Source organism: Stenotrophomonas maltophilia complex sp. Om-AH-Sm3, from assembly GCF_059337855.1.
Genome location: NZ_JBYBLQ010000003.1, coordinates 334,213 through 391,883, shown reverse-complemented (window position 1 = coordinate 391,883; position 57,671 = coordinate 334,213). Strand labels below are relative to the sequence as shown.

At 66.5% G+C, this 57,671-nt stretch carries 47 protein-coding genes (2 of these 47 only partly in view); 7 read left to right on the top strand and 40 right to left on the bottom strand.

What is annotated here, in order from left to right:
* Positions 1-429: the 3' end of a response regulator gene (locus tag AC10QF_RS06370; protein ID WP_164230388.1), read on the top strand. The gene continues 1,746 nt to the left of window position 1, outside the view; only the last 429 of its 2,175 coding nucleotides appear in the window; its start codon lies off the left edge, out of view; it ends in the stop codon at positions 427-429.
* A 70-nt stretch (positions 430-499) separates the two neighbouring features.
* Here the strand turns inward: AC10QF_RS06370 and AC10QF_RS06365 are convergent, their stop codons facing one another.
* From AC10QF_RS06365 to betI, 5 genes are all read right to left on the bottom strand, one after another.
* Positions 500-1,372 carry a crotonase/enoyl-CoA hydratase family protein gene (locus AC10QF_RS06365; RefSeq protein WP_494541939.1) on the bottom strand — a complete coding sequence of 291 codons (873 nt, stop codon included), beginning with the start codon at positions 1,370-1,372 and terminating at the stop codon, positions 500-502.
* Between the two features lie 161 nt (positions 1,373-1,533).
* Positions 1,534-3,210, bottom strand: a complete 1,677-nt coding sequence (locus tag AC10QF_RS06360) for a long-chain fatty acid--CoA ligase (protein ID WP_069138628.1) — start codon at positions 3,208-3,210, stop codon at positions 1,534-1,536.
* Positions 3,211-3,433: 223 nt separating this feature from the next.
* On the bottom strand, positions 3,434-5,116 hold the full coding sequence (gene betA / locus AC10QF_RS06355; protein WP_061479282.1) for a choline dehydrogenase: 1,683 nt from the start codon (positions 5,114-5,116) through the stop codon (positions 3,434-3,436).
* A 101-nt stretch (positions 5,117-5,217) separates the two neighbouring features.
* A complete protein-coding gene (betB, locus tag AC10QF_RS06350) occupies positions 5,218-6,690 on the bottom strand; it encodes a betaine-aldehyde dehydrogenase (protein WP_494541938.1) in 1,473 nt (490 codons plus the stop codon).
* A 38-nt stretch (positions 6,691-6,728) separates the two neighbouring features.
* On the bottom strand, positions 6,729-7,319 hold the full coding sequence (gene betI / locus AC10QF_RS06345) for a transcriptional regulator BetI (RefSeq protein ID WP_069138626.1): 591 nt from the start codon (positions 7,317-7,319) through the stop codon (positions 6,729-6,731).
* A gap of 170 nt (positions 7,320-7,489) precedes the next feature.
* On the opposite strand from betI, the gene AC10QF_RS06340 reads away from it, so the two are divergent.
* Positions 7,490-9,040, top strand: a complete 1,551-nt coding sequence (locus AC10QF_RS06340) for a BCCT family transporter (RefSeq protein WP_005416395.1) — start codon at positions 7,490-7,492, stop codon at positions 9,038-9,040.
* A gap of 151 nt (positions 9,041-9,191) precedes the next feature.
* Here AC10QF_RS06340 and acnA read toward each other — a convergent pair whose 3' ends face one another.
* Positions 9,192-11,945 (bottom strand): aconitate hydratase AcnA, encoded by a 2,754-nt coding sequence (acnA, locus tag AC10QF_RS06335; RefSeq protein ID WP_069138624.1) that lies wholly within the window; start codon positions 11,943-11,945, stop codon positions 9,192-9,194.
* 273 nt (positions 11,946-12,218) lie between these two features.
* Between acnA and AC10QF_RS06330 the strand changes: the two genes are divergently transcribed.
* From AC10QF_RS06330 to acnB, 5 genes are all read left to right on the top strand, one after another.
* Positions 12,219-14,309: a DUF4034 domain-containing protein gene (locus AC10QF_RS06330; RefSeq protein ID WP_494541937.1), complete on the top strand. Its 2,091-nt coding sequence runs from the start codon at positions 12,219-12,221 to the stop codon at positions 14,307-14,309.
* On the top strand, positions 14,299-16,224 hold the full coding sequence (locus AC10QF_RS06325; protein WP_494541936.1) for a M48 family metallopeptidase: 1,926 nt from the start codon (positions 14,299-14,301) through the stop codon (positions 16,222-16,224). Before AC10QF_RS06330 ends, AC10QF_RS06325 begins: the two co-directional genes overlap by 11 nt.
* A gap of 261 nt (positions 16,225-16,485) precedes the next feature.
* Entirely contained in the window at positions 16,486-16,710 is a 225-nt protein-coding gene (locus tag AC10QF_RS06320) for an AbrB/MazE/SpoVT family DNA-binding domain-containing protein (protein WP_005409505.1), read from the top strand.
* A gap of 6 nt (positions 16,711-16,716) precedes the next feature.
* The gene (locus AC10QF_RS06315) at positions 16,717-17,115 is read left to right on the top strand and encodes a type II toxin-antitoxin system VapC family toxin (RefSeq protein WP_005416402.1); all 399 of its coding nucleotides are present in this window, start codon (positions 16,717-16,719) and stop codon (positions 17,113-17,115) included.
* 44 nt (positions 17,116-17,159) lie between these two features.
* The gene (gene acnB / locus AC10QF_RS06310; protein ID WP_061479288.1) at positions 17,160-19,751 is read left to right on the top strand and encodes a bifunctional aconitate hydratase 2/2-methylisocitrate dehydratase; all 2,592 of its coding nucleotides are present in this window, start codon (positions 17,160-17,162) and stop codon (positions 19,749-19,751) included.
* Positions 19,752-19,896: 145 nt separating this feature from the next.
* Here the strand turns inward: acnB and AC10QF_RS06305 are convergent, their stop codons facing one another.
* The 34 genes from AC10QF_RS06305 to fliM all read right to left on the bottom strand — a co-directional run.
* Complete coding sequence (locus tag AC10QF_RS06305; RefSeq protein ID WP_494541935.1) at positions 19,897-20,334, bottom strand: XVIPCD domain-containing protein; 438 nt, start codon at positions 20,332-20,334, stop codon at positions 19,897-19,899.
* A 112-nt stretch (positions 20,335-20,446) separates the two neighbouring features.
* Entirely contained in the window at positions 20,447-21,370 is a 924-nt protein-coding gene (locus tag AC10QF_RS06300) for a Tle-like phospholipase domain-containing protein (RefSeq protein ID WP_494541934.1), read from the bottom strand.
* Positions 21,367-22,005, bottom strand: a complete 639-nt coding sequence (locus AC10QF_RS06295; protein ID WP_111176691.1) for a hypothetical protein — start codon at positions 22,003-22,005, stop codon at positions 21,367-21,369. The genes AC10QF_RS06300 and AC10QF_RS06295 overlap by 4 nt, the downstream gene beginning before the upstream one ends.
* 414 nt (positions 22,006-22,419) lie before the next feature.
* Positions 22,420-23,493: a protein-glutamate methylesterase/protein-glutamine glutaminase gene (locus tag AC10QF_RS06290; protein WP_005416406.1), complete on the bottom strand. Its 1,074-nt coding sequence runs from the start codon at positions 23,491-23,493 to the stop codon at positions 22,420-22,422.
* Positions 23,490-24,086, bottom strand: a complete 597-nt coding sequence (gene cheD / locus AC10QF_RS06285; RefSeq protein ID WP_053499420.1) for a chemoreceptor glutamine deamidase CheD — start codon at positions 24,084-24,086, stop codon at positions 23,490-23,492. Before cheD ends, AC10QF_RS06290 begins: the two co-directional genes overlap by 4 nt.
* Positions 24,083-24,952 carry a CheR family methyltransferase gene (locus AC10QF_RS06280; RefSeq protein ID WP_049416359.1) on the bottom strand — a complete coding sequence of 290 codons (870 nt, stop codon included), beginning with the start codon at positions 24,950-24,952 and terminating at the stop codon, positions 24,083-24,085. Before AC10QF_RS06280 ends, cheD begins: the two co-directional genes overlap by 4 nt.
* A 37-nt stretch (positions 24,953-24,989) precedes the next feature.
* Positions 24,990-27,272, bottom strand: coding sequence for a methyl-accepting chemotaxis protein (locus AC10QF_RS06275; protein ID WP_494541933.1), 2,283 nt, complete (start codon positions 27,270-27,272; stop codon positions 24,990-24,992).
* An 829-nt stretch (positions 27,273-28,101) separates the two neighbouring features.
* Positions 28,102-30,480, bottom strand: a complete 2,379-nt coding sequence (locus AC10QF_RS06270) for a methyl-accepting chemotaxis protein (RefSeq protein ID WP_138953772.1) — start codon at positions 30,478-30,480, stop codon at positions 28,102-28,104.
* 101 nt (positions 30,481-30,581) lie between these two features.
* Positions 30,582-30,965, bottom strand: a complete 384-nt coding sequence (locus AC10QF_RS06265) for a hypothetical protein (RefSeq protein ID WP_005416411.1) — start codon at positions 30,963-30,965, stop codon at positions 30,582-30,584.
* Positions 30,966-31,101: 136 nt separating this feature from the next.
* Positions 31,102-31,593 (bottom strand): chemotaxis protein CheW, encoded by a 492-nt coding sequence (locus tag AC10QF_RS06260; protein WP_005416412.1) that lies wholly within the window; start codon positions 31,591-31,593, stop codon positions 31,102-31,104.
* Between the two features lie 179 nt (positions 31,594-31,772).
* Positions 31,773-32,546, bottom strand: coding sequence for a flagellar brake protein (locus AC10QF_RS06255; protein ID WP_005416413.1), 774 nt, complete (start codon positions 32,544-32,546; stop codon positions 31,773-31,775).
* 160 nt (positions 32,547-32,706) lie between these two features.
* Positions 32,707-34,956, bottom strand: coding sequence for a methyl-accepting chemotaxis protein (locus AC10QF_RS06250; RefSeq protein ID WP_494541932.1), 2,250 nt, complete (start codon positions 34,954-34,956; stop codon positions 32,707-32,709).
* A 372-nt stretch (positions 34,957-35,328) separates the two neighbouring features.
* Positions 35,329-37,317, bottom strand: coding sequence for a chemotaxis protein CheA (locus AC10QF_RS06245; protein ID WP_111178502.1), 1,989 nt, complete (start codon positions 37,315-37,317; stop codon positions 35,329-35,331).
* 45 nt (positions 37,318-37,362) lie between these two features.
* Positions 37,363-37,728 carry a response regulator gene (locus AC10QF_RS06240; RefSeq protein ID WP_005409521.1) on the bottom strand — a complete coding sequence of 122 codons (366 nt, stop codon included), beginning with the start codon at positions 37,726-37,728 and terminating at the stop codon, positions 37,363-37,365.
* Positions 37,725-38,033 carry an STAS domain-containing protein gene (locus AC10QF_RS06235; protein ID WP_065184917.1) on the bottom strand — a complete coding sequence of 103 codons (309 nt, stop codon included), beginning with the start codon at positions 38,031-38,033 and terminating at the stop codon, positions 37,725-37,727. The genes AC10QF_RS06240 and AC10QF_RS06235 overlap by 4 nt, the downstream gene beginning before the upstream one ends.
* A 289-nt stretch (positions 38,034-38,322) precedes the next feature.
* The gene (locus AC10QF_RS06230; RefSeq protein WP_069138616.1) at positions 38,323-39,576 is read right to left on the bottom strand and encodes a chemotaxis protein CheW; all 1,254 of its coding nucleotides are present in this window, start codon (positions 39,574-39,576) and stop codon (positions 38,323-38,325) included.
* Positions 39,573-40,355, bottom strand: coding sequence for a ParA family protein (locus tag AC10QF_RS06225; protein WP_053498628.1), 783 nt, complete (start codon positions 40,353-40,355; stop codon positions 39,573-39,575). The genes AC10QF_RS06230 and AC10QF_RS06225 overlap by 4 nt, the downstream gene beginning before the upstream one ends.
* Positions 40,356-40,359: 4 nt before the next feature.
* The gene (gene motD, locus AC10QF_RS06220) at positions 40,360-41,376 is read right to left on the bottom strand and encodes a flagellar motor protein MotD (RefSeq protein WP_065178540.1); all 1,017 of its coding nucleotides are present in this window, start codon (positions 41,374-41,376) and stop codon (positions 40,360-40,362) included.
* 1 nt (position 41,377) lies between these two features.
* On the bottom strand, positions 41,378-42,118 hold the full coding sequence (locus AC10QF_RS06215; RefSeq protein ID WP_111178504.1) for a flagellar motor protein: 741 nt from the start codon (positions 42,116-42,118) through the stop codon (positions 41,378-41,380).
* A 90-nt stretch (positions 42,119-42,208) separates the two neighbouring features.
* The gene (locus tag AC10QF_RS06210) at positions 42,209-44,068 is read right to left on the bottom strand and encodes a chemotaxis protein CheA (RefSeq protein ID WP_005416421.1); all 1,860 of its coding nucleotides are present in this window, start codon (positions 44,066-44,068) and stop codon (positions 42,209-42,211) included.
* Positions 44,069-44,070: 2 nt separating this feature from the next.
* The gene (locus tag AC10QF_RS06205) at positions 44,071-44,676 is read right to left on the bottom strand and encodes a protein phosphatase CheZ (protein WP_032129220.1); all 606 of its coding nucleotides are present in this window, start codon (positions 44,674-44,676) and stop codon (positions 44,071-44,073) included.
* Positions 44,676-45,068, bottom strand: coding sequence for a chemotaxis response regulator CheY (gene cheY, locus AC10QF_RS06200; RefSeq protein ID WP_005413247.1), 393 nt, complete (start codon positions 45,066-45,068; stop codon positions 44,676-44,678). Before cheY ends, AC10QF_RS06205 begins: the two co-directional genes overlap by 1 nt.
* A gap of 57 nt (positions 45,069-45,125) precedes the next feature.
* Positions 45,126-45,869, bottom strand: a complete 744-nt coding sequence (locus AC10QF_RS06195; protein WP_005416423.1) for an RNA polymerase sigma factor FliA — start codon at positions 45,867-45,869, stop codon at positions 45,126-45,128.
* A complete protein-coding gene (locus AC10QF_RS06190; RefSeq protein ID WP_005416424.1) occupies positions 45,866-46,753 on the bottom strand; it encodes a MinD/ParA family ATP-binding protein in 888 nt (295 codons plus the stop codon). Before AC10QF_RS06190 ends, AC10QF_RS06195 begins: the two co-directional genes overlap by 4 nt.
* The gene (flhF, locus tag AC10QF_RS06185; RefSeq protein ID WP_069138613.1) at positions 46,740-48,362 is read right to left on the bottom strand and encodes a flagellar biosynthesis GTPase FlhF; all 1,623 of its coding nucleotides are present in this window, start codon (positions 48,360-48,362) and stop codon (positions 46,740-46,742) included. The genes AC10QF_RS06190 and flhF overlap by 14 nt, the downstream gene beginning before the upstream one ends.
* A gap of 146 nt (positions 48,363-48,508) precedes the next feature.
* Positions 48,509-50,569 carry a flagellar biosynthesis protein FlhA gene (flhA, locus tag AC10QF_RS06180; protein ID WP_204274213.1) on the bottom strand — a complete coding sequence of 687 codons (2,061 nt, stop codon included), beginning with the start codon at positions 50,567-50,569 and terminating at the stop codon, positions 48,509-48,511.
* 44 nt (positions 50,570-50,613) lie between these two features.
* Complete coding sequence (flhB, locus tag AC10QF_RS06175; RefSeq protein ID WP_262221215.1) at positions 50,614-51,744, bottom strand: flagellar biosynthesis protein FlhB; 1,131 nt, start codon at positions 51,742-51,744, stop codon at positions 50,614-50,616.
* A gap of 909 nt (positions 51,745-52,653) precedes the next feature.
* The gene (locus tag AC10QF_RS06170; RefSeq protein ID WP_053498616.1) at positions 52,654-54,789 is read right to left on the bottom strand and encodes a putative bifunctional diguanylate cyclase/phosphodiesterase; all 2,136 of its coding nucleotides are present in this window, start codon (positions 54,787-54,789) and stop codon (positions 52,654-52,656) included.
* Positions 54,790-54,956: 167 nt separating this feature from the next.
* On the bottom strand, positions 54,957-55,748 hold the full coding sequence (fliR, locus tag AC10QF_RS06165; protein ID WP_494541931.1) for a flagellar biosynthetic protein FliR: 792 nt from the start codon (positions 55,746-55,748) through the stop codon (positions 54,957-54,959).
* 13 nt (positions 55,749-55,761) lie between these two features.
* Positions 55,762-56,031 (bottom strand): flagellar biosynthetic protein FliQ, encoded by a 270-nt coding sequence (locus AC10QF_RS06160; protein ID WP_005413254.1) that lies wholly within the window; start codon positions 56,029-56,031, stop codon positions 55,762-55,764.
* A gap of 59 nt (positions 56,032-56,090) precedes the next feature.
* Complete coding sequence (fliP, locus tag AC10QF_RS06155) at positions 56,091-56,870, bottom strand: flagellar type III secretion system pore protein FliP (RefSeq protein WP_053498612.1); 780 nt, start codon at positions 56,868-56,870, stop codon at positions 56,091-56,093.
* Between the two features lies 1 nt (position 56,871).
* Positions 56,872-57,270 carry a flagellar biosynthetic protein FliO gene (gene fliO / locus AC10QF_RS06150; RefSeq protein WP_171956126.1) on the bottom strand — a complete coding sequence of 133 codons (399 nt, stop codon included), beginning with the start codon at positions 57,268-57,270 and terminating at the stop codon, positions 56,872-56,874.
* 17 nt (positions 57,271-57,287) lie between these two features.
* The gene (fliN, locus tag AC10QF_RS06145; RefSeq protein WP_005409543.1) at positions 57,288-57,623 is read right to left on the bottom strand and encodes a flagellar motor switch protein FliN; all 336 of its coding nucleotides are present in this window, start codon (positions 57,621-57,623) and stop codon (positions 57,288-57,290) included.
* Positions 57,620-57,671 carry the 3' end of a flagellar motor switch protein FliM gene (gene fliM / locus AC10QF_RS06140; RefSeq protein ID WP_005416434.1) on the bottom strand. It continues 953 nt past the right edge of the window, so only the last 52 of its 1,005 coding nucleotides appear in the window; the start codon falls outside the window, past its right edge; it ends in the stop codon at positions 57,620-57,622. The genes fliN and fliM overlap by 4 nt, the downstream gene beginning before the upstream one ends.

The window sequence follows — 57,671 nt, the reverse complement described above, 5'->3', positions numbered from 1 at the left end:
CAGCTGAAGACCATGGCCGCACCGGTGGTGCGACCGATGGCCCTGCAGGATGGGGTGCTCGACAGCAGCGTGCTGGACGAGCTGGCCTCGCTGGGGATGGGCGAGGGCTTCGAACGTGAGTTCATCCGCCAATGCCTGGAGGACGTGGCGGGCTGCATGGGCAAGGCCGAGCAGGCCGGTGAGGCCACGCAGTGGGATGTGTTCCGCGAACAATCCCACGCGATCAAGGGCGTGGCCAGCAACCTCGGCCTGATGCGCGCGTCCAACCGTGCCGGCGAGCTGATGCGGATGGCCGACTGGCAGCTGAAGACCGAATGGCGCCAGCGCCTGGGCATCCTGCAGGAGGCGATCAAGGAAGGCCGGCGCGCGCTGGAGGCACGGGCCGAACGCCGGCTGCGCGGCGCTGCCGACGATGGCGAGGCGCGTTGAACCACGGCAGGGTGCATAAAAAAAGCCCGGTGGCCAACCGGGCTTGAACCCATCCTGGGGGAGGGATGAATCAGGCCGCGTCGAGGCTGGCGCGACGGGTCTGGGCCTTGATCAGGCGGTCCATGGTACGCAGCGAACGGTCGCCGAGGGCCAGGGCGGAATCGACCCATACCTTGGTGATCTCCAGCAGTTCGTCGTAGCTGACCGGCTGGGCGATGGCGCGTGCGGCGTTCATCGCCAGATAGGACTGCGGTGTGCGCTGCTGCTGGCGGATCAGGTCTTCCACCGCCGCCCGGCCTTCGCCCTTCTTCACCAGCACGTCGACCACGCCCATCGCATGCATCTCCTCGGCGCTGTAGACCCGGCCGTCGAGGATGATCTTCTCGGCCAGGTGGGGGGACACGCGCCTGCACAGGAAGGAGTACGCACCCATGCCCGGGAACAGGCCGAACAGCACCTCCGGCAGGCCCAGTCCGCTGCCTTCCTCGGCGACGATGGTGTGGCAGGCCAGGGCCATTTCCAGGCCGCCGCCGAGGGCGTCACCCTGGATCAGCGCGATCGAACGGACGTCGCCGCCGAACCCGGTGTGCAGGTGGTGCACGCCCTCCACGCAGCGCTGGGCATAGTTCAGCAGGAGGTCGCGGTTGCCTTCGCGGATCAGGCGGGTGAACAGGTCCAGGTCACCGCCCAGGTTGTAGGCGACGGCATCGGAGGCCAGCACGAAATGCCGCAGGGTGCCGCTGTGGCGCTCGGCAGGGCTGCGGGTGATGGCCGCCATGTAGCTCCACATCTCGTCGAGCATGTCCTTGCGGCAGCAGGGACGGATGCCGGTGGCGGCATCGGCATGCATGAACAGCCAGTGGGCAGTGCCGTCGGCACTGTCTTCGGTACGGATGGTGGCAAAAGGCGAGCCGCTTGAGGGCAGCTTTTCGATGGTACTCATGGAAGGGTCCTCGGCATGCGGCCCGCAGTGTCAGGTGGGTGGCCGGCGGGCCGAACGGTCCACACACGCGGCGATGCTACACCGCCTCAGGGGCGTCGCATGCGAAAGGGCCCGGGACGTTTCCGCCCCGGGCCCGGTACCGTTCAAATTGCCGAAAACCCTTACTGGGCGGGCGTATCGCGGAGTTCGCGACGGAGGATCTTGCCGACATTGGTCTTCGGCAGCTCCTTTCGGAATTCGACGATTTTGGGGTGCTTGTAGCCGGTCAGGTTGGCCCGGGCATGCTCCTTGACCATTTCGGCGGTCAGGTTCGGATCCTTCTTCACGATGACCACCTTCACCACCTCGCCGGACTTGTCGTCCGGCACGCCGACCGCGGCCACTTCCAGCACGCCCGGCATCATCGCGATCACGTCCTCGACTTCATTCGGATACACGTTGAAGCCGGACACCAGGATCATGTCCTTCTTGCGGTCGACGATGTAGAAGAAGCCGTGTTCGTCCATCTTCGCCATGTCGCCGGTATGCAGCCAGCCGTCGGCATCGATCGCCTTGGCGGTTTCCTCCGGGCGCTGCCAGTAGCCCTTCATCACCTGCGGGCCCTTGATGCAGAGCTCGCCGACCTCGCCCAGCGGCAGGATGGCGCTGTTGTCGTCCTTGATGCAGGCATCGGTGGACGGGATCGGCAGGCCGATCGAGCCGTTGTATTCGGTCAGGGTGAGGGGGTTGATGCAGGCCGCCGGCGAGGTCTCGGTCAGGCCATACGCCTCGACCAGGGTCACGCCGGTGACCTTCTTCCAGCGCTCGGCCACGGCGCGTTGCACCGCCATGCCGCCGCCCAGGGTGACCTTCAGCGAGGAAAAGTCGACCGTGTCGAAGCCGGGGGTGTTGAGCAGGCCATTGAACAGCGTGTTGACGCCGGTGATGGCGGTGAAGCGCACCGACTTGAGCTCCTTGACGAAGCCCTTCATGTCACGCGGATTGGTGATCAGGTGGTTGCAGCCACCGAACTTCATGAAGACCAGCCCGTTCGCGGTCAGTGCGAAGATGTGGTACAGCGGCAGGGCGGTGATGATCCACTCCTTGCCCATCTCGATGCCCGACGCACTGATCCAGGCCGAGGCCTGCTGCATGTTGGCGATCAGGTTGCGGTTGGTCAGCATCGCGCCCTTGGCCACGCCGGTGGTGCCGCCGGTGTACTGCAGGAACGCAATGTCGTCGTGGTCGATCTCGACCTTGGGCAGGCTGTGGCGGCTGCCGATCTTGAGCGCCTGGCGGAAGCGCACCGCGCCCTTGAGATGGTAGTTGGGCACCATCTTCTTGATGTACTTCAGCACGAAGTTGACGATCACGCCCTTGGCGCCAAGCAGGTCGCCCAGGCCGGTGGTGACCACGTGCTTGACCGGCGTATCGGCGATGACCTGCTCGACGGTGTCGCCGAAGTTGTCGACCACCACCAGTGCGGTCACGCCGGCATCGATCAGCTGGTGCTTGAGCTCGCGCGCGGTGTACAACGGATTGACATTGACCACGGTCAGGCCGGCGCGCAGCACGCCGAAGGTGGCCACCGGGTACTGCAGGCAGTTGGGCATCATCAGGGCGACGCGGTCACCCTTCTTGAGCTTGAGCTCTCCCAGCAGGTAGGCCGCGAACTGATTGACCAGCGCGTCGGTCTCGCCATAGGTGAGGACCTTGCCGAAGCTGGAGTAGGCGGGACGGTCGCGGAATTTCGCGACGGAAGCGTCGAAGACCGAAGCTACCGAATGGAACTCGTTGACGTCGATCTCGGCGGGAACGCCTTTCGGATAGCTCTGCAGCCAGGGACGATCCAGACTCATATTCCCCCTCCAGGAATCGTGATGTATTAGGTTCCGGCCCTGAGCGTATCGACAACGGCCGGTCATTGCAGCATACCCCGCCGTAGGGAAAACGCGAAGAGGCCCCGAAGGGCCTCTTTGCTGGGTGGTGCCGGCCGCTGGCCGGCATCTGCGCTCGATAGGCGATCCAGCGGATGCCGGCCAGCGGCCGGCACTACCGCGCCCCACAGGCGGGCCGCTTGCGTCAGCCCTGCTTGCGTACCGGTGCGCCGTTGGCCTTGTAGTACGGCGCAGTGCTGCGGGCCAGCGGGGTGCGGCCGCGGATCACGTCGGCCAGCTTCTCGGCCATCATGATGGTCGGCGCGTTGAGGTTGCCGGTCACCACCTGCGGCATGATCGAGGCATCGACGATGCGCAGGCCTTCCAGCCCGTGCACGCGGCCCTGGCCGTCGACCACCGCCATCGGGTCATCGGCATGGCCCATCTTGTTCGAGCACGACGGGTGGTAGGCGGTCTCGGCATGCTCGCGCACGAATGCGTCGATCTGCGCGTCGGTCTGCAGCGCGCTGCCCGGCGAGATCTCGCGGCCGCTGTACGGTGCCAGCGCCGGCTGCGCGAAGATCTCGCGGGTGATGCGGATCGCCGCGCGGAACTCACGCCAGTCCTGCTCGTGCGACATGTAGTTGAACAGGATGCTCGGATGTTCGCGCGGATCCTTCGAACGCACATGGATGCGGCCGCGGCTGGGCGAGCGCATCGAGCCGACGTGCATCTGGAAGCTGTGCGCCTTGATCGGGTTGGAGCCGTTGTAGTTGATCGCCACCGGCAGGAAGTGGTACTGCAGGTTCGGCCAGTCGAACTCGGCGTCGCTGCGGATGAAACCACCGGCCTCGAACTGGTTGCTGGCGCCGATGCCGGTGCCCAGGAACAGCCACTCGGCACCGATCGCCGGCTGGTTGTACAGCTTCAGCGCCGGCGCCAGCGACACCGGCTTCTTGCATTCGTACTGCAGGTACATCTCAAGGTGATCCTGCAGGTTGGCGCCGACGCCCGGCAGGTGGTGCACCAGGTCGATGTCGAGGCTGCGCAGCAGGTCGGCCGGGCCGACGCCCGAGCGCTGCAGGATCTGCGGCGAGGCGATGGCGCCGCCGCACAGCAGCACCTCGCGGCGGGCGGTGGCACGCTGCGGCTGGTCGTGGTGCAGCCACTGCACGCCCACCGCGCGCTTGCCCGAGAACAGGATGCGGTCGGTCAGCGCGTGGGTGACGATGGTCAGGTTCGGGCGTGGCTTGGCCAGGTCCAGGTAGCCGCGGGCGGTGCTGGAGCGACGGCCCTTCGGGGTCACCGTGCGGTCCATCGGGCCGAAGCCTTCCTGCTGGTAGCCGTTGAGGTCGTCGGTGCGCGGGTAGCCGGCCTGCACCCCGGCCTCGACCATCGCAGCGAACAGTTCGTTGTTGCCGGCCTTGGGCGTGGTCACGCGCAGCGGGCCGTCGCCACCGTGGTAGTCGTTGGGGCCGATGTCGCGGGTTTCGGCCTTGCGGAAGTAGGGCAGGCAGTCGAGGTAGGTCCAGTCTTCCAGGCCCGGCATGCTGGCCCAGTTGTCGTAGTCCATCGCGTTGCCACGGATGTAGCACATGCCGTTGATCAGCGACGAGCCGCCCAGGCCCTTGCCGCGGCCGCAGTCCATGCGGCGGTTGTTCATGAAGGGCTCCGGATCGGTCTTGTACGCCCAGTTGTAGCGCTTGCCCTGCAGCGGGAAGGCCAGTGCAGCCGGCATCTGGGTACGGAAGTCGAGCCGGTAGTCCGGGCCACCGGCTTCCAGCAGCAGCACGCTGACATCGGCATCTTCGGTGAGGCGGGTGGCCAGCACGTTGCCGGCTGAACCGGCGCCGATGATGATGTAGTCGTACTCGTTATGGGTGCTCATGGGTGTCTCCTGCAGGCCGGGGCGCGCTGCATGCAGGCGTCCCGGCGGAATGTCGGATCGGCGCGGTGGCCGGACGATGGGGCGTGCTCGGCGCGCGCCGGTCAGAACACGCTGGCGTAGTCGCCCAGCTCGACCTGCACCGACTTGATGCGGGTGTAGTGGCCGAGGGTGGAGATACCGTTCTCGCGGCCGACGCCGGATTCCTTGTAGCCACCGACCGGCATTTCGGCCGGCGATTCACCCCAGGTGTTGATCCAGCAGATGCCGGCTTCCAGGCGATGGATGATGCGGTGGGCGCGGCTGATGTCCTTGCTGACCACGCCGGCAGCGAGGCCGAAGGTGGTGTCGTTGGCACGACGCACCACTTCGTCTTCGTCGTCATAGGCGAGGATGCTCATCACCGGCCCGAAGATCTCTTCCCGGACAATCGTCATGTCGTCGCGGCAGTCGGAGAACACGGTCGGCAGCACGTAGGCGCCCTTGGCCAGTGCGCCTTCGGTGGCACGGCCACCGCCGGTCAGCAGGCGGGCGCCTTCGGCCTTGCCGCTTTCGATGTAGCGCAGCACGTTTTCCATGTGCGGGAAGCTGGTCAGCGGGCCGAAGTTGGTCTCGGCGTCCATCGGGTCGCCGATGCGGATGCGCTTGACGCGCTCGACCACGGCGGCCTCGAAGGCAGCCAGCATGCTGCGCGGCACGAACACGCGGGTGCCGTTGGTGCAGACCTGGCCGGAGCTGAAGAAGTTGGCCATCACCGCAATGTCGGCGGCGCGGTCCAGATCGGCGTCATCGCAGATCACCAGCGGTGACTTGCCGCCCAGCTCCATGGTCACTTCCTTCAGCGACGAGGACGCCGCGCTGGCCATGACCTTCTTGCCGGTGGCGACGCCACCGGTGAAGGAGATCTTCTCGATCACCGGGTGCTCGGTCAGCCACTGGCCGATCTCGCGGCCCGGGCCCTGCACGACGTTGAACACGCCGGCCGGCACGCCGGCTTCGGTGTAGATTTCGGCCAGCCGGATCGCGGTCAGCGGCGTCACTTCCGACGGCTTGAACACCATCGCGTTACCGGCAGCCAGCGCCGGCGCCGACTTCCACATGGCGATCTGGATCGGGTAGTTCCATGCGCCGATGCCGGCGACCACGCCCAGCGGCTCGCGACGGGTGTAGAAGAAGCTCGATTCGCGCAGCGGCAACTGGATGCCTTCGATGGCGGTGGCCAGTCCCGCGTAGTACTCGACCACGTCGGCACCGGTGACGATGTCCACGGTGGTGGTCTCGGCCAGCGCCTTGCCGGTGTCCAGGGTTTCCAGGTGGGCCAGTTCGTCGTTGCGCTCGCGCAGGAGCTCGACGGCGCGGCGCAGGATGCGCGAGCGCTCCATGGCGGTCATCGCGGCCCACACCTTCTGGCCTTCGGCTGCACTCCGCACGGCACGTTCGACGTCGGCCTGGCTGGCGACCTGCACCTCGGCGATCACCTCGCCGGTGGCCGGGTTGACGGTCTTGAAGGTCTTGCCGCTGGTGGCATCGACGCGCTGGCCGTGGATGTAGAGCTGTTGGACGGGCAGGGTGGTCATGGGGCGTACTCCTTGGAAGGGGGCGGGTGCTGAAGCGCTTATAGCGCGGCAGCCTGCAACTGGAAGTCGATGTAGCCGTAAGCGATGCGCCGGGACTTCTCGGCGTTGAACTGGCCGCCGACCAGGCTGCCGCGCAGCCACAGGCCATCGATCATCGCGGCCAGGCCGCGGGCAGCCAGGCGGGCCTGCGGGTGGGGCAGCAGGCGGTTGAACTGGTGGCACAGGTTGGAGAACAGGCGCTGGTCGTTGGCGCGCTGCAGCCGGGCCAGTTCCGGCTGGTGCATGCTGGCGGCCCAGAAGGTGAGCCAGACGCGCATCGCGGTGCCGTTGATCTGGCTGTCGTCGAAGTTGCCATCGACGATGGCGCGCAGCTGCTCGCGCGGATCGTCGCCGGCGTCTGCGCGGTAGCGGGCGACGGCGTCCTTCAGTTCGCGCAGGATCTGCCGCATTGCAGCATTGAGCAGGCCGTCCTTGTCGCCGAAGTAGTGGGCGACGATGCCGCTGGACAAGCCCGCCTTCTTCGCGATGGTGGCGACAGTGGCATCGGCCATGCCGATCTCGTCGATGGTCTGGAAAGTGGCCCGGATCAGCTGTTCGCGCCGTACCGGTTCCACGCCTTTCTTCGGCATTGTCTCTCCACGGTTTGCGACCCGAAGGATCGGGCTACCCGCCATTATGCTTTTTATTGATTGAACGTTCAATCAATAAACCCTAGGATGCGCTCGCGCCCCACGCCATGGGCCCGGTTTACCGGTCCGGCCCCGCCCATGTGCTCCCTCGGACTTGATGAGACGACCCCATGTCTTCCCTGGCTCATCCCAAGCGTTCGCCCCTGCGCTTGAACCGTTTTGTCTTCCTCAGCTCCTCGGTGTCGATCGGCATCCTCGGGCTGCTCACCGTTCTCTATCCCGAAGGCAGCGAGCACTGGCTGCAATGGGCGCAGGCCGAAGTGTCGGCCGCGTTCGGCTGGTGGTACATGCTGCTGATCGTGCTGTGCCTGGGCTTCGTGCTGTGGCTGGCGTTCTCGCCGTACGGCCGCATCCGCCTGGGCCACAACGAGGAATCACCGGCCTTCGGCTATGTCGCCTGGGTTTCGATGCTGTTCTCGGCCGGCATCGGCATCGCGCTGCTGTACTACGGCGCCTACGAGCCGCTGGATCATTTCCTCAATCCACCCGGGCAGCCCGGCGGCACCGTGGCCGCCGGTCGTGAAGCGATGGTGCTGACCTTCCTGCACTGGGGCCTGCATGGCTGGGCGCTGTATGCGCTGGTCGGCGTGGCACTGGGCTATTTCGCCTATCGCCGGGACCTGCCGCTGGCGCTGCGCTCTGCGTTGTACCCGGTCTTCGGTGAGCGCATCCACGGCCGCATCGGCGACATGGTCGATGGCTTCGGCATCCTGGCCACGCTGATCTCGATGGTGACCAACCTCGGCATCGGCGCGCTGGTGGTACAGTCCGGCCTGGTCTACCTGTTCCACATCCCGGATACGCCGCAGGTGCTGGTGGTGATCGTGCTGGTGATGATGGTCGTGGCCACCATCGGCGTGGTGGCCGGCGTGGAAAAGGGCATTGCCTGGCTGTCCAACCTCAACGTGCGCCTGCTGTGTGGCCTGCTGCTGTTCGTGCTGGTCACCGGCCCGACCCTGCACCTGTTCGATGGCCTGATCCAGAACACCGGCGATTACCTCGGCGCGTTCGTGCGCAAGAGCTTCGACATGTACCTCAACGACCCCAAGGGCCGTGAGTGGATGGGTTCGTGGACGCTGTTCTACTGGGCGTGGTGGATCGCCTGGGCACCGTTCGTCGGCCTTTTCGTGGCGCGCATCTCGCGTGGCCGCACCATCCGCGAAGTGATCATGGGCGTGCTGCTGATCCCGCTCGGCTTCACCCTGGCCTGGCTGTCGATCTTCGGCAATACCGCCATCGACCTGGTGCTCAACCATGGCCAGGCGATCCTGGGTGACGTGGCCCAGCATGATGCAGCGATGACCTTGTTCAAGCTGCTGGAATACCTGCCTGCGGCGCCGTACGTGGCCGGTGCTGCGGTGGTGATCGGCTTCGTGCTGTTCCTGACCCCGGTCGACTCGGGCACGCTGATGATCGCCAACCTGTGCACCCGTCGCGTTGACGATGGCGTGGAAGATGGCCATGACGCGCCTATCTGGCTGCGCGTGTTCTGGGCCGCCGGCATCACCGTGGCCAGCGTCGGCCTGCTGCTGGCCGGCAACTTCAGCGCGATGCAGACGGCGGTGGTGCTGTGCGGCCTGCCGTTCTCGTTCACCCTGGCGTTCTACATGTGGGGCCTGTTGAAGGCCCTGCGCACCGACCCGGATGCGCCGCGCCGCTGAGCGGGCATCCGGCATCCATCCCGATGCCGCCGATGAGGCAGTAGAGCCAGGCCATGCCTGGCTGCGGTGAAACAGCAAGGGCCGGATCCGTGAGGATCCGGCCCTTGCTGTTTGCTCCCGGGATTCGCCGGGCATGGCCCGGCGTTACCCATTACTTGGCTGCCAGCTGGCGAAGCACGTACTGCAGCAGGCCGCCATGACGGAAGTACTCGACTTCCTTCGGGGTCAGCAGCATCACCGACACCTCGAAGGTCTTCTTCGTGCCATCGGCCTTGGTGGCGGTAACCGTGGCGCGCTTGCTTGCACCATCCTGCAGGCCGGTGATGTCGATCACTTCCGAGCCGTCCAGGCCCAGCGTCTGTGCGTTCTCGCCGTTGCGGAACTGCAGCGGCAGCACGCCCATGCCGACCAGGTTGGAGCGGTGGATGCGCTCGAAGCTCTCGGCGATGACCGCCTTCACCCCCAGCAGCAGGGTGCCCTTGGCCGCCCAGTCACGCGATGATCCGGTGCCGTATTCCTTGCCGGCCAGCACCACCAGCGGCACCTTGTCGGCCTTGTACTTCATGGCCGCGTCGTAGATCGCCAGCTTTTCCGGCTGGCCACCACCGGCTGGGTAGTACAGGGTGTTGCCGCCTTCCTCGCCACCGAACATCAGGTTCTTGATGCGGATGTTGGCGAAGGTGCCGCGGACCATCACGTCATCGTTGCCGCGACGGCTGCCGTAGCTGTTGAAGTCGGCCGGCTGCACGCCGCGCTCCTGCAGGAAGCGGCCTGCCGGCGAGTCCTTCTTGATGTTGCCGGCCGGGGAAATGTGGTCGGTGGTGATCGAGTCGCCGAACAGGCCCATCACGCGTGCGCCGTGCACGTCGTCGATGCTGCCGGTCTGCATGGTCATGCCATCGAAGTAGGGCGGGTTCTTGATGTAGGTGGAGGCGTCGCTCCACGCGTACAGGTTGCCGTCCGGCGAGGCGATGGTGTTCCAGCGGGTGTCACCCTTGAACACATCGGCGTAGTTCTGCTTGAACATCTCCGGGCCAATGGTGGCGGCGATGACGTCGCCGATTTCCTTGTTGCTTGGCCAGATGTCGCGCAGGAACACCGGCTGGCCATCGCTGCCGGTACCCAGCGGCTGGGTGGTCAGGTCGATGTCGGTGGTGCCGGCGATGGCATAGGCCACCACCAGCGGCGGGCTGGCCAGGTAGTTCATCTTCACTTCGGGGTGCACGCGGCCCTCGAAGTTGCGGTTGCCCGACAGCACCGAGGTCACCACCAGATCGCCAGCGGCGATGCCGGCGCTGACTTCGGTCGGCAGCGGGCCGGAGTTGCCGATGCAGGTGGTGCAGCCATAGCCGACCACGTAGAAGCCGATCTTCTCCAGCTCCTTCAGCACACCGGCCTTTTCAAGGTAATCGGTAACCACGCGCGAGCCCGGGCCGAGCGAGGTCTTCACCCACGGCTGGCGGTTCAGGCCCTTGGCGGCTGCGTTGCGGGCCAGCAGGCCGGCACCGATCATCACCGCCGGGTTGGAGGTGTTGGTGCACGAGGTGATGGCGGCGATGACCACTGCGCCATCCTTCAGCCGCACCTTGCGGCCTTCGATCTCGATGTCGGCAAAGCCCTTGGCCAGCTGCTCGTTGCCGACCGCGGCGCCGCCGCCTTCGTTGACGAAGGTGGCAACGTCCTCGCTGCGCTTGTCACGGTTGGCAGTCATGCCGACCAGCGCTTCGCGGTAGTTCTTCTGCACGTCTTCCAGCAGCACGCGGTCCTGCGGGCGCTTCGGGCCGGCGAGCGACGGCTTCACCGTGCCCATGTCCAGTTCCAGCGTGCTGCTGTATTGGGCGTGCGGGCTGCCGGGTTCGTGCCACAGGCCCTGCGCCTTGGCGTAGGCCTCGACCAGGTTGATCTGCTCTTCGCTGCGGCCCGACAGGCGCAGGTAGTTCAGCGATTCCGCGTCGATCGGGAAGATGCCGCAGGTGGCGCCGTACTCCGGGGCCATGTTGCCGATGGTGGCGCGGTCGGCCAGCGGCAGGTGCTGCAGGCCGTCACCGTAGAACTCGACGAACTTGCCCACCACGCCCAGCTTGCGCAGCATCTGGGTGACGGTCAGCACCAAGTCGGTGGCGGTGGCGCCCTCGGGCAGCTTGCCGGTCAGCTTGAAGCCGACCACCTGCGGGATCAGCATCGACGACGGCTGGCCGAGCATGGCGGCCTCCGCTTCGATGCCGCCCACGCCCCAGCCCAGCACGCCGATGCCATTGATCATGGTGGTGTGGCTGTCGGTGCCAAACACCGTATCCGGGTAGGCCACTGCCTTGCCGTCCTTGTCCGCGGTCATCACCACGCGGGCAAGGTTTTCGAGGTTCACCTGGTGCACGATACCGGTGTTGGGTGGCACCACCTTGAAGTTGTCGAAGGCCTTCTGGCCCCAGCGCAGGAAGCCATAGCGTTCCTGGTTGCGCTGGAACTCGATCTTGCCGTTGAGGTCCAGCGCGTCGGGCTTGCCGAACACATCGACCTGCACCGAGTGGTCGATGACCAGTTCGGAGGGAATCTGCGGGTTGATCTGCTCCGGCTTGCCGCCGAGCTTGACCACCGCATCGCGCATCGCGGCCAGGTCGACCACGCAGGGCACGCCGGTGAAGTCCTGCAGGACCACGCGCGCCGGCATGAACGCGATCTCGGTGTCCGGCTCGGCCGCCGGGTTCCAGCGGGCCACGGCTTCGATGTGGTCCTTGCCGACAGTGATGCCGCCGTCCTCGTGCCGGAGCAGGTTCTCCAGCAGGATCTTCATCGAGTAGGGCAGGTGGGAGATATCGAAGCGCTGGCCCAGCGTGGGCAGGCTGAAGTAGTCGTAGGTCTTGCCACCGACGTTCAGCTGGCTGCGGGTGGAGAACGAATCGCTCATGCGGGTTAACTCCTTCTTGCGGATGGCTTGCAGTGGCCCGCGCATGGGCAGGCCTGCTTGCGGTGGCCGGTGGCGTCCCGGCCGCCGGATCCCCGTCAGTATGGCCGAACGGGGAGGGGCCGGAACGCCCTTGGCGCAGGACGCAAGGTTACATGGCTGTATGTAGTGCCGACGTCACGGTTCTTCGTGCCGATGCCGATTTTGCAACTTTCTTCATGGCGGCTGCCGGCGAGGCCAACCAGAGTGAACGGTTGATCCCAGCAAGGTCCACCAATGACCCATGAACGTCTGATCGCCCCCCATGAACGCCCGGAAGTGGCTGACGCCGTCAGCGTCCGTAAAATGGCCCGGGAGCTGCTTCTGGCGGGACAGGGGGAGGCGCTTGATGCCCTGTTTATCAATCGCGACGATCAGGAGGAGCCGCGGACCGGGCTGGGCTCGGCGCAATGGTTGATGCAGCAGTTGATCGCGCCTTGGCTTGAAGAGGCCCGGTTGATGGAACTGCTGCGGGGGTGGGTTGCGGAGTGCCCGCAGAGCTACCATGCGTGGCTGGTGCTGGGCGCTGCCTGGGGGCAGACCGCTGCACGCATCCGTTCAGCACGGTGCGCGAACCAGGTGGGCCGCAGTCAGTGGATCGGCGCCGGTCTGGCCAGAGACCACGCAGTAGCCTGCTTCCTGCAGGCGCTGGCCTGTGACCCGCGCGGGCGACAGGCATGGCATCGACTGTTCAGGGTCACGTGCTATCTCGGTGAGCCTCAATGGCTGCTGGATCAGCAGGTCGGTAAAGTGCCCGATGCCTACCCGGACACTGATGGCCATGATGAGCTGATCTGGCAGGCAGGATTGGCGCATGTGGCAACCCTTGGCGGGGCTCTGCAACAGATTCCCAGCCTGCCGGCCTGCCTTGCACCGCGGCTGCCGCACGAGTTCGAGGACGGCAAGATCTACTGGCTGCGGCAGGCATTGGCAGTCAGTCCCAACGACCTGGACCTGTTGGGTGACTATCTCTATTTCCTCTATCCACGCTGGGGAGGAAGCCACGAGCAGATGCAGGGTTTCATCGACGGTCCGATCTGTACGGGGCTGACCGAGGCGCAGCGCAATGATCTGCGCGAGTTGAAGGAGAATGACTGGATCGGGATGATCGATGACAGCGAGGATGCGGAGGACATCGCCCAGGTAAGGGAGAGCCTCGATGCCCTGCTGGCCTCGGACCTGCTGCCCGAAACGCGTGCACGCGCACTGCGGGCCTATTCCCGGCACCTTGCCTATCAGGCGCGGACGGAGGTGGACGGCGAAGTGTGCTGGAACAAGGCTGAAATGCAGTGCGTGTATGCGATGTTGGTGGAGATGTTCGAGCTGATGCCTTATGCATTCGCCGAACGGAGTCTGTATACGCTGGAGCAGTGCGTCGCCCATGCTGGAATAGAAGACCGCGCTGGTCTGATGCGCCGCTGCCTGGAGCTTGAGGAGCTTCTGCACAACGATGCGTGTGCGCTGTTGTGGCTGGACGTCGCCCGCCAGTGCGATGCCTTTGGTCTTGCTGGCGATGCGCCCTTAGCGGCTGGCTGCAGGGAAACCCGCTTCGACCTGGCGCTGCGGATGGCGGAGGCGCATGGCACGGATGTGGGCCAGCATGCATTCAATCTGTATGACGGCATCGATTCGGATGCCGGAATCGCATTGTTCGAGCGCCTCATCGCGCGGGGCCATGCGGGCGCCATGCTGGTGTACTCCGGCGAGCTGTCGCCAGATGCACCGCCCACCAAGCGCGGTCGTGTGGTCCCGGACGCGGCCAGAAGCGCGGCGCTGCTGGAACAGGCCGCGGCCGCCGATCACCCGGTTGCCCTGTGCAACTGGGGGCTCAGGCGTGCAAAGGCCTTCTATAACGATGGTTGTCCCGAGGCGCGCGCCGAGGCGTTGCGTTGCTATCGGCGGGTCAATGACGTTGCGCTGCCGCACGAAGAGGCATGGTCCTACGCAATGAAGACCCTGGTGCGGATGCTCTGGGAAGGAGCCCCCGAAGAGCAGCATGAGGCGGTGCATACCGTGCTGGTTCGTATCTGGCTGCAGGATGACGCCGATCTGGAGGCTTGGGCATCCAGATTCTTCGCCGATGCCTTCCTTTCGGGCATTGGCGTCGCCGTTAACCGCTGGCTGGCGAGCGTCTGGCTGGAGCGCGCCTTCGAGCGTGAACCGGACGATCCGGACATTGAAGACCTGCAGGGTCGACTTCAGATGAAAGGGGAGTGGCTGGGTGGCCTGCGCTGGCGCCGCGCAGTCGAACGTGACCGCCGTCAGATTGATCCCGTGGCGTATGCGCTGACGTTCGGTGAGGCCCCGCCAAATCCCGATGCAGGCTGACGCGCTAACCTCCGGGCGGTCGGTCCGCCGGATTCGTGAGGCTGCGGGTGGGGTGCTGGCGGGCACGGCGGGCGTGGTTCTGCTGTCGCTGCCGCTGGCAGTGATCGCGGTACTGCCGTTGACGGTTGTGCTGGCACTGGCCTGGGGCGGGAAGGCAGGTTTGCCATTGCCTCACATCATGCTGGCTGCCATGGCCGTGCTTGCGCTGCTGCATCTGTGTGCCGTCGCCCGCATGCTGGCCGGGTACCGGACGGAAGCCACCGATGTGGAACCCTGGCCGGTCTTGCGGAGAGCCGATGCCCCTGCGCTGTTTGCGGTGCTGGATTCCGTGGCAGCAACGCGGCGGTTGCCATCCATCGATCAGGTCTGGATCCACGATGAGTGCAATGCGTCCATAAGCGTCGAACGTCGCTGGCGGCCGGGGACCACGCCCGCGCTCCGGGTGACACTTGGTTTTCCATTGCTGGTGATGCTCTCTCCCGAGCAGATGCGTGCGGTCATTGCGCACGAACTGGGGCACGTCGGGGGAACTCGTGCTGTCCTGCATTCGCTGCTGGCCAGACTGCTGGCGGTGACATCGGGCAACACGCCGCACAATGCCGATACGTGCTACGCACGATCAGTGTGGCGTCTGGTGGCGTGGGTTGGCCGACTCTGTGGCCCGGTGAGCGGGAGATGCTGGCGTCGTCTCTCGCACAGCTGCGAGTACCGTGCCGACCGTGCCGCTGCGCAGTGCTGCGGCGGTGCACGGGTCGCGCAGACGCTGGCCATGATCGGGTTGGCAAAGCATACGCTGTCAACGATTTGGTGGCCGTTGTTCTTCCCCGCTGATGCCACGTCTGCCGCGCCGGAAGGCAGGCCTTTTGCAGGCTTGCTGCTGGGGGACCTGCGCTGGCCGGATGCCAGTGAGCGGAGTTATTGGCTCGACGAAGCCCTGTTGTGCGGTGTCGCGCCGTTGCCGACGCACCCGAGATTGGGCGACCGGCTTGGCATGCTGGGAGGCACGAACATGCCGGTGCTGGATCCGATCGGCGAGGGATGCTCGGCGCTGTCAGTGCTGGTGCCCATGAAGATGTCCAGCAAGTTGGCTGATGCGCTTGACCGTCGGTGGCCTGCCGATGCTGCTGGCGCATGGGAGGAGCATGTGGCGCGCTGCGAGCGACTGCGTCAGGAGCGCGACCATCTGCTCTGTCGAAGGAGTACCCAGGTGCTGCCTGCGCGCACGCTGGAGCGGCTGGGCTGGCTGCAGCGGGAGCTGGCGGATGCGGGGTGCTGGCAGATCCTGAAAGATGCATTGGCTTCTGGCGATCAGGATCTCGCTGTTGCGCGGTCAATGCTCATTGAGCGGGCCATTGACTGCGGAGACCGCGCGGCGGCGACGGCGTTGCTTGACGAGTGTGCAGGCCAGTCCATTGACATGGATCGTCATTGCCGTCGCTGGCAACTGCGTCTTCTGCATGGGGAAGGTGCAGATGATTCCAGGCTGGCACTGCTGCGCCGTGCCGTGGCCGCCGACGCGCTTGCAGACCATGCCGAGAGCGTTGAATGGGACAGCGTCGAGGCCGACAGCATCTTCGAGCCATTCGAGATGCCCGATCATGTGCTCGAAGATTTCAGGTGTTCATTGCAGCGCGTGCAGGCGATAGCGAGGTCGGTGAGTCTGTTGCGGCAACGTTCGCGGTGGCGGAGCGAACGCCATCGGCTGGTGGTCGTGGTTGTGCCCGATGCAGGCCTTCAGGAAACCCTGCTGGACCGGCTGCGTATCCGCGACAGCCACCAGAGGCTACGTTGCACGCACCTTCTTGAGGCGGTGCAGTTTCCTGGTGGGCTTGCGTGGGTGGGCACTGTCGAAATGCCTGACAGCCGGCTTGCGGGTCGCGTCGCGCGAGGCAAGGCCTTTGCCCGGATGATCTGATGTTGGCCGGACGGGCGCGCTTGCGTCTCAAGCTGTCCTGTTCCACGCGGCCGGCAGGAGACAGACAGGTTCCTGAACGAACACGGCCGGCTGCTGTTTAGTGCGATCCGCTTGGCAGACCAGCAACCGCAGGCGCAGCGGGCAGGGCAGGGACGAGAGCACTACCTCCAATACCCGCCTGCAGGTGGCGTTCCAAGTACGTGGCTGGCGGTATGGCCCCTTCGGTATGTATAATTCGTGCATACCGAAGAGGGCATACCCATGGAAGCCACCGTTGCAGAACGCGGACAGATCACCCTGCCCAAGGCGGTGCGCGATGCCCTCGGCCTGACCAAGGGCACGCTGCTGAAGGTCGAGCTGGACGGCAGCCGCATCATCCTGCGCAAGAGTGTTGACGATGCCATTTCACGGGCGCGCGGCAAGTTCGCGCTGGACGGCTTCGAGTCGTCCGATGCGGCAGTACGCGCGGTGCGCGACGAGGAGTAAGCCGTGATGATCGCCGTCGATTCACCGGTACTGGTCGAACTGCTCAGCAACGGACCGCAGGCCGATGCCGTGGAAGCCATCCTCCGGCAGAGCCTGGTCGGTGGCCGCGTGGTGGTCTGTGGCGCAACCCTCGCCGAAGTGTGCGCATCGCTGCGCGGTGGTGCCGAGGTGCTCGAAGCGCTGGAAGAGATGGGCGTGCACTTCAACCCGATGGAAGCCAAGTCGGCGCTGCGCGCCGGCGAGATGCACCGCCGTCACCGTCAGCGCGGCGGCAGCCGTCGCAGCCTGGACGAATTCATGGTCGGCGCCCACGCACTGCTGCAGTGCGATGGCCTGATCACCTGGAACGACACGTTTTACCGCGACTACTTCAAGGGCCTGAAGCTGATCGTGCCGCACGCCTGAGCCCACTTTTGATTTTTCAACCTACGCATTACCCGGGAGTTGTCATGTTGGAAGCCTACCGCCACCACGTCGCCGAGCGCGCTGCGCTTGGCATCCCGCCGCTGCCGCTGAGCGCGCAGCAGACGGCCGATGTCATCGAACTGCTGAAGAACCCGCCGCAGGGCGAGGCCGAGTTCCTGCTCGACCTGCTGACCCACCGCGTGCCGGCCGGCGTCGATGACGCAGCCAAGGTCAAGGCGTCGTACCTGGCGGCGATCGCCCTGGGCAGCGAGCAGAACCCGCTGATCAGCCGCGAGCGCGCCACCGAACTGTTGGGCACCATGCTCGGCGGCTACAACGTTGCGCCGCTGATCCAGCTGCTGGACGACGCCAGCGTTGGCGCTATCGCTGCCAATGGCCTGAAGAACACCCTGCTGGTGTTCGATGCGTTCCATGACGTGCAGGAGAAGGCGAAGGCCGGCAACGCCAACGCCCAGGCCGTGCTGCAGAGCTGGGCCGAGGCCGAGTGGTTCACCAGCAAGCCGGAAGTGCCGCAGAGCCTGACCATCACCGTGTTCAAGGTGCCGGGCGAAACCAACACCGACGACCTGTCGCCGGCACCGGACGCGACCACCCGCCCGGACATTCCGATGCACGCGCTGGCGATGCTGAAGAACAAGCGCGACGACGCGCCGTTCACCCCGGAAGAAGACGGCAAGCGCGGCCCGATCCAGCAGATCCTGTCGCTGAAGGACAAGGGCCACCTGGTCGCCTACGTCGGCGACGTGGTCGGCACCGGCTCCTCGCGCAAGTCGGCCACCAACAGCGTGCTGTGGTGGACCGGCGATGACATTCCGTACATCCCGAACAAGCGCGCTGGCGGCGTGTGCCTGGGCGGCAAGATCGCCCCGATCTTCTACAACACCATGGAAGATGCCGGTGCGCTGCCGATCGAGCTGGACGTGTCGAAGATGGAGCACGGCGATGTCATCGAGCTGCGTCCGTACGAAGGCAAGGCGCTGAAGAACGGCGAAGTGATCGCCGAGTTCCAGGTCAAGTCCGACGTGCTGTTCGACGAAGTGCGTGCCGGTGGCCGCATCCCGCTGATCATCGGCCGTGGCCTGACCGGCAAGGCGCGCGAAGCGCTGGGCCTGGCCCCGACCGACCTGTTCCGCCTGCCGGTGCAGCCGGCCGATACCGGCAAGGGCTTCTCGCTGGCGCAGAAGATGGTTGGCCGCGCCTGTGGCCTGCCGGAAGGCCAGGGCATGCGCCCGGGCACCTACTGCGAACCGAAGATGACCTCGGTCGGCTCGCAGGACACCACCGGCCCGATGACCCGTGACGAGCTGAAGGATCTGGCCTGCCTGGGCTTCTCGGCCGACCTGGTGATGCAGTCGTTCTGCCACACCGCCGCTTACCCCAAGCCGGTGGACGTCAAGACCCACCACACCCTGCCGGAGTTCATCTCCACCCGTGGCGGCGTTTCTCTGCGCCCGGGCGACGGCGTGATCCACAGCTGGCTCAACCGCATGCTGCTGCCGGACACGGTCGGCACCGGCGGTGACTCGCACACCCGTTTCCCGGTGGGTATTTCGTTCCCGGCCGGCTCGGGCCTGGTCGCCTTCGCCGCTGCCACCGGCGTGATGCCGCTGGACATGCCGGAGTCGGTGCTGGTGCGCTTCAAGGGCAAGATGCAGCCGGGCGTGACCCTGCGTGACCTGGTCAACGCGATCCCGCTGTACGCGATCAAGTCGGGCCTGCTGACCGTGGCCAAGGCGGGCAAGAAGAACATCTTCTCCGGCCGTATCCTGGAAATCGAAGGCCTGCCGGATCTGAAGGTCGAACAGGCGTTCGAACTGTCCGACGCCTCTGCCGAGCGTTCGGCGGCCGGTTGCTCGGTGCGCCTGAACAAGGAGCCGATCATCGAGTACCTGACCAGCAACATCACCCTGCTGAAGTGGATGATTGCCGAGGGTTACCAGGATCCGCGCTCGCTGCAGCGCCGTATCGAGAAGATGGAAGCGTGGCTGGCCAACCCGCAGCTGCTGGAGCCGGATGCGGACGCCGAGTACGCCGCCGTCATCGAAATCGACCTTGCCGACATCCACGAGCCGATCGTGGCCTGCCCGAACGACCCGGACGACGTGAAGACCCTGTCCGAAGTGGCCGGTGCCAAGATCGACGAAGTGTTCATCGGTTCGTGCATGACCAACATCGGTCACTTCCGCGCCGCTGCCAAGCTGCTGGAAGGCAAGCGTGACCTGCCGACCCGCCTGTGGGTGGCCCCGCCGACCAAGATGGACGCCTCGGAGCTGACCAAGGAAGGCGTGTACGGCACCTTCGGCGCTACCGGCGCACGCATGGAAATGCCGGGCTGCTCGCTGTGCATGGGCAACCAGGCGCAGATCCGCGAAGGCTCCACCGCGATGTCGACCTCGACCCGCAACTTCCCGAACCGTCTGGGCCGCAACACCAACGTGTACCTGGGTTCGGCGGAACTGGCGGCGATCTGCTCGCGCCTGGGCCGCATCCCGACCAAGGAGGAGTACATGGCGGACATCGGCGTGATCAACGCCAATGGTGCGGAGATCTACCGCTACATGAACTTCGACCAGATCGAGGAATACCAGGACGTGGCCAGCACGGTCGCTGCCTGATGCGGTAACGGAAAACCCCCGGCTCGCGCCGGGGGTTTTTTTGTGAGCGGACGACGCATGGTAGTGCCGGCCGCTGGTAGGCAACCCGTTGAAACGAAGAACCGCAGGTGAAAGCCGGGTTTTTCATTGTGCCCGGCCAGGTGGCCTAGCCCATCCGCCTCGCGGTGAGGGCCTGCTCGTGGGCGAGGTCCTGCTGGGCGACCTGTTGTGCCTGCGAAATCTGCTCGGCCTTGGCGAGCGACTGTTCTACGGGCGTATTGACGGCCTCACTGATTGGAACCGACGCCCGCAGGTTTACTGGATTGTCGAGCGCTCCCTGCACAACGAACATGCGAGAGGCTGGGCCATCGCTGGGTGAATTGCCCAGTACAACGTGATCGACGCGTTCCAGGCCGCTGCCCTTGGCCGCCGCAAGCAGGCCGGCCGTCACGCGCTCACTGGTTTCATCGAAGCTGCGCCCGTGCCTAGCATCCACGGCGGATACACCCTCGCGAATCTGCCGGTAGAGCGCATGGTCTGGATGGCCTTCCTTCCTGGGATCAAGGCCTGCCCTGTCCAAGGTTGATTCAATGCTCTCCTGCAAAGGGGGCCTGGGAGAGAAAGCGGGATTGCTGAGAGAGGGCGAGCCCTTGTCGGTTGCATCCTGGATCAGTTTATCGCCCGGCTTGAACGCATTGCGGGCCCGCTGCTCGGCTTCAGCTTCGTGGCGGGCGTATGCACCGGCTTCCTCGACACCGCAGGAAATTGATACCGTCGCGCAGCAGACCGGGCCCGCCGCCGACAAGCACGGTCGCACCCGCACGTAGTTGATGAACATCCCTGCGGTAGTCGGCAATCCGGCGCAGGTCCTCAGGATCCGTAACGCGCGCCTGTGGATTGTCCAGTACAGATTGCACCGGGCCCTTATCGGTCATGCGATCAAGGAAATGAACCACTCGATGGGAGTCGCCCAACTGGACCGCCACCGCGGCGGACATGACATGGCCGCTCTTCATCCCGGGTGTTCCGATCGAGGCGATGCGCTGGCCGTGCTCGGCGTTGCGCAGGATCTCCAGTTCCCTGGGCAGCGCATACATCTCGACCTTGCCGTAATGGGGACCGCTGGCACTGACCAGGTCGCCTGCCAAGACGTGGTTGGTGAAGGGCGCCGCGCTGGCTGGCTGGCCTTCAGGAAGGCGATATGCCAGCCCGGCGGCACCGTAGGGATTGAACGCGTCGCCGGGGAGGTTGTAGTGGTGTGCAGTGATCTGTGCGAGCGCGCCGCCCAGGGAGTGGCCGGTGACGGAAACCTGGCCATATCCATTTGCGTAAGCCAGCTCGATTGCCTGCTTGGTCAGCGCGAGGGCATCATCAATTTGCGCGTTGATTCTGGCGGTGACCATCGCCGCATCGATGCCGCCATCAATCAGAGGCTGGCGATCAAACTCGGTACCGCGATGGGTGACGATTACTTCTTTGGATTCGAGATTATGGTAAATGACGCCTTGGTAGCCGGTGGCGGAGTTTAGGCTGGCCAATACTCGATATTCCGTCCCGGCAATGGTAACAATGGTCTTGGGTTCAGGGAGCGGATCCTTGTAGACATGATCGGAGAGGGCTGCATTTGCTCCAGGATTCATTGGGCTGTTCCTTCAGTCCGTGTGGAGATTTCGATTGGGAAGTAATCCTTTCGCTTATCTTGAGACATCTTCTCGTACCAAGTCGAAGGCTCGGTAGGCGTCCACTCTGGCGATCCCCCTGAAGTCATGGGGCGTAAGGCGCGATGTACGTAGGTAGTAGAGAGTTTCCCGGTTTCAAGCTTTGTAAATGAAGTCCATGCGGTTGCTTGGATAGGGCGGCCATCAATGATGAAGGCGAATGAAGCTTCCACGAGCACGGGTGTCCAAGTGCACGGGCCACGACCGTAATAGTCGGCAACTTCCATACCGTCCTTGAAAACAGCACTGCTGAATTCAGTTGCACTGAGGCGCTGTGCCTGAACCTCAACCTTGTGCTGGTTCGGCTCGTACTGCACCCCCTCCCAATTGTTGACCGGAGGCAGACAGAGTGGGTCTATCTCATACGTGACGAAGACCGAAGGAACGGGAACATCCACGGGTGCATCGTGGACCCGAATCACAATCGGCAGCGCATCCCTTGGCGCAGGATTCTCGCGATAGACAGGGAACGAGCGTTCCTTGTTGCAGCCTGCAACAACCAGTGTGATCAAGGCGATCAACGCAACATGAGCAAGGCTGGGGACGGATTTCAGCATGAGCGGTCCATGTCGCAGCAGGATTGTCCTTGATCCTTGGAACATGCGGTCTCATCGCGAACGACGGCGCAACATCCGGGCAAATGCGACAGGTTGCGCAGTGGGTATTGTCCGTTACCCGGACTTCCCACCCTGTGTACCCGAGCAGCGCGGCCTTGCGGGGTAACGTTCATCGGCGTTCCATTGCGGTGCGGTACCTGACTATACGACCCGCTCCAGCCGCGCTCCAAGTCGGTGTCCTGCGGGCCTCCCGTTTGGCGCGCATGGCTTGCGGCAGGATCAAACCTCGATCAGCGCCGTTGAAACATCAATGGTCGAAAGTGCTGGCGGCGGATCGGCAATGGAGCCTGACGTCTCTTGCAGGTGTCCAGCAGGGAGCGGAGCCGAGCGTGGGCTCGGCTCTACAGGGGCCTGTCAGCCGCGGGCGAGGGCGAGCAACCGCTCGGCGATCCTCTCCAGTGGCACCTGTTCCTCGGCAGCGCCCAGCTTGAACGCGGCACCGGGCATGCCCCAGACCACGCTGGTCGCTTCGTCCTGCACCAGCGTTGGGGCGCCGGCCTGGCGCATTTCCAGCAGGCCGCGCGCGCCGTCGTCACCCATGCCGGTGAGGATGGCACCGATGGCATTGCCACCGGCGCTCTGCGCGACCGAGCGGAACAGCACGTCCACCGCGGGCTTGTGCCGGTTCACTGCCGGGCCGTCGTCGACGCGGCAGCGCCAGCGCGCACCGTCGCGGATGATGCGCAGGTGCTTGCCGCCGGGCGGGAGGTAGGCGTGGCCGGGCAGCACCGCTTCGCCGTCGCTGGCCTCGCGCACGGCCATTGCCGAGTGTCGGTCCAGGCGTTCGGCAAAGGCGCTGCTGAAGCTGGCCGGCAGGTGCTGGGTCATCACCACGGCGGGTGCATCGGCAGGCATGCCTTCCAGCACCACGCGCAGCGCTTCGGTGCCACCGGCTGACGAGCCGATCGCGATCAGGCGGTCGGTGGTACGGAACTGCGGCGAGGCAGCACGCGTCGCCGGCGCTGCGTCCAGCGTGAGCTTGGGGGCGCTGGCACGCACCAGCGGACGCACGCGCGAGCGCGCCGCCATCTTGACCTTGGCGATGATCTCCTCGGCATAGCCCTGCAGGCCGCGGGCCACGTCCAGCTTGGGCTTGGAGACGAAATCCACGGCGCCCAGCGCCAGTGCCTGCAGGGTGGTGTCGGCGCCTCGCTCGGTCAGCGAAGAAATCATCACCACCGGCAGCGGATGCAGGCGCATCAGGTTTTCCAGGAACGCCAGCCCGTCCATGCGCGGCATTTCCACGTCGAGGGTGATCACGTCCGGGAGCAGGCGCTTGATCTTCTCGCGCGCCAACAGCGGGTCAGCCGCGGTGCCGACCACGTCGATGGCCGGGTCGCTGGACAGGATTTCCGTGAGCATCTGCCGCACGACGGCGGAGTCGTCGACGATCAGGACCCGGCAGGGGGCGTTGCCGGTGAAGGTCATTCGAACAGCTCCACGCCACCGGTGACCGGCGCCTTGGACAGGCGCGCACGCACCGCCGATTCGGCGGCGGCCACCTCGGCCTCATGCGCATGCGGCAGGCGCTGCACCACCACGCGGCCGGTATCGGCGAAGAACCAGATCTTGCGCGGATGGATGCCGCACAGGTCCTCGGCAATGATCGGAATGTGCTCGGCCTGAAGGTACTGGCGGACAAACTCGGCGTTGCGGGTGCCAACCGGGTTGCTGGTGAAGCCCTTCAGCACGTTGGCGCCACCGAACACCTTGGCCTCGATGCGCTTGCGGTGGGCACCACGCTTGAGCATGTCGTTGATCAGCAGTTCCATCGCGTAGCTGCCGTAGCGCGCGGGCGCGCCGTCACCGGCGTTGCCCTCGGGCAGCAGGAAGTGGTTCATGCCGCCGATCTTCAGCACCGGGTCGCGCAGGCAGGCGGCTACGCACGAGCCCAGCGTGGTGGTCAGCGCGGTGGTGTCATCGACCACCAGGTACTGGGTGGGCAGCAGCTTGGCGGCGATGGTCTGGAAACGCGCATCCTGGTAGCGCATCACATCGTCGGTACGCAGCGAAGCGTTCATGCGCCGGCCTTCGCCGCACGGCGGTACAGGGTGCGGCCGCAGGGCTGGATCAGGTCGGCGGCGTGCAGATAGTTCTCCGAATGGCCGGTGTAGAGCAGACCGTCATCGGCCAGGTGCTGCACCAGGCGGCCGAGGATCGCGCGCTGGGTCGGCTTGTCGAAGTAGATCATCACGTTGCGGCAGAACAGTGCGTCGAACGGGCCACCGACGTCGTAGCGCGGGGCGAGCAGGTTCAACGGGCGGAATTCGATCAGCTCGCGCAGCGCAGGCAGCACGCGGCACTGACCCTCGTTGGGGCCGCTGCCACGCTGGAAGTAGCGGCGGCGCAGGTCCGGATCGAGGCTGGCGACGCGATCGATGTTGTAGACGCCACGGCCGGCGGTGGCCAGCACCTGGGTGTCGACGTCAGTGGCGATGATGCGTACCGGCGGCTTCAGGGTGCCAAAGGCCTCGCACGCGGTGATCGCCATCGAATAGGGCTCTTCGCCGGTGGACGCCGCGCACGACCACAGCAGCAACGGCGTGCGGCTGGAGCGCTGCTGCAGTTCTTCGCGCAGCTTGTCGAAGTGGTGCGGTTCGCGGAAGAACGAGGTCAGATTGGTGGTCAGGGCGTTGGTGAACGCCTGCCACTCGTCACCATCTTCCTGCTCCAGATGGTCCAGGTACTGCTGGAAGCTGCGCATGCCCAGCGTGCGCAGGCGGCGCGACAGGCGGCCATAGACCATGTCGCGCTTTGCCGGCGCAAGCGCAATGCCCACGCGCTGATAGATCAGGTCGCAGACGCGGCGGAAATCACGGTCGGCGAACTCGAATTCGCGTGGGCCGGTAACGATGGGAGTAGGACTTTGCACGGGGGACGTGTCCATCGGCGGGGGCAGCGGCCGAAGCCGCTACGGGTGGGTCTCAGAATTCCTGCCAGTCGCTGTCGCTGGCGACGAAGGTGCCGGCGTTGCTGCTACGACGTGGCGATATCGGTGCAGGTGCTGCCGCGCGGCTTGGCTGCGGAGGTGCCACGGTGGTGACTCTCGCCGGCTCGACCCGCGCGGCAACGGCCTGCATCGCGGCCGAGACCTGGTTGTCGAGCCGGAAGATCGCCACGGCATCTGCAAGCTGTGCGGCCTGGTCTTCCATCGCACGTGCGGCAGCGGTGGCTTCCTCCACCAGCGCGGCATTCTGCTGGGTGGTTTCGTCCATCTGCACCACGGTCTGGTTGACCTGCTCGATGCCCGCGCTCTGTTCCTGCGAGGCGGCGGAGATCTCGGCCATGATGTCGGTCACACGCTGCACCGAGGCGACGATCTCGCCCATGGTCGCGCCGGCCTTGTGCACCAGCGCCGAGCCGTCGTTGACCTTGCCGACGGAGTCGTCGATCAGGCCCTTGATCTCCTTGGCGGCAGCCGCCGAGCGCTGGGCGAGGGTGCGCACTTCGCTGGCGACCACGGCGAAGCCGCGGCCCTGTTCACCGGCACGCGCGGCTTCCACGGCGGCATTCAGCGCCAGGATGTTGGTCTGGAACGCAATGCCGTCGATGACGCTGATGATCTCGGCGATCTTCTTCGACGAGGCTTCGATGGCCGACATGGTGGTGACCACCTGGCCGACGACCTCGCCGCCCTGCGAGGCGACGCCATGGGCGCCGATGGCGAGCTGGTTGGCCTGGCGGGCGTGCTCGGCGTTCTGGCGCACGGTGGAGGTCAGTTCCTCCATCGAGGCCGCGGTTTCCTCCAGGTTGGCGGCCTGCTGCTCGGTGCGGCGTGACAGGTCGCTGTTGCCCGAGGCGATCTCGCCGGCGGCCAGGGTGATGCTGGAAGCGCTGGCCTGGATCTGGCCGACGATCTGGGTCAGCTGCGCGACCGTGGCGTTGGCATCGTCGCGCATGCGGGCGAACACGCCCTTGTAATCGCCGTGCATGCGCGCGGTCAGGTCGCCCTCGGCGATGGCCGACAGCAGCTGCGACAGCTTGCCGAGGTTGTCATCGCTGACCGCCATCATCGCGTTGAGGTTTTCCAGCATCAGGCGGAAATCGTGGTCGAAGCGCTGCGCATCGCCTCGGCGGCTGAAGTCGCCGGCAGCAGCGGCGCTGGCCAACTGCTTGATCTCGGCGTTGATGCGGCCGAGGTTGGCCTTGACGGTGTCGACGGTGGTGGTCATCGCCGCCTTCTCGCCCGGGTAGCGGGCGATGTCGCGGCTCAGGTCACCAACCGCGTACTGCTGCACCACGTCCAGCACATCGTGCAGGGTCTGCACGTGGCTACCCACCAGGGCGTTGGTTTCCTGCACCATCAGCCCGTACTCGCCGGGGAAGGCGCTGGCGTCGATGCGGTAGCTGAGTTCGCCACCGTCGTGGCGGCGGGCCATTTCGCGCTGGCCGGTGATGACCGCATGCAACTGCTGCTGCATGCCGGCCATGGCGTCCAGCAGGCGGCCGGTTTCATCGTGCGGCTGCGGGCCGATATGGCTGTCGAGCTTGCCGGCGGCGATGCCCTCGGCGACGGCCGTGGCCTGCTTCAACGGCACGGCGATGCGATTGCCGATGACCCAGCTCAGGGCCAGTACGATCAGCACCAGGACGCCGCCGGAGACTGTCATGATAGCAGTGAACACCAGCGCCTGCTTCTGCACGTCGTCCATGTAGACGCCACTGCTGACCACCCAGTTCCACGGCGCGAACAGGCCGGCGTACGCGACCTTCTCGACCTCGCCCTTGCTGCCCGGCTTGGCCCAGCGGTAGTTGACGAAGCCGCCGCCGGCGCGAGCCGCTTCGACCTGGTCGTAGTAGATCCGTACGCCGTCGTCGGTGTGGAAGTCCTTCATGTCCTTGCCGACCAGGTCCTTGCGGAACGGGTGCATCAGCAGGCGGTAGCCGGTGTCGTAAATGTTGAAGTAGTAGGTATCGTTCCCGGCGCGCATGACCTCCAGCGCCTGCAGCGCGGCGCGCTTGGCGGCCTCTTCGCTGAGTTCGCCGGTGCCGGCCAGGCGGTGGTAGTGCTGGAGGATGCCGTAGCTCAGTTCGACCTGGGTCTTCAGCGCAGCCTTGCGGGTCTCGGTCAGGTCAAGGTACTGCATGCGGGCGGCGATCACCGACAGCGCGATCACGCCGAGCGCGATGAGCAGCGTCAGCAGGTTGAGCTTGCGCCGGACGGAAAGATTGCTGAAGTAGTGTTGCCAGCGATGCAGGAGATTCATCGAGCAGGACCAGGTCGAAGCGGGCGGGCGGCGCCGTGCCGGTCACGGCGGGACAAGCGGTGACAACCCCGTTATCGGCCGTCAGGGCGGGGGATTGAGGTGCGGTGTCCGAACATATTCAGGTTTCCGTGCAGCGGCGGCTTCGGCGCTGCCTGCGGCAGGCTGGTTTTGAAGCAACAGCAACAGCAACAGCAACAGCAACAGCAACAGCAGTTGGTCGGCGCTGGATCGTCAGTAGGTGGCTGGGCCGGGGTGGGCAGCCAGGACACGCCGTAAACCCGTCCATGGGGGCTCGATGGCGCCTTGCTCGTGTGCGCAGTCCTGCGCACGCGGCAAGACCGGGGTTGGGCGTCCTGCCCAACCCGCCCGAGGCATGCCTCGGGCCCATGGCGCCAACGGTCCTGCCTACCCACCCCGGCCCAGCCCTCTCGGCATTTCGGTGTCGGACGGAAAGAGCGTTGGGGTTCCAGGTGGAAAGAGGGGTCAGATCCGTTTTCCTGCGGAAAACGGATCTGACCCCGGAAGTGACCTGGCTTTTGTTTTTTGCTCTTCTTTCTTCAATCCGGGGTGGACGCGCACGGAAACTGCCCGTGGCCGGGAGGGTGGGCCGCGCAGGGGTGTCCGCGGCATGGATGCCGCGGCCAAGCCCCCAGGGATGGGTTTACGGCGTCCCCTGCGCAGCCCACCCTCCCGGCCAGCCCGCAGTAGCCAAGCGCTCTCCGCGACCACCCCGAGGGGCTTCGCCGTTGGCTGGATATCCAGATACCCCGTAAACAAAAACGCCCCGGCGCAGGGCCAGGGCGTGTTCGTGGATCAGGTCAGGCCGGCATCAGAATTCCTGCCAGTCTCCGTCGGCCAGTTCGGTGGCCATCGGGCGACCGCCAGCGGTGCGGCGGGCCGGCGGTGCGACCGGTGCCGGGGCGGCCGGCGCGGTGGCTCGCGGGGCCGGGGCTGCGGCGACGCGCGGGGCGGCGACGACCTCGGCCTCATCGACCACGAAGATCGACACCGCTTCGCTGAGATGGCCGGCCTGTTCTTCCATCGCACGTGCGGCAGCGGTGGCTTCCTCCACCAGCGCGGCATTCTGCTGGGTGGTTTCGTCCATCTGCACCACGGTCTGGTTGACCTGCTCGATGCCCGCGCTCTGTTCCTGCGAGGCGGCGGAGATCTCGGCCATGATGTCGGTCACACGCTGCACCGAGGCGACGATCTCGCCCATGGTCGCGCCGGCCTTGTGCACCAGCGCCGAGCCGTCGTTGACCTTGCCGACGGAGTCGTCGATCAGGCCCTTGATCTCCTTGGCGGCAGCCGCCGAGCGCTGGGCGAGGGTGCGCACTTCACTGGCAACCACGGCGAAGCCGCGGCCCTGTTCACCGGCACGCGCGGCTTCCACGGCGGCATTCAGCGCCAGGATGTTGGTCTGGAACGCAATGCCGTCGATGACGCTGATGATCTCGGCGATCTTCTTCGACGAGGCTTCGATGGCGGACATGGTGGTGACCACCTGGCCGACGACTTCACCGCCCTGCGAGGCGACGCCGTGGGCGCCGATGGCGAGCTGGTTGGCCTGGCGGGCATGCTCGGCGTTCTGGCGCACGGTGGAGGTCAGTTCCTCCATCGAGGCCGCGGTTTCCTCGAGGTTGGCAGCCTGCTGCTCGGTGCGGCGCGACAGGTCGCTGTTGCCCGAGGCGATCTCGCCGGCGGCCGAACTGATCGCGCGGCTGGACTGCTTGATGCGGGTGACGATCTCGCTCAGCTGCGCGGCGGTGGCGTTGGCATCGTCACGCATGCGGGCGAACACGCCCTGGTAGTCGCCGTGCATGCGCACGGTCAGGTCGCCCTGCGACAGTGCCGCAAGCAGGCCGGAGATCTGTTCGATGCTGCCAGCGTTGGCATCCAGCAGGCCGTTGATCTGCTGGGCCAGCTGCAGGAAGAAGCCTTCCTTGTCGGTCGCGTCGATGCGGCCGGACAGGTCGCCGGCGGCAGCCTGGGCGATCACGCGGGCCACTTCGGCTTCGACCTGCGCTTCCTGGGTACGGTCGCGCCATTCCACCACGTAGCCGACGGTGTCGCCGCCTTCATTGCGGATGGTCGAGACCACCTGGGCGAACTGGGCATCGCCATACTGCATCGGGCGACGGGCGACGCCGTGTGCCTTCAGGTTACCCAGCAGGGTCTGGTCCATCTCGCCGCGGTGTTCAAGCACGGTGACCGGCTTGCCGATCAGCGAGGCCTGGGCATCGAAGTCCGGCAGGTCGCGGCGAACTTCGTCCTGGTACTGGCTCAGGGTCTGCTGCAGGGCGCGGTTGCTGTAGACGATGGTGTTGCTGGTGTCGGTCAGGTACACGCCGGTCGAGCTGTAGTCCAGCGCGGTACGGATGCGCAGATTCTCGCGGGCCACGGCCTGGTCGGTCTCGATGCGCTCGCGGAGGTCGCGCTGCATGCGCTGCATGGCCTGCATCAGTTCGCCCACTTCGTCCTGGCGGCTGACGTCGATATGACCATCGAGCTTGCCACCGGCGACGTCGTTGGCGACCGAGACGGCGCCACGCACGCTGCCGACCAGTGCGCGGGCGAACAGCCACACCAGCACCAGGCCGAGTGCGGCGCCACCCAGCAGGGCGATCACGGTCAGCACGGCCGAGGCGGAATAGGTGGAGGCGGCCTCTTCGCGCGAGGCGCGGGCGAGGCGGTTGTCTTCGGCGATCAGCGCTTCCAGCGCCGATGCAGCCTTGCGGTGCTTGGTACGGGTTTCGCCGACGAAGGTATCGATGGCATCGTCCGGCAGGTCAAGTTCCAGCATCTCGGTGACGCTGTCATAGGACGCCAGCGCATCCTTCCATTCCTTGGCGAAGGTGTCGAACAGCTTCTTCTGTTGCGCGTTGTCGACCAGCTTCGGATAGTCCTTGATCGACTTGTCCATGCTGGTGCGCAGGTCGACGGCCTGCTTGCGCGCGTCGGACTTGACGTCGTCGCTGGCGCGGATCAACTGCTGGTAGGCGGCATTGCGGTATTCGCCCAGCATGCCGCGCATCTCGCCGGCGAGGCGGATGCTCTCCATGCGTGAACCGGCCAGCTCGGTGGTGACGTTGTTCAGCGAATGCAGGCCGCGATAGGCGACGATGCCCTGCAGCAGCATCACCAGCAGGAGGACGCCGAAGGTCAGCAGCAGCTTCGGCATCAGTTTCAGGTTGTTGATCCACGGCATGGGCGTTGCGAGCTCCTAAGGCAGACGCGCCCGGGCATCGGGCCCGGTTGCAGCAGAAACCACGCCGGCACCAGGTCCGGCGTGGTTCGACGGACAGCGGATTACTTGATGTTGGCCAGCTTCAGCCCAGCCGGCGAGCTGACTTCGATTTCCGCGCGCGAGGCGTCGCGCTGGATCTTGCCGATCACGCAGACGGTCTTGCCTTCCAGGGTTTCCAGCGGGAAGGAGAACTTGCCGCGGTTCTCGCCGGCGATGCGGGCCGAGAAGGTGTGGCGCGGGAAGGCGCCGCCCATGTACAGGAAGGTCGGCTGGCCTTCGGAACCTTCTGCGTAGCGGGCCTTTTCAACCTTGCCACAGACCATGCCGTCCTTGCCGACCGAACGCGGGGCCAGTTCCGGCGGGATCATGTCAGCCGACTGGGCGAAAGCGGAGGCGGCGGTGGTGGCCAGGACAGCGGCCGAAACGAACGCAAGCAGGGACTTCATCGAGGGGTATCTCCGGGGATGGTAACGGTCGGGCCGGCCCTGCGCGCTCCTGCGCGGCCGGCTTCTGTCCCCCTATCGGCATCGCCGGGGGGAACTGAAGGGTTATGTGACCGGAACGTGAAGCAGTTCCGTTTACTCAGGCGGCGACGTCTTCGGTGAGGCTGGCCTGGCCCATGTCGGCGCTGTCGAGCAGGGTCTCGATGTCCAACAGGATCAGCATGCGATCGTCGTGGGTACCGATGCCGGAGATGAAGCGGGTATCGACGGCGGCACCGAATTCCGGGGTCGGTCGGATCTGCTCGGCCGACAGCGGGATCACGTCGGAGACGCTGTCGACGACGATGCCGACCACGCGGTCTTCGACGTTCAGCACGATCATCACGGTGAAGGCGTCGTAGCGGGCGTTGTCCAGGCGCAGCTTCAGGCGCAGGTCGATCACCGGGACGATGGTGCCACGCAGGTTGATCACGCCCTTGATGTAGTCCGGGGCATCCGGCACGCGGGTAACCGCGTCGTAGCCACGGATTTCCTGCACCTTGAGGATGTCCACGCCGTAGTGCTCGTCACCAAGGGTGAAGCTGAGGAATTCGCCACCGGTGCTGGCGGCGGAGCTGGTCTTGTCGTTCATCGAGGGGTCCTGGTTCTGCCGGAAGTCCCGGTGTCAGGCTCGATATCGGCCCCGCTGGGGGGGACTTTAGGTGCCCGGGCAGTGGATGGGGTCAGATCCCTTTTCAGGGAAAAGGGATCTGACCCCGGCATGCGTTCCAGGGTTGCCGGCCATCGGCCGGCACTACCGGTCGGGCGGCCTCAGAGCTCGCCGTTGCGGCGTGCCTTGCGTTGGCGGTCGATGCGGAAGATGTAGCGCTGGATGGCACTGTCGGCGCCGCGCGGCAGGCTGTCGAAGCGCATGCCCACGCGCTTGACCTCGATGCCGTTGGGCTGGCGCTGCGGCAACAGGTTGCAGACCACCAGCGCGATGTCCAGGTCGGGACCGTCGGGCAGGGACAGCTGCGCCGGATAGCGCTTCTGCAGGCCGAACACCGCGCAGTCATTGGGAACGACCACGGCCAGGCCACCGCCACTGATGTCCACCACGCGCATCGACAACGCTTCGGCGCGCGCTTCGCCGGGGGGGAGCAGCAGCTGCGGTGAGTCGGTGACCGGGGTCTCCAGCCGATACAGCTCGCGGCGCTGCAGGTGCACCAGTTCTTCCGGAAGCGGAGCGCGGAAGGCCACGTGGCCGTCGTTGTCCACGCGCTGCAGTTCGTGCAGGCGGAAACGCACCAGCACCCGTTCGAGCTGGGCGAAGCACAGCAGGTGATCGGCCTGCTCGGCGGCGCGGTTGGAGGCTTCCTGCGGGCTGCCATCGAGCAGCAGGTAGTCCTCGTCCTCGTCGAGGTCGAGAAGCGCAGTGGGGAACGAACGGTCACGGCCGTCGATGTGCGCGTTGATCAGTGATCGCTGGTCGATCAGCGAGCGCAGCAGCTGCCGCAGCTGGCGCGGGTTGCGGACCAGGAAGCGCTCGTCAGCGGCGTCGGCCGCGTGGACATCATGCACTGCAGTGTCGTTGCCGTCGGACATGGAATCTACGGTCAGGGGCGGGCGCCAGCACGCGTTGGTGCGAGGCTCGATGGGGATATCGGCCTCTGCACCGGATTATGAAGTGGGATTTGCATCACTTTCTACGCGTAAGGGGTCAGATCCCTTTCCTGCGGGAAAGGGATCTGACCCCGTGGTTCTGTCAGAACTCCTGCCAGTCGCCGTCCGCAGCCAGTGCCGGCTGGGCTGTCGCGGTGCGCAGCGCACGTGCCGGGACCGTTCTTGCCGCCGGTGCGGCGGCGGCGACCTGGCGCGGTACCGGTGCCGCCAGCGGGCGTGCCGGAATGGCCGTCGTGCCGTGCGATGCCAGCCGGAAGCGGGCCACGGCTTCACCCAGCTGCACGGCCTGGTCCTCCATCGCACGTGCGGCAGCGGTGGCTTCCTCCACCAGCGCGGCATTCTGCTGGGTGGTTTCGTCCATCTGCACCACGGTCTGGTTGACCTGCTCGATGCCCGCGCTCTGTTCCTGCGAGGCGGCGGAGATCTCGGCCATGATGTCGGTCACACGCTGCACCGAGGCGACGATCTCGCCCATGGTGCTGCCGGCCTGGTGGACCAGGCTGGAGCCCTCGGCAACCTTGCCGACGGAGTCGTCGATCAAGCCCTTGATCTCCTTGGCGGCAGCCGCCGAGCGCTGGGCGAGGGTGCGCACTTCGCTGGCGACCACGGCGAAGCCGCGGCCCTGTTCACCGGCACGCGCGGCTTCCACGGCGGCATTCAGCGCCAGGATGTTGGTCTGGAACGCAATGCCGTCGATGACGCTGATGATCTCGGCGATCTTCTTCGACGAGGCTTCGATGGCCGACATGGTGGTGACCACCTGGCCGACGACCTCGCCGCCCTGCGAGGCGACGCCATGGGCGCCGATGGCGAGCTGGTTGGCCTGGCGGGCGTGCTCGGCGTTCTGGCGCACGGTGGAGGTCAGTTCCTCCATCGAGGCCGCGGTTTCCTCCAGGTTGGCGGCCTGCTGCTCGGTGCGGCGTGACAGGTCGCTGTTGCCCGAGGCGATCTCGCCGGCGGCCAGGGTGATGCTGGAGGCGCTGGCCTGGATCTGGCCGACGATCTGGGTCAGCTGCGCGACCGTGGTGTTGGCATCATCCCGCATGCGGGCGAACACGCCATTGAACTGGCCTTCCATGCGTGCGGTCAGGTCGCCGGTGGCGATCGACTGCAGCAGCTGCGAGAGCTGGCCGAGGTTGCCGTCAGCCACCTGCATCATGGTGTTGAGGTGCTCGATCATCACCTTGAAGTCGTGCTGGAACCGCTGTGCGTCGCCGCGCTGGCTGAAGTCACCGGCGGCGGCCGCCGCAGCCAGGTGCTGGATCTGCGAATTGATGGCCAGCAGGCTGGCCTTGGCCGCGTCCATGGATTCGTGCAGGATCGCGCGGCTGCCGGGCAGGCGGCGTGCGTCCGGGCTCAGGTTGCCGATGGCGTACTGGTTGAGTACTTCAATGGCATCGACGATCGCATCGAGGTGCTCGAAGATCACCGTGTTGATGCCGTTGGCCAGCTGGCCGTAGACACCCGGGAAATCTTCCGGGATGCGATGGCTGATGTCCGGGCCAGCGTGCATCTGTGCCATCAACTGTGTCTGCTCGCTGAAGCGTCGCAGCATCGCCGTCATCTCGGCAGTGGCAGCGAGCATCCTGCCGGCTTCATCCTTGCTGGTGGCCTGGGTGCTGACGCTGAGATCACCGCGGGCAACGGCCTGGATGGCATGCACGGCCTTGCCGAGTGGGCCGGTCACTGCCCGCGAGATGACGATGGCCAGCGCGGCAGCGACCAGCGACAGCAGCACGATGCAGCCGATGATGGCAATCATGCTGGTGCGGTGGGTGGCGTTGGCGTCGGCAATCTTGCCGTCCATCTGGCCGGCGATGTGGGTTCCCAGTACCTTCATTGCAGCGAAGAGGTCGCGACGCGCCGGGCGCGACTGCTCGTCGGAGATCTGCTGGGCCTGTGCGCCATCACCGGCGGCCACGGCGTCGCGCATCGCCTTGTTTGCGGCGAAGTAGCGGTCCAGCTGCGCACTGGCCGCGCGATACAGTTCACGCTCCTTGTCCAGCGCCGGCAGCGCCGCGTACGCCGCCAACTCGTCATGCACGGCCTTGGCGGTGTCGTCCATGCGCTTGTTGTAGTCGGCGACCTTGTCCGGCTGGTCGAGCATGCTCAGCTGGGCCAGTTCGTAGGTGCGGAACTCGCCCAGCTGCGAGCGTGCCTCGCCCAGATGCTGGACCGAGGGGATATCGTTGCCAGCCATCTCGCGCAACTGCGCGTTGGCCTCGCTCAGGCGCACCAGTGCGAAGGCGCCGAGGATCAGGGTCATCAAGGTGGTGAGGGTGAACCCCACGGCCAGCTTGCGGGCGATGGGCAGATCTTGGAACCACTTCATGCAGGGTGCTCCAGGTGGGCAGAGTGCCGGCGTCTGTGCGCCGGTTGGGGGGTGGTTGCAGAGCGAACGGGGGTGCCCGGTGGGGTTCGGTGACGACCGTCAAAGCGAAATAGCGGCGCCGTCCGCGCGGACTTTATGGACGCAGATCACATTCGGTTGCGTAGGGATGACGGCGCGAAAGTGCTGTCCTGGCGGGGCTTGCGCTCGGATGACGTGGTTGCGCGCGAAACCATCGCCTCGACGGAGTTCACAGAAGGGATGGGGTCAGATCGCTTTTCCCTGAAAAGGAATCTGACCCCGGCTGGAATGGAGCACACAAACAAAAACCGCCGCCCCGAAGGGCGGCGGTCCATGACCCGCATGCGGCGTGGATCAGGCGGCCTGCGGCATCCGCAGTGAGCGCACCAGTCCGCCGATGTCAACGATCAACGCGACGCGGCCGTCGCCAAGGATGGTGGCACCGGACACCCCGCCGATACGGCGGTAGTTGTTCTCGATGTTCTTCACCACCACCTGCTGCTGGCCGACCAGTTCGTCCACTTCCAGCGCGATTTTCTGGCCATCGCCTTCGACCACCACCACCAGCGATTCGCTGCCCGGTGCGCGGTTGCCGTAGCCGTAGTACTCGCTCAACGACAGGATCGGCAGGTACTCGCCGCGCACGCGCAGCACGCGGCCTTCGCCGGCCATGCTGCGGATATCCTCGGGCTGCGGCTGCAAAGCCTCAAGCACGTAGGCAAGCGGCAGGATCAGGGTTTCGCCGGCCACGGCCACCGTCATGCCATCGAGGATGGCCAGGGTCAGCGGCAGGCGGATCAGCGTGCGGGTGCCGGTACCGAGGCTGCTTTCGATCTGCACCTCGCCGCCCAGTGCCTGGATGTTGCGGCGGACCACGTCCATGCCGACGCCGCGCCCGGACAGGTCGGTGACCGCATCGGCGGTGGAGAAGCCAGGCTGGAAGATCAGGTCCCAGACCTGCGAATCGGTCGGGTTGTCCGGCACGGCCAGGCCGCGTTCGTGGGCCTTGGCGAGGATCTTGGCGCGGTCCAGGCCACGGCCATCGTCGCTGACTTCGATGACGATATGGCCGCCTTGATGCGAGGCCGCCAGCGTGATCGTGCCGGTCTCATCCTTGCCTGCACCGCGACGTACGTCGGGCATTTCCAGGCCGTGGTCGATCGAGTTGCGCACCAGGTGCACCAGCGGATCGGCGATCTTTTCGATCAGGCCCTTGTCCAGTTCGGTGCCTTCGCCGACGGTGCGCAGGCGCACCTGCTTGCCGAGGCGGCTGGACAGGTCGCGGACCAGGCGCGGGAAGCGGCGGAACACCGCATCAACTGGCAGCATGCGCACGCCGATCACCGCTTCCTGCAGGTCGCGGGTGTTGCGTTCAAGCTGGTCCAGCCCGGCGAACAGGCTCTCGGCGTGGACCGGGTCCAGTGCATGCGAGACCTGCTTGAGCATGGCCTGGGTGATGACCAGTTCGCCAACCAGGTTGATCAGCGCATCGACCTTGTCGACGCTGACGCGGATCGAGGTTTCCGCTTCCTGGCTGGCACCACCGTTGGCAGCAGGCGTGGCAGGTGCAGACGGGGCCGCTGCGACCGGAGCGGGAGCCGCTGCGGCCGGCGCCTGGGTGGCCAGGCTCGGCGGCGCGGCGGGACGGATGTCCAGCTCGCAATCGTCCAGCACCCAGGCGAAGGTGTCTTCGATCTTGCTGCGCGGCACCTTGCCAACCAGGCCCAGGTCCCACGCAAGATGCGCTTCGAGCGGATCAAGCTGGGCGAAGCCCGGCAGGCGCTCCATGCGCGCGGCGACCTGCAGCGAACCGAGGTGTTCCAGTTCGCGGATGATGCGAAGCGGATCGTTGCCGCTCATGAACAGCGACGGCGCCGGAGTGAAACCGATCTGCCAGGCTTCCGGCGTATCGTCCACCTTGGCTGCGGCGGCCGCCGGGGCGCTCGCTGCGGCCTGGCCGGAAAGAACCGCTTCCAGGCGCGCTTTCACCGCAGCGACTGCGGCGGGATCTGCGGCTTGGCCGTGTTCGGCTTCGCGCAGCAGGGCGCGCAGCACGTCCACCGAGGACAGCATGGCGTCGACGGCGTGGCCTTCCAGGGCCCGCTTGCCGGCGCGCAGCTCATCGAGCAGCGTTTCCAGCACATGGGTCAGGCCGGCGATCGCGTCGAAGCCGAAGGTGCCGGCGCCGCCCTTGATCGAGTGGGCGGCGCGGAATACCGAATTGATGATCTCCGCGTCCTGCTGCCCCGATTCCAGGGCCAGCAGGCCAGCCTCCATCGCATCGAGGCCTTCGCGGCTCTCCTCGAAGAAGGTGGCGTGGAAGCGTTGCAGGTCCATGCTCATGGCAGTGGTGATCCGGAAGCGAAGAGGGGGAGCGGCGCCGGGCGATCAGCCCAGCACTTTCTGCACGGTGGCGACCAGCTGTTCGGGATTGAACGGCTTGACCAGCCAGCCGGTGGCACCGGCGGCCTTGCCTTCGGACTTCTTGTCGGCGGCCGATTCGGTGGTCAGCATCAGCAGCGGGGTGAACTTGTAGTCCGGCAGCTGGCGCAGTTCGCGGATCAGCGCGATGCCGTCCATGTTCGGCATGTTGACGTCGGTCACCACCGCATTGAAGCGCTGGCCCTTGGCACGACCGAGCGCGACTGCGCCGTCTTCAGCTTCTTCGACGGCAAAACCGGCCGAGGTGAGGGCGAAGGACACCATCTGGCGCATCGACGCCGAATCGTCCACCACCAAGATACGTGCGCTCATGCAGCGTTCTCCACAGATTTCAGGTTGTCATGGGTTACGTCCAGGCCCAGGGCCTGGGTGACGCCCAGCAGGCGCGCGGCGTCACTGAAGGTTGCAGTGCAACCGTGGAAGCCGGTGCCCAGGCCTGCCTCGCGGCGGGCCTGCACGAACGCACACAGCACCTGCACGGCGGCCGTGTGGATGCGGGCGACCTGGCTGGCATCCAGGGTCAGCTCGCCAGCCTGGTCCACGAGTGGGGCGAGGCGGTTCTTGAGCTCGGTAGTGCTCTCGATGCCGAGATCCCCACCCAGTTCGACAGTGCTCATCGTTGCTCCGGACAAACGGTTCCGTGATCCATAACGGCACCCCGGTGGGGTTCTTTAGAAGAATCGACGCGGTACGTCGATGCGGTCGCTGCTTAAAAGGGGACGGAGGGAATTAAGTCGCAATCGACCTGGCTCTACTGCAGCTCCCTCGGCAACGGCGACCGCGCAGTGGGGACGTAAGGTGTTGATCCAACGGATCAACTCCTTGCGTCCCCGACAGGCACCGCTTCGGCGCAAAGCGCCGAGCCACTTGCGACTTAATCCCCTCCGTCCCCTTTTTCTTGGCGGCTCAGCTCAACAGTCGGGTGGCGTCGAGCAGGATCATCGGCCGCTGGCTGACCCGGGCCACGCCGCGGAACAGGTCGTTTGAGATCTGGCAGATGCGCGCGGTATCGGGCGGTTCGATCTGCGAATCGGTGAGGTTGGCGACATCTTCGACCGCTGACACGCGCAGGCCGATGGTCTCGCCGTCCTCCTCCAGGACCACGATGCGGGTCTGTGCGTCGTCTTCGGCGGCCGCGGCGCCAAGGTGCAGGCCCAGATCCATCACCGGTACCACCTGGCCGCGCAGGTTCATGATGCCGAGCATGGCCGCTGCAGTGCCACGCAGTGGCAGCAGCGGCACCGGCAGCACCACTTCCTGCACCTTCAGCAGTTCCAGCGCATAGGCCTGGGTGCCGCAGCGAAGGCGCAGCCAGCGCGAAGTGCGTTCGCCGGCGCGTCGGTTCTGCGGATGCGGGCTGCGAGCCGGTTGGTGGGCCTGCGCCTGCAGCTCCTGCCAGGTGCCGGGACGGTTGCCTGCCGGGGCATCGACGGCGGCGCGCGGCGGCGGAGTGGCGGTGCGCGCGGCCGGGGCTGCAGGTGCAACCGTCGGGGCCACCGGAGCTGCGACCACGGCGGGCGGTGGCGTGGCTACGTCTTCGCCACCGGCGGCCGCTTCGAACGCGGCCTGCAGGCCGGGGCTGTCGGTGTGGGCGAGGCGATGGCTGTCGGCCGGATCGGTCTCGTAGATCACCTCGTCCGGCAGGTCGTCCCAGGTAGGTTCCGGACCGGCGTTCGCAACGACGGCGGGTGCCGGCGCGGTCTCGTGGATGACCTCCTCAGGCAGGTCATCCCAGGTCGGCTCGCGTTCGGAAACCGCTTCTCCCGCCGGACCCTGCCCAGCGCTACCGGAAGCGGCAGCGCTCTCGAAGGCCGCTTCCAGTGCTGCGTCGTCCCGGCTTTGCGCGGCGGCGACGGATTCTGTTTCGTAGATCACCTCGGCGGGCAGGTCATCCCAGGTGGGTTCGCGCGTGGGTGGTGCGGCGCTCTCGAAGGCGGCTTCCAGCGCAGCGCTGTCCCCGCTCGGCGTGGCGGCGATGGTTTCGGTTTCGTAGATCACTTCGGCCGGCAGGTCGTCCCAGGTCGGTTCGCGTTCGGCGACTGCTTCGATCGCCGGGCCTTGCCCGGCGCCTGCGGGCGGCAGCACGGCAGGCGGCGGCGCGACCATCGCTTCGCCCAGCAGTTCGTCCAGGTAATCGTCGAGGATGCCGGTGCTGTTCATGCGGCCTGCTCCAGGGCGCGGGCATCCTCGCCGAGGATCCAGTTCAAGGCGCGCCGGTAGGCGGCCAGGCCACGGCCCGGGTAGTCCTCGCCGGCGCTCGGCAGGGTCAGCCCGGCGGCGTTGCTGATGCGGGTATCGATCGGAATGGCGTCTTCCCACACGCGGCTGCCATGGCGGTCCTGCATGGTGCGCAGCGACTCGTTGCCGGCGCGGGTGCGTCGGTCGAACAGGGTCGGCAGGATCGAGATCGGCAGCGGGCGGCGGCGCGAACGCTCGACCATCTCGCCGGTGCGGACCATGCCATCCAGGCCGTGCAGGGCCAAGGGCTCGGCCTGGGTCGGGATGATCAGGCGATCGGCGGCAGCCAGTGCGTTGATCATCAGCAGGCCGAGGGTGGGTGCGCAGTCCAGCAGGATGTAGTCGTGCTGGCCCTGGTGGCGCGCCAGCGCGTTCTGCAGGGCCAGGCCGAGGCCGGGCTGGTTGGCGCTGCGGCGTTCCAGCGTGGCCAGCGCCGACTGTGCGCAGACGTAGTCCAGGCCATGGATGTTGCTGGCATGGCACAGGCTGGACAGGTCCGCTGGCGGTGTGCCGAACAATTCCAGTACGCCGGCCGGCGGCGGGTCCACCGGCACGCCGAAGGCGCGGCTGAGCGAGGCATGCGGATCGAGGTCGATCAGCAGCACGCGATGGCCGAGCGCGGCCAGGCCGCGGCCGAGGGCGAGGGTGGTGGTGGTCTTGCCGACTCCGCCCTTCTGGTTGGCGACTGCCCAGATGCGCATCGGATTACTCCTTCATTGCCGGGGGAACGGCGGCGCCGACGCGGCTGCCAGCCGGCACCGGCGGCAACTTCACCGGTGCGATGGGGGAGGTGGGGGCGCTGGCCGGAGTTGCGTCGGCCTGTTCGGTGACGGTGCTGTCGGTGGCGCCGGTGGCTGCGTTCAGGCGTTGGCCGAGCGGATCCACCGAGTGCGACGTGTCGGCCAGGATGATGACCATCACCCGGCGGTTGCGGTTGCGGCCCTGCGCGCTGTCGTTCTCTTCGCGCGGGCGGAACTGGCCATAGCCGACCATCGCCAGCCGCGACGGCTGCACGCCCTGGTCGGCGAACAGGTGCACTACGCTGGCTGCGCGCCCGGCCGACAGTTCCCAGTTCGACGGGAAAGTGGCGGTGGCGATCGGCACGTTGTCGGTGTGGCCTTCCACGCGCACGCTGTTGGGCACGTCGCGCAGCACCTCGGCCAGGCTGGCCAGCGTCTGCCGCGCATGCACGTCCAGCGCGGCCGAGCCGGTGGGGAACAGGATGTCGCTGTTGATCTCGACTTCGATCCACAGTTCGGTGCGGCGCACGCTGATCATGCCGCGGTCGATCAGCGGCGCCAGTGCGGCGGTGAGGCGATCGGCAATCGTGTTGAGCTGGCGCTCGGCACGGGCGATCTGCTCCTGGTTGTGCACCGACACCGGCATGCGCATCTGCGAGGCCATCGACGGCAGCAGGGTCGGGTCGTGCGAGGGCGCCGGCGCGGAGGGACCGATCTTGGTGCCGGACTTGATCACCGAGGGGCTGTCCCAGCCGCCGCCCTGCACCTGCTTGTTGCCCACCTGCACCGGGTTGATGGTGCGCGGTGCGCCACCGAAGGCATCGGTCAGCGCGTCGGCCATGATCCGGTACTTGCCCTCGTTCACCGAGGAGATCGCGTACATGACCACGAAGAAGGCGAGCAGCAGCGTCATCAGGTCGGCATAGGGGATCGCCCATGCTTCGTGGTTGGCGTGCTCTTCGTGGTGCTTGCGGCGGGCCATGTCAGTGCAGGAAGCCGGAGAGGTTGGTTTCGATGTTGCGCGGGTTCTCGCCCTGGGCGATCGAGATCAGGCCTTCGATGACCATCTCGCGGTCGCGCGTGTTGTGCGAGATCACACTCTTGAGCTTGGCGGCGATCGGCAGGAACAGCAGGTTGGCCGAAGCGATGCCGTAGATGGTGGCGGTGAACGCGGCGGCGATGCCGTGGCCGAGCTTGCTCGGGTCGGCCAGGTTCTTCATCACCGCGATCAGGCCCAGCACGGCACCGATGATGCCGAGCGTCGGTGCATAGATGCCCATCGCCTCGAACACCTTGGCGCCGGCCTGGTCCTGGTGCTCCTGGCTGCCCAGTTCGATTTCCAGCATGTGCCGCATGGATTCGGGCTCGACGCCGTCCACCAGTAGCTGCAGACCCTTGCGCAGGAACGGGTCCTGCTGTGCTTCCACCTGCGATTCCAGGCCCAGCAGGCCCTGGCGGCGGGCGATGTTGCTCCACTCGACGATCTGCTGGATCAGCTCGCGGCGGGCGCTGTGCGGTGGACGCACGACCCAGCGCACGATGCTGAACGCGTGCTTGAACACCGCCGGCGAGGTGTGCAGCAGGATCGCGGCGACGGTGCCGACGATGACGATCACGAACGCCGCAGGCGACCACAGCGACGCCAGGCCGGCGCCCTTGAGGATGCTGCCGCCGACCAGCGAGGCCAGGGCGAGAAAGAGTCCAATGAGGCTGAGTCTATCCATGGATCCGGTATCGGCTTGTATGAATGGGACTTGAGACACCGGTACGGGCTACTGGTGCGACTTCACGGTTTTACGGCTTCAGCAAGCGGGTCAGTCGTGCGGGCTGCGCAGGCCGTCCACATCCAGGATCAGCGCCATGCGACCATCGCCGATCAGGGTTGCACCTGCGTAACCGCGCAGGCCGCGCAGGGCTTTCGGCAGTGGCTTGATGACCACTTCCTCGCGCCCACGGACCTGGTCCACGACCAGGCCGAAGCGCGCTTCGCCGGCCTGCAGCACCACGATCGTCAGCAGTGTCGACGCGGCGGGCGTCACATCCAGCCACTGGCGCAGATCGACCAGTGGCAGCGTGTGCGAACGGCGGTCGAGCACGGCGCGGCCATCGAACCAGCCCAGCGAGGTGCGCGGTGCGTGCAGCACTTCCATCACGCGCGCCAGCGGCAGCGCATAGACGTCTTCGCCGGCCTGCACCAGCAGGGTCGGCAGGATTGCCAGGGTGAGCGGCACGCGGATCAGGAAGCGGCTGCCGCGGCCCAGCTCCGACTGGATCTGGATCTGGCCACTCAGTTCGCGGATGCGCGACTGCACCACGTCCATGCCAACGCCGCGGCCGGAGATATCCGTGACCTGCTGCTTGGTCGAGAAGCCGGGCAGGAACACCAGGTGCAGGCACTCCTCGCTGCTCAGGCGGGCGGCGGCCTCCGGATCGATCAGGCCCTTCTCGCGTGCCTTCGCGCGCAGCTTTTCCGGGTCGATGCCGGCGCCATCGTCCTGCACCTCGATGCTGACGTAGTCACCTTCCTGCTGCGCCGACAACCGCACATGGCCCATCCGCGGCTTGCCCTGTGCTTCGCGCAGGTCGGGCATTTCCACGCCATGGTCGATGGCGTTGCGGACCAGGTGCACCAGCGGGTCGGCCAGCGCTTCGACCAGGTTGCGGTCGAGCTCGGTCTCGGCGCCGATCAGCTCCAGGTCCACTTCCTTCTTCAGCGAGCGGGCAACGTCTCGGGCGACCTTGGGGAAGCGCGAGAAGACCTTGCCTACCGGCTGCATGCGGGTACGCATCACCGCCGACTGCAGGCGCGCGGTGGCGATGTCCAGGGTGGACACGGCGCGGTCCAGTTCCTCGTCGCGCAGGCGCGCACGCAGGGTCTTGAGCCGGTTGCGTGACAGCACCAGTTCGCCGATCAGATTGACGATCGCGTCCAGGCGCTTGGTGTCCACGCGCACGGTGTGTTCGGCCTCGGCCAGCGGCTTGGCGGCCGGCTTGGTCGCCGCTGCAGGTGCCGGTGCGGCCGGTGCGGCCAGTGGGCGTGGTGCCGCGATCGGTGCGGGCGCTGCCGCAGCGATGGGCTTGGCGCCGGGTGCGGCGCCACCGTGCAGCTGGTCGAGCAGGGCTTCGAACTCGTCTTCGCTGATCAGGCCGTCGTCGGCCTTCCTTGCCGGCGCCACCGCAGTCGGTGCGTTGCCGCCGTGCAGCTGGTCGAGCAGGGCCTCGAACTCGTCGTCGGTGATCAGGTCGCTGCCACCCGCAGCGGGAGCTGCTGCGGCGGCGGGTGCAGCCACGGCACCGCCATGCATGTCGAACTGGGCGATCAGCTCCGGCGGCGCATAGCCCGGCTCGGTGCCGGAGGAAACTGCATCCAGCATCGCTTGCAGGTAGTCCAGCGATTGCTGGGCGGCATCGAAGTGATGGGCCTGCAGCACGGCCTGGCCCGCGCGCGCGATGCCCAGCGCTTCTTCGGCGGCGTGGCACAACTCGACCATGGCGGTGACGCCGAGGAAGCCGGCGCCGCCCTTGAGCGTGTGGTAGCCCCGGAACACCGCGTTGAGTTGCTCGGTGTCCTGTGGTGCCTGCTCCAGCGACACCAGCTGTTCGCCCAGGCGATCCAGGATTTCCTGCGCCTCGATGATGAAATCGGCAGTGATGTCGTCGGATACCGCGCTCATGCTTACAGCCCCAGGTCCGACAGCAGGTCGTCGGCGTCGTTCTGCGAGACCGCGTGGCGGTCCAGTCCCTTCAGTGCCGGCCCGGCCAGTTCCGGATCGGTGCGATGCTGTTCCGGCGGCAGGCCGAGCGCACCGAAGCCCTCATGCACACGGCGGACGATGCCGACCACGCGACGGATGATCTGCCCCGTCAGGTCCTGGTAGCTCTGGGTCAGGGCGATCTCGGTGAGGTTGTGGCGGATGCGCTCGAGCTGTGCATCCTGGCCCGGCTGCAGGCCTTCGGCGCGCAGCTGTTCGGTCAGGCTGCGGCATTCCTCGGCCAGGTCCAGGGTGCGGTGCGTCGCCTGTTCGGTCATCGCCACCACGTGGTCCAGGCGTGCGCAGGCATCGTCCAGTTCGCCGGCCTCGCTGGGCACGGTCGGCAGTTCACCCAGGGCCTGCCCGAGCTCGCGGGCCAGCCGCGAGAGGCCGCTCATCATCGGCTGCGTGCGCAGCGCGACCAGTCCGTCGATGCGTTGCCGCCAGGCGGTTTCGTCACCGGACTCCAGTGCGTCCAGTGCTTCCTGCAGGCGCAGGGCGAGGGCATTCTTGTCGACCGTGGTATCCATCAGGCACTGGCCGCCAGGCGTTCGAAGATCTTGCCGAGCTTCTCTTCCAGCGTCTGCGCGGTGAACGGCTTGATGATGTAGCCGTTCACGCCGTTCTGGGCCGCTTCGATGATCTGCTCGCGCTTGGCTTCGGCGGTGACCATCAGCACCGGCAGGGTCTTCAGCTTGGCGTCGGCACGGATCGCCTTGAGCAGCTCGATGCCGGTCATGACCGGCATGTTCCAGTCGGTGACCACGAAATCGAACGGCTGGCTCTGCAGCAGCGACAGCGCGGCATGCCCGTCCTCGGCTTCGGCGGTGTTGGTGAAGCCCAGATCGCCCAGCAGGTTCTTGACGATGCGACGCATGGTCGAGAAGTCGTCGACGATCAGGATGCGCATGTTCTTGTTCAAAGCAGAGTTCCTTTGTTGTTCATTCCGGGCGGCCGGGGGCAGCTGCCTCGGGGATGTTCATTCTTCGAGGCCGGCGTCGACGGCCTCGAATACCTTCAGCCGGCCGCGCAGGCGCAGCACGGCCTGGCCGTGGATCTGGCAGACCCGCGACTCGCTCACGCCGAGCACCGCGCCGATCTCCTTCAGGTTGAGTTCCTGCTCGTAGTAGAGCGAGAGCACCAGCTGTTCGCGCTCGGGCAGATGGCCGATGGCCTTGCCCAGCTCGCGGCCGAACTCGCTGCGCTCCAGCACCTGCTGCGGGGTCGGGCCACCCTGTGCGACCGTGTCCAGCTCGCCCTGGTCCTCAATGCGCGACTCCAGGCTCAGCACCTGGCCACGCGCGGCGTCTTCCATCAGGCGCAGGTATTCGGGCAGTGGCATCTCCATCGCGGCGGCCACTTCGGTGGCGCTGGCGGCGCGGCCGCTGCTCTGTTCCAGGCGGCGGATGGTGGCCGCAGCATCGCGTGCACGGCGGTGCACCGAGCGCGGCACCCAGTCGCCACGGCGGATCTCGTCGATCATCGAGCCACGGATACGGATCGAGGCATAGGTCTCGAACGAGGCGCCCTGGTCGGCGTCGTAGCTGCGCGAAGCCTCGATCAGGCCCATCATGCCAGCCTGGATCAGGTCGTCGACTTCGACGCTGGCCGGCAGGCGCGCGGCCAGATGGTGGGCGATGCGCCGCACCAGGTCCGAGTGCTGGGCGATGACCTCGTTGGCCGCCGAGCGCTGGACTTCCCTGTACTGGGCCGCGCCCTTCATGCCGCCACCCCGCGCTGCTTGAGGATGCGTTCGAGGAAGAACTCGACGCCGCCGCGTGGTTCGGTCGGCGCCTGCCAGCGGGCCGTGCGGCGCGCGATCTCGGTGATCGCCAGTGCGGACGGGCTGGACGGGTAGGCCTTCACCACCGGCTGCTGGCGCTGCACCGACAGGCGCAGCCAGTCATCCTGCGGCACGCAGCCCAGGTAGTTCAGCGAAACATCGGCGAGGAACTTCTCGCAGACGCGGGTCAGCTTCTCGTACAGCACGCGGCCCTCATTGGGGTCGCGTACCATGTTGGCCACCACCTGGATGCGGTCCACGCCCCGTTCACGCGAGAGCACCTTGATCAGCGCGTAGGCGTCGGTGATTGAAGCCGGCTCGTCACAGACCACGACCACGGTGTCCTGCGCGGCCTGGCAGAAGGTCAGCACGCCGTCGGTGATGCCCGCGGCGGTGTCCACCACCATGATGTCCAGCTCGCGCTCCAGCTCGGAGAACACGTTGACTAGGCCGACGTGCTCGGCCGGGGCCAGCTCGGCCATGTGCCGGCGGCCGGACGCGGCCGGGACCACCAGCACGCCGTTCGGGCCTTCGACGATGACATCGTCCAGCGAGCAGCGGCCGGCAACCAGGTCGGCCAGCGTAAAGGTGGGGTTCAAGCCCAGGATCACGTCGATGTTGGCCAGGCCGAGGTCGGCGTCCAGCAGCAGCGTGCGCTTGCCCATGCCGGCCAGCGCCACGGCCAGGTTGGCCGACACGTTGGTCTTGCCCACGCCGCCCTTGCCGCCGGTCACGGCGATGGTGCGCACAGGGCCGAGCGGCTCGCTGCGGGTGGCCGACAGCGGGAAGGTCTTGGTCAGCTTGGCGTACTCACGCGACGGCATGGTTCAACTCCGGGTTGCAGGGCATATCGGCCGCTCGGCGCAAATCTTCAAGGCGAAGTACGAGATTGGCCGCACTTGCCCGGTGCAGGTCGTCCGGAACGTCCTGGCCATCGGTCACCCAGGTGATCGGCAGGGCATGGTCCACGGCCACCGACAGGGCGTTGCCGAAGCGGCCGGTTTCGTCCAGCTTGCTCAGCACCAGGCCCTGCAGGTTGGCGGCACCGAAGCGGCGGACCACCTCGTCCATGTCGCCGAAGCTGGTGTTGGCCGGCAGCACCAGCAGGGTGCGCACCTGGCGGGCGGCGCGCAGCCACTGCAGCTGGGCGGCCAGCGCGCGGTCGCGCGGGCCCAGCCCGGCGGTGTCGATCAGTACCAGCTTGTAGTCCTTCAGGCGTTCCAGCAGCTGGTCCAGGTCGGTGCCGCTGTTGGCCTCGTGGACGGCGATGCCGAGCTGCCTGCCATAGCCATACAGCTGCTCGCGGGCGCCGATGCGGGTGGTGTCGGTGGTGACCAGGGCGACGTCACGCGGCGCGTGCTTCTCGGCGAAGCGCGAGGCCAGCTTGGCGATGGTGGTGGTCTTGCCGGCGCCGGTCGGGCCTACCAGCGCGATCACGCCGCCTTCCTCCAGCGGGTCGACCGGGGCGATCGGCAGCTTGCGCGAGATCAGCCCCAGCATCAGGCCGCGGCCTCGGTGCGCCTCAGTCTCCAGCGGAATCTGCATGGCGACGTCGCGGGCCAGGCCAGCATCGAAGCCGTACTCGTCCATCAGGTCCAGCGCGGTGGCGCGCACCGGGCAGCCGCGCAGGCGCTCGTCGGTGAAGCGGTTCATTTCGCGCTCGATCACCTGGCGCATGCCGGCCACTTCCTGGCGCAGCTGGCGGATCTCGGCGTCGTCCTGGGCGACCACGGTCAGGACCGGGGCTGGGGCGAGCGTCGGCGTCGGCGCGGTTTCGACGGTGGCATCGGCCAGCGCCGGTTCGCTTGCCGCGACCTCCGGCTGCGTTTCGGACAGGGCTGCGGTCGGCAGCGGCGGCGGCTGCACGGCCGGGGCCGCGCTTTCGTGATGCGCCTCGTGCGGCGGGTCGATCTGGAAGCGGGCGCGGTTGGCCGGAGTGGCGCTGGCGGGTGCCGGTGCGACGATGGCTTCGGCGAACGGGGCGAAGATCTGGTCCGGCAGCGCCGGCTCATTGACGGCGGCGCGTGCCAGCGTGGCGGCGAAGCCGGTGCTGCCGCGGGTCGGCACGATCTCGTCGGCGCTGTCCAGGGTGCGGCCGGTAGCGCCCACCGCTGCACGGGCGAGGGCGGCCACCGCCGAGGTGGTCGCGGCAATCGGTTCCGGTGCCGGGGTGCTGCTGCGGCGGCGGGTGACGGCGGCGATCACCGCGTCGGCGGCGGTGCGCGGCTTGGGGGCCGGCGGCGGTGCGACATCACGGCGCGAGGCTTCCAGCGCACGCTGCACCGCGCTCTCGTCGTAGTTGGCGGCGGCGACGATCTCGATGCCTTCCTCGATCCGGCGGTTGGACAGGATCACGGCGTCAGGACCATGTTCCTTGCGCACCAGGTTCATGGCCGAGCGCATGTCGGCGGCGACGAATCGTTTGATTTTCATGCTGTGGTCACGGGGCGAAGACGGCGGGGTGGCGGTCGGGGAACTCGGGTGGTCGGTGGTCTGCACGGTGCGGGTTCCCCTTGGTGTCTGTCAGTTGCGTTGGTTCGAAAGTGGTGTCTGTTTTCTGGCGCATCGGCGGGCGGGCGTCAGCTGATCGTTCCGACCAGCTTCAGGCGCTTGTCCTCCGGCACCTCGCTGTAGGCCAGGACCGACAGCGACGGAACGCTGTGGCGGACCAGGCGGGCCAGCGCGGCGCGCACCGGGCCAGGTACCAGCACGACCGCGGGCTCGTTGCGGGCTTCCTGCTTGCTGACACATTCGGCCAGGCTCTGGTGCAGTCGCTCAGCGAGTCCGGGTTCCAGCGCGGCGCCGTTGCCCTGCGTGGACTCCTGCAAGACACGTTCCAATTGCGGGTTGAGGGTGAACACCGGCAGCTCCGCCGACATTCCGGCGATCTCCTGCACGATGAAGCGGCCCAGTGCGGTGCGCACCGCGGCGGTCAGCACGGCCGGGTCCTGGCTGGCGGGCGCATGTTCGACCAGCGCTTCGGCGATCTTGCGCAGCTGGCGGATCGGAATGCGCTCCACCAGCAGGTTCTGCAGCACGCGCACCACCGCCGACAGCGGCAGCGCCTTGGGCGTCAGATCTTCGACGAGCTTGGGCGCGCTCTTGGCCAGGTTGGCCAGCAGGTGCTGCACTTCTTCGTGGCCGAGCAGTTCCGGCGCGTGTTCGCGGATCAAGTGCGACAGATGGGTGGCGACCACGGTGGCCGGGTCGACCACCGTGTAGCCCAGCGTTTCGGCCTGGGCGCGCTGGTGCGGCTGGATCCAGGTGGCATCCAGGCCGAACGCGGGATCCTTGCCGGCAATGCCCTCCAGTGCGCCCAGCGCGCTGCCTGGATCCAGGGCCAGCTCGCGGTCGGGGTGGATCTCGGCGGTGGCCACCGGTACGCCGTGCACCAGCACGCGGTAGCCGTTGGCGGGCAATTCCAGGTTGTCGCGGATGTGCACCGACGGGATCAGGAAGCCGACATCCTGGGTCAGCTTGCGACGCACACCCTTGATGCGCGCCATCAGTTCGCCGCCCTGGTTGCTGTCCACCAGCGGAATCAGCCGATAGCCGACCTCCAGGCCCAGCGGATCGACCGGGCGCAGTTCGTCCCAGCTCAGTTCGGCGGTGGGGGCCGCGGCGGCCGGGCGGCCGAGCGCAGTGAGCGTGGCGGCATCGGTGCCACTGCCTGTCGCATCGGCAGCCGGTGCCTTGGTCTTGCGATACAGCTTCCAGGCGATGAAGCCAAGGATCGAGGCCAGCGTCAGGAAAGCGACGTTGGGCATGCCCGGCACCAGGCCCACCAGGCCGATGATGCCGGCGGTGATCGCCAGCGCCCGGTACTGGCCGAACACCTGCCCGGTCATGGCCTGGGCCATGTCCTGCGAGCGCGAGGCGCGGGTGACCAGCATCGCCACCGCGCTGGAGACCAGCAGCGCCGGCAGCTGTGCCACCAGGCCGTCACCGATCGACAGCAGGGTATAGGTGGCGGCGGCTTCGCCGAACGGCATGCCATGCTGCAGCACGCCCACGGCCAGGCCGCCGAGCATGTTGATGAACAGGATCAGGATGCCGGCGATGGCGTCGCCGCGGATGAACTTGCTGGCACCGTCCATCGCACCGTAGAAGTCGGCTTCCTCGCGGACTTCCTCGCGGCGCAGCTTGGCTTCTTCACGCGTCAGCAAACCGGCGTTGAGGTCGGCGTCGATCGCCATCTGCTTGCCGGGCATCGCGTCCAGGATGAAGCGCGCGGTCACTTCCGAGACGCGGCCGGCGCCCTTGGTGATGACCACGAAGTTGATGATGGTCAGGATCGCGAACACCACGATGCCGACCGCGTAGTTGCCGCCGATCACGAATTCACCGAAGGCGGCGATGACCTTGCCCGCGGCATCGTGCCCGTTCTGGCCATTGAGCAGGATCACGCGGGTGGAGGCCACGTTCAGCGCCAGCCGCAGCATGGTCGTGATCAACAGCACGATCGGGAAGATGGTGAAATCCAGCGGGCGCTTCACGTAGACCACCGCCAGCAGCACCATCAGCGAGATGGCGATGTTGAAGGTGAACAGCGCATCGAGGACAGGCGCGGCCAGTGGCACCACGACCATGGCCAGCAGGGCCAGCACGATCAGCGGCGCGCCAAGGCCCTGGCGGATCATTTCCAGGGCGCGGCGGGTGTTGAATCCGGTGGCGGGCTGGGCGCTCACGGGCGGCCTCCCTTGCCGAATTCATCCACCTGGATCTGCGGGGCGTCCGGCATCGGGCCAGTGCGCCAGGCGCGCAGCTGGTAGACGTAGGACAGGACCTGGGCGACGGCCGAATACAGTCTCACGGGAATTTCCTTTCCGAGTTGGCCTTCCCGATACAAGGCGCGTGCCAAAGGCGGGGCAGAGACGATCGCGACCTTGTTGCCGTCGGCCACTTCACGGATGCGCAGGGCGGTCTCGTCCACGCCCAGCGCGACCACGGTGGGGGCGTTCATGGCGCCGCCTTCGTACTTCAGGGCCACCGCGTAGTGGGTGGGGTTGACCACCACTACGTCGGCGGTGGGCACCGCTTCCATCATCCGGCGGTTGGCCATCTGCTGCTGCAGCTGGCGGATGCGGCCCTTCACCTCGGGGCTGCCTTCGCTTTCCTTCATTTCCCGGCGCAGCTCTTCACGGGTCATCTTCAGCTTGCGCATCCAGTTCCAGCGCTGGTATGGGGCATCGATGGCGGCCAGCACCAGCATGGCGCCGGCGGTGGCCAGCAGCAGGCGCAGGGTGAAGCCGAGGCCGTCGGTGATGGCGGTCTCCAGCGGGTGGTGGATCAGCCCGCGCAGGGTGTCAAAGCCGGTCCAGACCACCAGACCGGCGGCCACACCGACGAAGGCCACGCGCAGCAGCGACTTGGTGAACTCGGCAATCGCCTCGGGGCCATACAGGCGCTTGAGCCCGCTCATCGGGTTCATGCGGTTGATGTCAGGCAGCAACGCCTTCTGCGACCAGCGCAGGCCGCCCATCACCAGCGGGGCGACGAAGCTGGCCAGCAGGCAGACCAGCACCAGCGGTGCGATCACCAGCATGAACTGCAACAGCAGGTCGCCGAAGTGGCCGAACAGTTCCTTCGGGTTCTGCCGCAGGCTCTGTTCCGGGCTGAGCGCCTGCTTCATCCAGGCCGTGGCGCCACGGCCGATCGAGCCGCTCATGGCCATCACCGCCAGCACACCGGCGCCGAACACAGCGGCGGTGCCGAGTTCGCGCGAGCGCGGCAGGTTGCCCTGTTCACGGGCGTCGCGCAGGCGTTTTTCGGTCGGTTGTTCGGTCTTTTCGCCGGCGGATTCGTTCTCGGACATCACGGGCACTGCGGCTGGGGGTGCCGGAGGGCGTGCAAGAACCGTGCCGCTATCCGTCAGCCGCGAACGGCAGCACTGTGTGTCTGCTCCTGCTCATTCTGGCGTTCGCAGTGCCCTATGCGCTGCCGCGCTATCGCATTTAGCGGGCGGGGAAGATCGTTCAACTGCTGCTGTACAGGGGGCAGCTAACAGCTACATGAGGCATGATGACAAAACACGCAGAAGAGAAGGGCGATGCTGAATGAACTGCAGGATGGGATATCGCAGCAATGAGCTTTGACATTGTCGTTTTGAAGCTGGAGGACATCGGTGAAAGAGACCTGTCCAATGTTGAGGCTGTGCAGGATATCGGGTGTCCCCAGGCCGTAATCGCATCATTGGAGTTGGTGTTCCCCGGATGTGTCCAAGGTGCATTCTCGGATGGTGAGCGCTACTCGCTCGAGTCCGCTCTGAATGGAGACCCGGTGAGCTCCATACACCTTACTCTTCGATTCGGTCGAGCATGGTCTGAGGCAGCCAATTCTGAGTTCATGGCCCTGCTTTCAACACTTTGCCAGCGGTTGCAGTCAGTCGCGTTTGCCGTCTCCGACAACTCGAGGATCACCCCTCCCTGCTGAAGTGGACGATCTTGCTCGCGACAACGGCATGGGAGGCCAGGGCTCGTTGAGCATCGGTTGACCGGCAGGAGGAAGCATCCCCAAGATGAAGCTGGATGGCTTGCCGGCGCGTCAGCGTTCGACCTGGCCGCTCCAAGGATGACGCAAATGGCAACGTCGACGTTACCGTGAATTGCGTATTTCTGCAGAAGAGTCCAGAACTCTTGCAGACAACCAACGCACCCTCCGACCATCAGGTCGGTGCGCCGAGCGCTTCTCAGCAGGCCATCACCTGTTGCATCGCCAGGTGGATTCAGCGTCCCCCACCTTCGGGCGCTTTGAAGCCGGTGCTCAGCTCGATCCGCGGCCGGGGCAGGTCGTGCAGCTGCATGAAGCGCGCCGCGTCGACCGGGCGGCCGAGCAGGTACCCCTGCAGGAAGTCGCAGCCCAGGCGCTCCAGGTAGGCGCGCTGCGCGGCGGTTTCCACGCCCTCGGCGACGATGTCCATGTCCAGTGCATGGCCCAGCGCCACGATCGCCGAGACGATCACCACGTCCTCCGCACTGTGTTCCAGGTCACGCACGAACGCGTGGTCGATCTTGATCTCCGTGGCGGGCAGCCGCTTCAGGTACAGCAGGCTGGAATAGCCGGTTCCGAAATCATCGATGGAGATGCCCACGCCCAGCGCCGACAGCGCCTGCAGCAGGCGAAGGCTGGTATCGGTATCGCGCATGACCGTGCTTTCGGTGATCTCCAGCACGAGGTGGCGCGGGGCAATGCCATAGCGTTCGATCACTTCACGCACATCCTGCAGCAGGTGTGGCGAACTGAACTGCACCGGCGACAGGTTCACCGACATCGACCAGCCTTCATGCCCGGCGTCGCGCCAGCGCCGCAGCTGCTGGCAGGCCTGGTCCAGTGCCCAGCGACCGATCTCGTTGATCGCGCCGCTGCGTTCGGCCAGGCGGATGAAGCGGTCCGGTGGGATCAGTCCGTGCTCCGGGTGTTTCCAGCGGATCAGCGCTTCGGCACCGGCCACCTTCTGGGTGGCCACGCGGATCTTCGGCTGATAGTGCAGGAACAGCTGCTCGCTGCCGATCGCACGGCGCAGGTCGGCCAGCAGCCGGAACTGCTGCTCGGCACTGTCGTTCATCCAGTCGGCGAACAGCACGAAGGCGTTGCGTCCGGATTCCTTGGCCTGGTACATCGCCGCGTCGGCGAAGGCCATCAACTGGCGCTCGCTGGCAGCGTGGTCGGGGCAGATCGCCACGCCGATGCTGGCGGTCACTTGAAGTTCGTTGTCGGGCAGCAACGGGCCGCTGCCCACCGCCTGCAGGATGCGCCGGGCGAGGGTGGGCAGGTCCTCGTCGTGCTCGATGCGCACCACCAGCACGAATTCGTCGCCGCCCAGACGGGCCAGCATATCGTTGGGCCGGAGCAGCTGCCGGGTACGCTCGGCCACCGCCACCAGCAGTGCGTCGCCGGCCTGATGGCCGTAGGCATCATTGACCTGCTTGAATCCGTCCAGGTCCATGAACATCACCGCGAAACGGCTGCCGCCCTGTTCGGCTTCGGCCAGCGCCTGCACGATGCGCCGCTGCAGCAGCAGGCGGTTCGGCAGGCGGGTCAGCGGGTCGTGCAGCGCGGCCTGGGTCAGTTCCTGCTGGGCATCGGTCAACGAGGTGCTCAGCATGGAGTTGCGCAGCCGCAGCAGCTGCGCCTCCACACGCTGGTCCAGCCACGAGACCACCAGCACCACCGCCAGGATCGCAACCGTCAGCACCACCACCAGCATCGCCAGCCACTCGCTCTGCAGGCCATCGCCGACCGCCGCGCCGCAGATGCTGCCTTCCGGGAAACGCGCGGCGGCCATGCCGGTGTAGTGCATGCCGACGATGGCCAGGCCGAGCAGGCCCGCGGCTGCCAACCGGTCACCGACGCGGGTGCGCTGCGCGCGCAGGCGGAACGCAACGTAGAGCGCGGTCCACGACGCAGCCACCGCCACCACCAGGGAGAGCAGCAGCCAGCCCGGGTCGTAGTCGATCCCGGGCTGCATGCGCATCGCTGCCATGCCGACGTAGTGCATGCCGGCAATGCCGGTGCCCATCAGCAGGGCACCACCGGCCAATCGAGGATGGGGCAGGGTACGCAGTGAGACCAGCCACAGTGCGAACACCGACGAGGCGATCGCCAGGGCCAGCGAGAGCAGGGTGATGGGCAGGTCGTAGCCCAGTGCAATGGGCAGATCGAAGGCCAGCATGCCGATGAAGTGCATCGACCAGACACCCAGGCCCATGGCGAATCCGCCCCCCAGGCGCCACCACCAGGCGGCAGCCCTGCCCGGGGCGGTGACCGTGCGCCCTGCCATGGCCAGCGCCGTGTACGACGCCATCACGGCGACCAGCAGTGAGATCGCCACCAGCCACGGGTTGTACGTGCCTACCAGCATTCGTCAGTCTCCCGGACCTGCCTGTCGACGGAAACCACGGTGGGGCATGCATGAGGCAGGCCAACGCGAACGGGCGCCGGCCAGGTGCGGCATCCCCCCGGTTGCCGCGCATTCACTCTAACGCGCAGACCGGGGGGGACTTCAAGCGGCAATACGTGATGACCGGGTCAGCGTGTGATGGCGTCCGCGGCCTGGAAGGCGGCGTCGAACAGGCGCTGTACCGGCGGCCCCATTTCCCCGGCCAGCAGCGCCAGGAGGAACAGGCCCAGCAGCAGCGAAACCGGCAGGCCCAGCTGGATCGGGTTCAGCGCAGGGGCGGCTCGCGCCAGGACACCGAAGGCCAGGTTCACCGCCAGCATCGCCACGGTCAGCGGGATGGCCAGGCTCAGCGCGCCTCGCAGCACGGTCAGCAGGAAGGTCGGGGCGATGCTGAAGAAGGCATGGGGATCCGGCAGCGGGGCGCCAATCGGCAGCGCGCGATAGCTGTCCACCAGCAGCGAGATCAGCGCCAGGTGGCCGTTGGCGGTGAAGAACAGCAGTCCGAACAGCAGATAGAACCACTGTCCGATCACGCCGGAGGTACCACCGCGCAGCGGGTCGCTCATCTGCGCGAAGGCCAGGCCGGTGCCCTGCGCGATCAGTTCGCCCGCCATCGCACCGGCTTCGAACACCAGCCGCAGCAGGAAGCCGATGGATACGCCAATGGCCAGCTCGCGCGCGATGGTCAGCACCGTGGCGGCGTCGAAGCCGGTCCAGTCCGGCACCGGGGGCAGGAGCGGTGCCAGGGCGATGGCCAGGGTGCCAGCCAGCACCACGCGCACCCGTGACGGGACGGCGCGGGTCCCGACCATGGGCATGGCCATGGCCACAGCGCCGATGCGCAGCATGGTCCACAGAACGGTGCCGATCATGCCGAAGGCCTGAAGGCCGTCGGCAGCCATCTGGGTGGCGGCGTCCATCGAAGCGCGTGTCCTAGCCGATCAGGTGCGGAATTCGCTGGAACAGCAGCGTGGTGAATTCAACCAGGTGGCCGATCAGCAGGCTGCCCAGTGCGAACAGCACCGCGGTCAGCGCTGCAGCTTTGGCGACGAAGGCGATGGTCGGTTCATTGAGCTGGGTCGCGGCCTGCACGACACCAACCACCACGCCCACCACCAGTACGGTGAGCAGCAGCGGGCCGGCCACCCACAACACGGTGATCAGGCCGCCACGCAGTTCAGTCAAGGCAAGTTCGGGAGACATTCGGATTCCATCTGCTCATGTAGAGTCGAGCCCTGCTCGACTGCGCGTTACGGGGGATATCAGGCCGGATTGAAGCTCGCCGCCAACGTACCCACGGTCAGCACCCAGCCATCGACCAGCACGAACAGCAGGATCTTGAAGGGCGCCGATACCAGCATCGGCGACAGCATCATCATGCCCATCGACATCAGCACGCTGGCAACGACCAGGTCGATGATCACGAACGGGATGAAGATCAGGAATCCGATCTCGAAGGCGGTCTTCAGTTCACTGGTGACGAACGAAGCGACCAGCACCGGGAACGGGATCGCGTCGGGGCTGGCGTAGGTGCCATGCCCGGCGATGCCGGCAAAGGTCATCAGGTCGGTCTCGCGGATCTGCGCCAGCATGAAGCCGCGCAGTGGCTGCGTGGTCAGCGTCCATGCGGTCTGGAAGTCGATGTCGCCGTTGAGGTAGGGCGCCATGCCCGCGCTCCACGCCTTGTCCCAGGTCGGCATCATCACCATCGCGGTGAGGAACAGGGCCAGGCCCAGCAGCACCTGGTTGGACGGCGTCTGGCCGGTGCCCAGCGCCTGGCGCAGCAGGCCCAGCACGATGATGATGCGGGTGAACGAGGTCAGCACCAGCAGCATCGACGGGATCAGGGTGATCGCGGTCATCAGCAGCAGGGTCTGCAGCGGCAGGCTGACCGGCTGGCCGCCGATCTTGCCGACGTTGACGTCCGGCAGAGGGGTGGCCGGCGCGCCGGGTGCGGCGAACGCCAGCGCCGGCAACAGGCACAGGGCAAGCAACAGCAGCCACGGCGTCAGGGTGGCGAGACGGGTACGGGGGACACGCATGTCAGGGGTCCTTGCGCAGCCGCTGCTGCAGCAGCTGGGCGAAATTCGGCAGGTTCTTGAAGTCCGGCACGCGCACCGGTGCCGGCGGCGGCAGCGGTTCGGGCAGGGTATGCAGGGTGTTGATGCCGCCGGCGGTGACGCCCAGCAGCAGTTGCTGGCCATTGACCTCGACCACCACCACGCGTTCCTTGGCGCCGACACTGAGGCTGGCCACCAGCTTCATGCCTTCGGCCGGGCGGAAGCCGCTGCCGGGCATGCGCTTGAGCAGCCAGCCCAGGCCGATCACCAGTGCCAGCACCGCCAGCAGCGCCAGCACCGCACCGAACAGGCTGGGTGCGGCGGCCGCATGCTGGCCGACCTGCGGGCCGATCGGCGCGGCGGCCTTGCCGACCGCCAGCAGGGTGGAGGCCAGCAGGCTCAACGCAGTCTCCGGATACGCTCGCTGGGGCTGACCACGTCGGTCAGGCGCACGCCGAAGCGGTCATTGATCACTACTACTTCGCCGTGGGCGATCAGGGTGCCGTTGACGAACACGTCCAGCGATTCGCCTGCACCGCGCTCCAGTTCCACCACCGAGCCCTGGTTGAGCTGCAGCAGGTTGCGGATCGGCAGGCGGGCACGACCGACTTCCAGCGACAGGGTCACCGGCACATCGAGGATCACGTCCAGGTTCAGGTCCGGACCATTTGCCTCATCGGCCTGCAGGCTGCTGAACTGGGCCGGGGTCGGTTCGAGGGCGTCGATATCGTTCATTGCGGGTCTTCCTGGATGACGGGTACGCGCGGGCGGGTGCCCGGCGGA

Coding starts and splice junctions, on each gene's coding strand:
- flhB (WP_262221215.1), bottom strand. CDS start 51,744: ATGTCCGAGAACGAATCCGCCGGCGAAAAGACCGAACAACCGACCGAA.
- AC10QF_RS06275 (WP_494541933.1), bottom strand. CDS start 27,272: ATGAATCTCCTGCATCGCTGGCAACACTACTTCAGCAATCTTTCCGTC.
- flhF (WP_069138613.1), bottom strand. CDS start 48,362: ATGAAAATCAAACGATTCGTCGCCGCCGACATGCGCTCGGCCATGAAC.
- AC10QF_RS06340 (WP_005416395.1), top strand. CDS start 7,490: ATGTCTTCCCTGGCTCATCCCAAGCGTTCGCCCCTGCGCTTGAACCGT.
- fliN (WP_005409543.1), bottom strand. CDS start 57,623: ATGAACGATATCGACGCCCTCGAACCGACCCCGGCCCAGTTCAGCAGC.
- AC10QF_RS06250 (WP_494541932.1), bottom strand. CDS start 34,956: ATGAAGTGGTTCCAAGATCTGCCCATCGCCCGCAAGCTGGCCGTGGGG.
- AC10QF_RS06290 (WP_005416406.1), bottom strand. CDS start 23,493: ATGACCTTCACCGGCAACGCCCCCTGCCGGGTCCTGATCGTCGACGAC.
- AC10QF_RS06160 (WP_005413254.1), bottom strand. CDS start 56,031: ATGTCTCCCGAACTTGCCTTGACTGAACTGCGTGGCGGCCTGATCACC.
- AC10QF_RS06215 (WP_111178504.1), bottom strand. CDS start 42,118: ATGGATAGACTCAGCCTCATTGGACTCTTTCTCGCCCTGGCCTCGCTG.
- AC10QF_RS06260 (WP_005416412.1), bottom strand. CDS start 31,593: ATGAACGACAAGACCAGCTCCGCCGCCAGCACCGGTGGCGAATTCCTC.
- acnA (WP_069138624.1), bottom strand. CDS start 11,945: ATGAGCGATTCGTTCTCCACCCGCAGCCAGCTGAACGTCGGTGGCAAG.
- AC10QF_RS06195 (WP_005416423.1), bottom strand. CDS start 45,869: ATGAAGGGCGCGGCCCAGTACAGGGAAGTCCAGCGCTCGGCGGCCAAC.
- AC10QF_RS06325 (WP_494541936.1), top strand. CDS start 14,299: ATGCAGGCTGACGCGCTAACCTCCGGGCGGTCGGTCCGCCGGATTCGT.
- flhA (WP_204274213.1), bottom strand. CDS start 50,569: ATGATCCGCCAGGGCCTTGGCGCGCCGCTGATCGTGCTGGCCCTGCTG.
- AC10QF_RS06235 (WP_065184917.1), bottom strand. CDS start 38,033: ATGAGCACTGTCGAACTGGGTGGGGATCTCGGCATCGAGAGCACTACC.
- acnB (WP_061479288.1), top strand. CDS start 17,160: ATGTTGGAAGCCTACCGCCACCACGTCGCCGAGCGCGCTGCGCTTGGC.
- AC10QF_RS06245 (WP_111178502.1), bottom strand. CDS start 37,317: ATGAGCATGGACCTGCAACGCTTCCACGCCACCTTCTTCGAGGAGAGC.
- cheD (WP_053499420.1), bottom strand. CDS start 24,086: ATGAACGCTTCGCTGCGTACCGACGATGTGATGCGCTACCAGGATGCG.
- AC10QF_RS06330 (WP_494541937.1), top strand. CDS start 12,219: ATGACCCATGAACGTCTGATCGCCCCCCATGAACGCCCGGAAGTGGCT.
- AC10QF_RS06190 (WP_005416424.1), bottom strand. CDS start 46,753: ATGCCGTCGCGTGAGTACGCCAAGCTGACCAAGACCTTCCCGCTGTCG.
- betA (WP_061479282.1), bottom strand. CDS start 5,116: ATGAGCACCCATAACGAGTACGACTACATCATCATCGGCGCCGGTTCA.
- AC10QF_RS06255 (WP_005416413.1), bottom strand. CDS start 32,546: ATGTCCGACGGCAACGACACTGCAGTGCATGATGTCCACGCGGCCGAC.
- AC10QF_RS06205 (WP_032129220.1), bottom strand. CDS start 44,676: ATGGATACCACGGTCGACAAGAATGCCCTCGCCCTGCGCCTGCAGGAA.
- AC10QF_RS06300 (WP_494541934.1), bottom strand. CDS start 21,370: ATGAATCCTGGAGCAAATGCAGCCCTCTCCGATCATGTCTACAAGGAT.
- AC10QF_RS06230 (WP_069138616.1), bottom strand. CDS start 39,576: ATGAACAGCACCGGCATCCTCGACGATTACCTGGACGAACTGCTGGGC.
- AC10QF_RS06270 (WP_138953772.1), bottom strand. CDS start 30,480: ATGCCGTGGATCAACAACCTGAAACTGATGCCGAAGCTGCTGCTGACC.
- betB (WP_494541938.1), bottom strand. CDS start 6,690: ATGACCACCCTGCCCGTCCAACAGCTCTACATCCACGGCCAGCGCGTC.
- AC10QF_RS06210 (WP_005416421.1), bottom strand. CDS start 44,068: ATGAGCGCGGTATCCGACGACATCACTGCCGATTTCATCATCGAGGCG.
- AC10QF_RS06365 (WP_494541939.1), bottom strand. CDS start 1,372: ATGAGTACCATCGAAAAGCTGCCCTCAAGCGGCTCGCCTTTTGCCACC.
- fliR (WP_494541931.1), bottom strand. CDS start 55,748: ATGGACGCCGCCACCCAGATGGCTGCCGACGGCCTTCAGGCCTTCGGC.
- AC10QF_RS06320 (WP_005409505.1), top strand. CDS start 16,486: ATGGAAGCCACCGTTGCAGAACGCGGACAGATCACCCTGCCCAAGGCG.
- motD (WP_065178540.1), bottom strand. CDS start 41,376: ATGGCCCGCCGCAAGCACCACGAAGAGCACGCCAACCACGAAGCATGG.
- AC10QF_RS06170 (WP_053498616.1), bottom strand. CDS start 54,789: ATGCTGGTAGGCACGTACAACCCGTGGCTGGTGGCGATCTCACTGCTG.
- fliP (WP_053498612.1), bottom strand. CDS start 56,870: ATGCGTGTCCCCCGTACCCGTCTCGCCACCCTGACGCCGTGGCTGCTG.
- AC10QF_RS06225 (WP_053498628.1), bottom strand. CDS start 40,355: ATGCGCATCTGGGCAGTCGCCAACCAGAAGGGCGGAGTCGGCAAGACC.
- AC10QF_RS06265 (WP_005416411.1), bottom strand. CDS start 30,965: ATGAAGTCCCTGCTTGCGTTCGTTTCGGCCGCTGTCCTGGCCACCACC.
- AC10QF_RS06280 (WP_049416359.1), bottom strand. CDS start 24,952: ATGGACACGTCCCCCGTGCAAAGTCCTACTCCCATCGTTACCGGCCCA.
- AC10QF_RS06240 (WP_005409521.1), bottom strand. CDS start 37,728: ATGAGCGCACGTATCTTGGTGGTGGACGATTCGGCGTCGATGCGCCAG.
- AC10QF_RS06360 (WP_069138628.1), bottom strand. CDS start 3,210: ATGAGTCTGGATCGTCCCTGGCTGCAGAGCTATCCGAAAGGCGTTCCC.
- AC10QF_RS06295 (WP_111176691.1), bottom strand. CDS start 22,005: ATGCTGAAATCCGTCCCCAGCCTTGCTCATGTTGCGTTGATCGCCTTG.
- AC10QF_RS06315 (WP_005416402.1), top strand. CDS start 16,717: ATGATCGCCGTCGATTCACCGGTACTGGTCGAACTGCTCAGCAACGGA.
- betI (WP_069138626.1), bottom strand. CDS start 7,319: ATGCCGAAGAAAGGCGTGGAACCGGTACGGCGCGAACAGCTGATCCGG.